Genomic DNA, 56,606 nt, shown 5'->3' on the forward strand with positions numbered 1-56,606 from the left:
CCGAATAGCTGCCTGAAATCTTATGGATCCGGTTATGTCGTCACCGTTGATCTGACGCCATTACAAAAAATGGTTCAGGATATTGATGGTTTAGGCGCGCCGGGAAAAGATTCAAAACTCGAAATGGATAACGCCAAATATCAAGCCTGGCAGTCGGGTTTTAAAGCGCAGGAAGAAAATCTGAAAACCACATTACAGACGCTGACGCAAAAATATAGCAATGCCAATTCATTATACGACAACCTGGTAAAAGTGCTGAGCAGTACGATAAGTAGCAGCCTGGAAACCGCCAAAAGCTTCCTGCAAGGATAACAGAAGAGGATATTAATAATGGTTACAAGTGTAAGGACTCAGCCCCCCGTCATAATGCCAGGTATGCAGACCGAGATCAAAACGCAGGCCACGAATCTTGCGGCGAATCTTTCCGCAGTCAGAGAAAGTGCCACAACGACGCTGTCAGGGGAAATTAGAGGCCCGCAACTGGAAGATTTTCCCGCGCTGATCAAACAGGCGAGTCTGGATGCGTTGTTTAAATGCGGGAAAGACGCTGAGGCGTTAAAAGAAGTTTTTACCAATTCAAATAATGTCGCCGGTAAGAAAGCGATAATGGAGTTTGCCGGGCTCTTTCGTTCAGCGCTCAACGCCACCAGTGATTCTCCTGCGGCGAAGACGCTACTGATGAAGGTGGGGGCAGAGTATACCGCGCAAATCATAAAAGATGGCCTGAAAGAAAAGTCAGCTTTTGGGCCATGGCTGCCAGAAACAAAGAAAGCGGAAGCGAAGCTGGAAAACCTGGAAAAGCAGCTGTTAGATATCATCAAAAATAACACTGGCGGTGAATTAAGTAAATTATCGACGAATCTTGTTATGCAGGAGGTGATGCCCTATATTGCCAGCTGCATTGAACATAACTTTGGCTGTACGTTGGATCCGTTAACCCGCAGCAGTCTTACGCAGCTTGTTGACAAAGCGGCGGCGAAGGCGGTTGAGGCGCTTGATATGTGCCACCAAAAATTAACGCAAGAGCAGGGTACCAGCGTAGGACGGGAAGCCCGGCACCTTGAAACGCAAACGTTGATACCCCTGCTGCTACGTAATGTTTTTGCACAAATTCCTGCAGATAAACTGCCTGACCCTAAAATTCCGGAACCTGCGGCTGGACCAGTACCTGATGGTGGGAAAAAAGCAGAACCTACGGGTATTAATATCAATATTAATATTGATAGCAGTAGCCATAGCGTGGATAACAGTAAGCATATTAACAATAGCCGAAGCCATGTCGATAATAGCCAGCGCCATATCGATAATAGCAACCATGATAATAGCCGGAAGACGATTGATAATAGCCGAACATTTATTGATAACAGCCAACGCCATGGCGAGTCACACCATTCGACTAACAGCAGCAACGTAAGTCATAGTCATTCGCGTGTGGATTCGACTACGCATCAAACGGAGACGGCACACAGCGCCAGCACAGGGGCAATTGACCATGGCATCGCGGGTAAAATTGACGTCACGGCTCATGCGACGGCAGAGGCTGTGACCAACTCTTCATCCGAAAGTAAAAATGGAAAGGTGGTCACGTCAGAAAAGGGCACTACGGGTGAAACCCCCTCTTTTGATGAAGTCGATGGCGTAACCAGCAAGAGCATTATCGGCAAGCCGGTACAGGCCACGGTGCACGGCGTTGATGATAATAAACAGCAAAGCCAGACGGCAGAGATTGTGAATGTGAAGCCGCTTGCCAGTCAACTGGCTGGCGTCGAGAATGTTAAAATCGATACCTTACAATCAGACTCGACGGTAATTACAGGTAATAAAGCCGGTACGACCGATAATGATAATAGCCAGACAGATAAGACTGGCCCATTTTCTGGTTTGAAGTTTAAGCAAAATAGTTTCCTCTCAACAGTACCGAGCGTTACGAATATGCATTCAATACATTTCAACGCCCGTGAGGCGTTTTTGGGTGTGATACGTAAAGCCCTGGAGCCGGATACCTCCACACCGTTCCCTGTACGCAGAGCGTTTGACGGCTTGCGTGGGGAAATATTACCCAATGACACGATAAAGAGTGCAGCGTTGAAAGCGCAATGTAGCGATATTGACAAGCACCCAGAATTGAAAGCGAAAATGGATACGCTTAAAGAGGTCATTACTCATCATCCACAAAAAGAAAAACTGGCTGAGATTGCACTGCAGTTTGCCAGAGAGGCGGGGTTGACCAGGCAAAAAGGGGAAACTGACTATGTGTTAAGTAATGTGCTGGACGGCCTTATCGGAGACGGTAGCTGGCGAGCTGGCCCAGCTTACGAGTCATACCTGAATAAACCTGGCGTGGATCGGGTTATTACTACCGTTGATGGCTTGCACATGCAGCGTTAATTAACCGGGAAAGATGCGATGAATATGGATATTGAAGCAAGAGTCAAAAAAGTGATCACCTCCTGTATTGCCGTTGATGTTGATAGTATCAATGGTCAGACCCATCTGGTTGAGGATCTTTATGCTGACTCATTGGATTTAATTGATATTGTATTTGGGCTTAGTGAGGAGTTTGACATTAGTTGCAATGAAAACGATCTTCCGGATATGACGACCTTTGCGGATATATGCCGTGTTGTTAAAAAAAGTCTTGAGTCCAGGGTGTAGTATTTTTCTCTCGCTCGACAACAATTGAACAAGATTAATTGTTATGAAAATCATCACACATGTAGTACCCGGTTCAGGTATGGCTGCAATATATGATGATATTGCTGACAGTCCGCGTTTTGTTATTAAAGGCAAGTTACGTCATGTTGAAAATGATCCGAAGGAGCTGCTGATATGTGTTCCGATGCGTAGTGAATGGCTATTCTACTGGATTAAAGGAGAGAAATATTGCGCCCGGCGATGGGCGCGAAAAAGTATCAAGTCATTGTGTAACCAGATTAAATTTGAAGAAGCAATCTTATAAAAGATATAATTCAAGAGGAAAGTAAATTGCAAGCACACCAGGATATTATCGCTAATATTGGTGAGAAATTGGGTTTACCGCTCACTTTTGACGACAACAATCAGTGCTTATTACTACTCGATAGAGATATTTTTACGTCTATTGAAGCTAAAGATGATATCTGGTTATTGAACGGTATGATTATACCGTTATCGCCTGTTTGTGGCGATTCTATCTGGCGGCAGATTATGGTGATTAATGGTGAACTGGCTGCGAATAATGAAGGTACGTTAGCGTATATTGATGCTGCAGAGACGTTGTTGTTTATACATGCAATTACCGATCTGACAAATACTTACCATATTATATCGCAGCTTGAGTCATTTGTGAATCAGCAGGAAGCGCTCAAAAACATACTGCAGGAATATGCTAAAGTATGAGGAGAGAAAATTGAATAATTTAACGTTGTCTTCGTTTTCAAAAGTTGGTGTGTCGAATGATGCCCGACTTTATATTGCTAAGGAAAATACTGATAAGGCATATGTTGCGCCTGAAAAATTTTCGTCAAAAGTATTAACCTGGCTTGGAAAAATGCCGTTATTTAAAAACACTGAAGTGGTGCAAAAACATACGGAAAATATCAGAGTACAGGACCAAAAGATTTTACAGACATTTCTCCATGCACTAACGGAAAAATATGGGGAAACAGCGGTTAATGACGCACTGTTAATGTCCCGTATAAATATGAACAAACCCCTTACCCAACGTTTAGCAGTGCAGATCACGGAGTGTGTAAAAGCTGCCGACGAAGGGTTTATAAACCTTATTAATAGCAAGGATAATGTTGGTGTCAGGAATGCCGCTTTAGTCATAAAAGGCGGCGATACAAAAGTGGCAGAAAAAAATAACGATGTTGGAGCAGAAAGTAAGCAACCTTTACTCGATATCGCGCTAAAGGGACTTAAAAGAACATTACCGCAACTGGAACAAATGGATGGAAATAGCCTGCGAGAAAACTTCCAGGAGATGGCTTCAGGTAACGGCCCGCTGCGTTCATTAATGACGAATTTACAGAATTTAAATAAAATTCCAGAGGCTAAACAACTTAATGATTATGTTACAACGTTAACAAATATTCAGATAGGAGCAGACAGGTTCTCACAATGGGGAACCTGTGGGGGAGTGGTTGAGAGGTGGATTGATAAAGCCTCTACCCATGAATTAACCCAGGCTGTAAAAAAAATTCACGTTATTGCTAAAGAACTGAAAAACGTTACAGCTGAACTTGAGAAAATAAAAGCCGGCGCGCCAATGCCACAGACGATGAGCGGACCGACACTGGGCCTGGCACGGTTTGCGGTCAGCAGCATTCCAATTAATCAGCAAACCCAGGTGAAACTGAGCGATGGAATGCCTGTGCCAGTGAATACGTTAACTTTTGACGGTAAGCCTGTGGCATTAGCCGGTTCGTACCCAAAAAATACGCCGGATGCGCTGGAAGCGCATATGAAAATGCTTCTTGAAAAAGAATGTTCGTGCCTGGTGGTGTTAACGTCGGAAGATCAGATGCAGGCAAAACAATTACCACCCTATTTCAGAGGGAGCTACACCTTTGGCGAGGTGCATACCAACAGCCAAAAAGTGAGCTCAGCCAGTCAGGGAGGTGCGGTAGACCAATACAATATGCAACTGTCCTGCGGAGAAAAGCGGTATACAATCCCGGTATTACATGTCAAAAATTGGCCAGATCACCAGCCGTTACCGTCTACTAATCAGTTAGAATACCTGGCGGATATTGTGAAAAATAGTAACCAAAATGGCGCGCCGGGGCGTAGTTCACCAGATAAGCATTTACCGATGATTCATTGTCTGGGCGGAGTGGGGAGAACCGGAACGATGGCGGCGGCCCTTGTACTTAAGGATAATCCTCATAGTAATCTGGAGCAGGTACGTGCAGATTTCCGGGATTCACGGAACAATAGAATGCTGGAAGACGCCTCACAGTTTGTACAACTAAAAGCAATGCAAGCCCAGTTGCTTATGACGACGGCAAGCTGATAAAAACATAGCTTACTTTTAGAACTATCTGAAAGTAAGCTATTCCTGTCTCATTATTTGTTTACCGCGATAGAAAGTCTTTTGTTTTTCTCTTCTGCTGACATCCCTTTTAATTTTCTGTAATTCTCCCAAATTTTTTTAGCATAACGTTTCCTTATATCCGATCGTTTCGGTGACGTCCCCGCATTATAAGCGCCAACGGCCTCCCAGCTATAACCGTAGATTTTCATCATATCTGATAAAATGGATGCGCCCACAATGACAGAAATGCAGGGGTCCTGTAACAACTGTTTTTCACTAATCCCCATTTTTTTCAGCCTTTTCATATGGAAGCTGTTAATTTGCATCAGGCCAAGATCGGTTGAACCATCTCGGTTATGACCAATGGCGCCAGGTTTCATCGCCGATTCCTGCTGGGCGATAGCGTAAAGTAGTTCGGATTCAATATTGAACATTTTTTCAGCCTGAAGCCAGCAATCAGCCCATGCTGTATTTATGCTAAGCAACCAGATTACGATGATAAAAAAATAATGCATATCTCCTCTCTCAGATTTTACCGTAATTTAATCAAGCGGGGATCCTGTTTCCATCTTTTGAACCAAATATTGTCTTCGTTTTTAAATTTATTCCACATTTTCTCGGCAATAGCTTCGCCGTGGGCAACCAGCACTAACGGTAATAATCCCGGATTATTATCAATACGCTGTTCGCTTTCCAGAAACTCTCTTATCGTCGGTAAGGCACGCTCACTATTCTGACAGTATTCAGCATAAAGAAGATTAACAGCAATAAGCCCTGTTATTTCCTGCGTGGATATTTCTTTAGTTAATTTTCGTGCCAGTTCATGTTTACCTTTAAGCGAAAGAAACATAACCTGCATACTTAATAATATTGGATTATCCTGCAGGTGTTGTGAGCGTAATTCATCGCCTAAACGTATAGCATCATCAATACCGGTATGATAATAGGTAATCCACAGCTTAGTGATCCCTGCGGCTGCGCGCGTTGGGTCCAATTTTAAACACTCATTAATCGTTTGTAAGGCCTCCTCCAACTGACCAGCCATGAAGAGATTCCAGCCATAATAATATTTAATATCTGCAGAGATGGGCGAAAGTAAGTTAGCTTGTTTGAATAGCAAACTCCCGACGATGTATTCTGAATGAATTGTATTAATTAGCCCCAGTAATCCTAAAGCTTGTGGATTATTGTGGTCCAGCTCTGTCGCCTTAATCGCATGTTCTTTAGCTTTGATCATGGCGTTTTGTTTATCAAAAATCCCCATTTGCGCCATGCTGAGGTAGCATTCTGCCAGCGCACAGTAAGGCGCAATGCTGTTTGGCGACATGTTAATGCATTGAGTCAGCAATTTAAGCGCTTGCTGTAAGCTATAGGGGGTGTATTGATTTAACTCATGCTTACCGCGTAAGTAAACCATGGTACTGTCAATCGAATTTAGCTCGCTAATCTGCTTTGTGTCCCAGCGGAGCCCGGGAATACATCTGAGCAAAAGATTCGCAATTTTGTTTTGCAAGAGAGAAGCGGGTTGGTGTTCTATCAACTTAATGCTTTCCTGGTGCAGCAGGTGATAACCTTTAACCCGAACTATCTCGATCTGTACAATATTATCATTGCCATCGGGTATCATCTGCCCGGAGATATAATAATCGGGGCGTAATTGATCCATGAGCTCAAGAATATCCTTAACACTGCGGCAGTTCTTCGTAATGGTCACCGGCAGCACGCTCAGGCCAAAGGGCGCATACTGCGATAATCCCTTCACGATAGAGTAATGCAGACTCTCGGATTGAACCTGATCCTGCATCTGAAAAGGAAGTATCGCCAATGTATGAGTTGTAGGTTGCGGCGCTGGCGGAGACACCACTACGACCGGACGATTAAACCGATAGCCCTGTCCGTACAGTGTTTCAATGTAACGATGCTCTTTATCTTCCGACAGAATACGTCGTAAGGCATAAATACAGCGGGTAAGAGATTCTTCGTTAACTTCCGCGTCGCCCCATACCTGGTCCAGTAAGGTGTTTTTACTGACAATCTCGCCGGCGGCTTCGAGCAGGATGACCAGAACGGCATATTCTTTTGGCGGAATATTGACTTTCTTTTCTGAGCGTAGCAGGGAGCCGTCCATGTTGAGTATGAAATCATCAAAGACGAATTTTTTATTCGATACAGGAACAGGATTAAAATGTGGCATGATAATAGTGTATTCTCTTACAGGGTGAAAAGTTATAATAACTAATACAAGTCGTTAGGATAGAATCTACTGTTTCAGTAATTCTGCTGTTAGTACTAACGGTCAGGTTGAGCTTTTATTATGAGCTTAATGTCATATTGTACGGGCTCGGGTTTATATGTTTTTAACATTTGATTATTTAGCTTATGCCTGTGCTTTAAATAACTGACATATTGGTAATAATATTGTTATAACTAACCGTGATTATTGAATGGACGCTGTCGTATATCCTGGAGCAGAGAGTCAGCGCCGGGCATCTAAATATTTACATATTTAACTTGGCCTCATTGCAATAGAGATTAGTTTTGTAGCTATCTTACTGCATTTTTTGGGGGTGTAAATGCTGCTTATTATATCTTCATGGTTAATGGTCTGATAATTACACCATCAGAACCATTTTTCTCGAAGATTTCCACTAAATGACCATTCGTTGAAAGTTTAAGAGTGTAATTTGTCTTAGGTTCCAAAATATAAATGAAAAACTGTTTTTAATGGTGCGCTTATTTTTATATTTTTTTGCAAAATAATGATATCGTCTTTTCTTTACTCCCTTCAGCTATCGCGTCAAAAAGGCAGGGGGTTTATGAGCAGTATCATCCTCAGGCTGGCCCCCTGGCATTATATCGATATCAGGAGGAAGAGAAGAGGTATGCCAGGCAGAAGCTAACAAGCGTGACTGTTTCGGTGTAGACCGTTCAGGCAAATAGTTCTCAGAGGGAACGGATGATGTATAAATATGAATAAAATGCCGGCCTTAATCCACAGGGTTAAAGCCGGAAGGAGATAGTGTCATCTGGACGAATTCTTACGCTGTGAATAAGGCAATATCGGTTTACCAGTCATCATAGCGATGACAAGTTCACAAAAATCGTGTTATATAATCAGCCTTACTTTAAATTACCAGAGATATCAGTATAAGCTGTCTTCCGGACAGAACAATGATGTTGAATAGCCTCCCATCCTGATATAGCGTGTTAATGCGCAGTCTGAATTTTAAATTATTACAATTTTAATAAAAATCTTTACTTGAGTGACTGATACAAAAAATGTTAATGGTTCGCCATTTTTATGAATGTCGATGGCGTAGTTTTAAAATATTTTTTGAAACATTGAATGAAGTAGGACGTGCTGTCATAACCACATTTTAATGCTACAGCATTAACATTATGGTTGCCTATGCGTAAAAGTTTTGCTGCCTGATTCATTCTTGCCGATAAGTAGATGTCGCTAAAGCTGGTACCTTCTTCTGCAAGTTTCCGTTTGAGCGTTGACGTACTCATAAATATATGATCGGCAACATCCGTAAGCTTCCACTGTCTACTGGGTGACGAAGATATAATGTTGTAAACGCGCTCCTTTAACGTTATCTGAGCCGAGCTAAGGATGATCTCATAACTCTCCGGGAGTCGGAGAAAAGCAGTAAGCAGGAACAGCAGAAAATAAGGAATTAACTCTTCATTTTCAATACAACTCTTGTTGTTACAGTTACTGCAACCTTTGCTTGTATCCTTCGTACAGGAGAACGCCGTTTTCAGATGTTCAAATACCTCTCTTCTGGCAGGAAAGTCAGGCGTATAGAAGATTTTCTGCGCTTTCTCTGTGGGTACCGCCATTTTTGTTTGCTGCTCGTTTGGGATAAGTGCATAGAGAGCGCCAAGTCGTTGCGTCGGTATCTCGAGTATATCGAAATCCATGTGGCCATTGACCTCTTCAAGCGTCACGTTAACTACCTGCTCTTTTTTGAGCACCAACATCCCAGGTTCGTCACAGTAAATCGTATCGTGATTATTGCTAATCGTCAGTTTACCGCTCCGAAAGCAAACTAAAGTGAAACTGCTTACATAAAGATTTTTGATGGTAACCTGCTGAGTCTGACTTTTAATTTGCTGCCGGGTATTTGTCAAAAGTGATTTTAATTTCTGTAAGTTATCTGCGGCAGGACGCTGATGACTATTACTTACAAAGGTTACATTTTCCATATTATCCCTTTGTTGATGTTATTTTAATGTTCCTTACTGGTATCCTACTGAAAAAATCTGAGTTGTAAATGCTCTTTATTAGCGTGTGTTGGCAATGGTCTGATTGTTACACCAAAAGAACCCAAATTTGGGTAATTTATCTACAGTAGTTTAAGCTCCAATGGGGATGATGGTTCTTTTAATATGTGTTGAGACGCATTATACAGAATAAATTGATTTTATTTCTCACTTTTCATTCTATTTTCATCAGGAATCCCTGTGTCCTGTGCGGTAATCTGCTGCTATCGAGAACGACAGACATCGCTAACAGTATATATGGAAACATCAAAAGAGAAGACGATAACAAGCCCTGGGCCATACATAGTTCGATTACTTAACAGCTCACTGAACGGCTGTGAGTTTCCATTGCTGACAGGCCGAACACTCTTTGTGGTAGGTCAGAGTGATGCGCTCACTGCTTCAGGCCAACTCCCTGATATACCTGCCGATAGCTTTTTTATCCCGCTGGACCATGGCGGAGTAAATTTTGAAATCCAGGTGGATACGGATGCGACCGAAATTATACTCCATGAGCTGAAAGAAGGAAATTCTGAATCTCGTTCGGTGCAATTAAATACACCAATACAGGTCGGTGAATTGCTTATCCTGATTCGCCCGGAAAGCGAGCCGTGGGTGCCCGAGCAGCCTGAGAAGTTAGAAACGTCTGAAAAAAAGAACGAGCCGCGTTTTAAAAACGGAATTGTAGCCGCACTGGCCGGGTTTTTTATATTGGGAATTGGGACGGTGGGGACGTTATGGATACTTAACTCGCCGCAGCGGCAGGCCGCAGAGCTCGATTCGTTATTGGGGCAGGAGAAAGAGCGCTTTCAGGTGTTGCCAGGACGGGACAAAATGCTCTATGTCGCTGCGCAAAATGAAAGAGATACGCTGTGGGCTCGTCAGGTTTTAGCGAGGGGCGATTATGATAAAAATGCGCGAGTGATTAACGAAAACGAAGAAAATAAGCGTATCTCTACCTGGCTGGATACCTATTATCCTCAGCTGGCTTATTATCGGCTTCATTTCGATGAGCCGCGTAAACCCGTTTTCTGGCTAAGCCGCCAGCGAAACACGATGAGCAAGAAAGAGCTCGAGGTGTTAAGTCAAAAGCTGAGAGCGCTAATGCCTTACGCGGATTCGGTTAACATCACGTTGATGGACGATGTTACCGCCGCAGGCCAGGCCGAAGCGGGGCTAAAACAGCAGGCGTTACCTTATTCCCGCAGGAATCATAAGGGGGGCGTAACGTTTGTTATTCAGGGGGCGCTCGATGATGTAGAAATACTCAGAGCCCGTCAATTTGTCGATAGCTATTACCGCACATGGGGAGGACGCTATGTGCAGTTTGCGATCGAATTAAAAGATGACTGGCTCAAAGGGCGCTCATTTCAGTACGGGGCGGAAGGTTATATCAAAATGAGCCCAGGCCATTGGTATTTCCCAAGCCCACTTTAATTTAACGCAAATAAGGAAGTCATTATGGCAACACCTTGGTCAGGCTATCTGGATGACGTCTCAGCAAAATTTGATACGGGCGTTGATAATCTACAAACGCAGGTAACAGAGGCGCTGGATAAATTAGCAGCAAAACCCTCCGATCCGGCGCTACTGGCGGCGTATCAGAGTAAGCTCTCGGAATATAACTTGTACCGTAACGCGCAATCGAACACGGTAAAAGTCTTTAAGGATATTGATGCTGCCATTATTCAGAACTTCCGTTAATCAGTTATAAGGTGGATTATGTCGATTGCAACTATTGTCCCTGAGAATGCCGTTATAGGGCAGGCGGTCAATATCAGGTCTATGGAAACGGACATTGTCTCGCTGGATGACCGGCTACTCCAGGCTTTTTCTGGTTCGGCGATTGCCACGGCTGTGGATAAACAGACGATTACCAACAGGATTGAGGACCCTAATCTGGTGACGGATCCCAAAGAGCTGGCTATTTCGCAAGAGATGATTTCAGATTATAACCTGTATGTTTCTATGGTAAGTACCCTTACTCGTAAAGGAGTCGGGGCTGTTGAAACGCTATTACGCTCATGATTCGTCGATATCTATATACCTTTTTGCTGGTAATGACCCTTGCCGGCTGTAAGGATAAGGATCTTTTAAAAGGACTGGACCAGGAACAGGCTAATGAGGTCATTGCCGTTCTGCAAATGCACAATATAGAAGCGAATAAAATTGATAGCGGAAAATTGGGCTATAGCATTACCGTTGCTGAGCCTGATTTTACCGCTGCGGTGTACTGGATTAAAACTTATCAGCTTCCTCCCCGGCCACGGGTGGAAATAGCGCAGATGTTCCCGGCGGATTCGCTGGTATCGTCTCCGCGAGCTGAAAAGGCCAGGTTATATTCGGCTATTGAACAGCGACTGGAACAGTCATTACAGACGATGGAGGGCGTGCTCTCCGCCAGGGTCCATATTAGTTATGATATTGATGCTGGTGAAAATGGCCGCCCGCCAAAACCTGTTCATCTGTCGGCATTAGCCGTATATGAACGAGGTTCGCCGCTTGCGCATCAGATCAGCGATATCAAGCGTTTCTTAAAGAATAGTTTTGCCGATGTGGATTATGACAACATTTCTGTTGTGTTGTCAGAACGTTCTGATGCCCAATTACAGGCTCCCGGCACACCAGTAAAACGTAATTCTTTTGCAACCAGTTGGATTGTGTTGATTATTTTGTTATCCGTGATGTCAGCAGGCTTTGGCGTCTGGTATTACAAAAACCATTATGCCCGCAATAAGAAAGGCATAACGACTGATGATAAGGCGAAATCGTCAAATGAATAGGCAGCCATTACCCATTATCTGGCAAAGAATCATTTTTGATCCGTTATCGTATATCCATCCTCAGCGGTTGCAGATAGCGCCGGAAATGATTGTCAGACCCGCCGCCAGGGCGGCGGCAAATGAGTTAATACTGGCGGCATGGCGGCTTAAGAACGGAGAAAAGGAGTGTATTCAAAACTCACTGACGCAGCTGTGGCTGCGTCAGTGGCGCCGACTGCCGCAAGTAGCGTATTTACTCGGTTGCCATAAACTGAGAGCCGATCTGGCAAGGCAGGGAGCCTTGCTTGGCCTGCCGGATTGGGCGCAAGCATTTTTGGCAATGCATCAGGGAACAAGTTTATCTGTCTGCAATAAGGCGCCGAATCACCGGTTTTTACTTAGCGTCGGGTATGCACAGTTAAATGCCCTGAATGAATTTTTACCTGAATCTTTAGCACAGCGTTTTCCTTTGCTTTTTCCTCCATTTATTGAGGAGGCATCGAAGCAGGATGCTGTAGAAATGTCAATTTTGCTACTGGCCTTACAATATGCTCAAAAATATCCCAATTCCGTCCCCGCTTTCGCCTGTTGAGGGGATACTGATAAAGCGTAAAACGCTGGAACGTTATTTCTCTATTGAAAGATTAGAACAGCAGGCGCATCAACGGGCTAAGCGTATTTTGCGAGAGGCGGAAGAAGAGGCAAAGACCTTGCGGATGTACGCCTATCAGGAAGGTTACGAGCAGGGAATGATAGACGCGTTACAGCAGGTCGCCGCTTATCTTACTGATAATCAGACAATGGCCTGGAAGTGGATGGAAAAAATACAGATTTATGCCCGCGAGTTATTTTCAGCTGCGGTCGACCATCCCGAAACGCTTTTAACCGTCCTGGATGAGTGGCTGAGGGATTTCGATAAGCCTGAGGGGCAACTTTTTTTAACACTACCAGTTAACGCGAAAAAAGATCACCAAAAACTGATGGTGTTGCTTATGGAGAACTGGCCAGGCACTTTTAATCTTAAATATCATCAGGAACAGCGCTTTATCATGAGTTGCGGCGATCAGATCGCAGAATTTTCACCTGAACAATTTGTTGAAACGGCAGTAGGCGTCATTAAGCATCATCTTGATGAACTTCCACAAGACTGCCGGACGATTTCTGATAACGCTATTAACGCACTTATTGATGAATGGAAGACAAAAACGCAAGCATTGTAAAATGGAGGTTATAAGGTGATACCGGGTACGATTCCGACTTCTTATTTGGTCCCGACAGCGGATACTGAAGCGACGGGTGTGGTTTCGTTGAGTGCCAGGGCCGCTATGCTGAATAATGTGGATAGCGCGCCTTTAAGCAATGGCGGCGACGTTGATCTTTATGATGCATTCTACCAACGACTTTTGGCGCTTCCTGAGTCAGCCTCTTCTGAAACGCTTAAAGATAGCATTTATCAAGAGATGAATGCCTTCAAAGATCCGAAAAGTGGTGATTCGGCTTTTGTTTCTTTTGAGCAGCAAACGGCTATGCTACAAAACATGTTAGCAAAAGTTGAACCGGGCACCCATTTATATGAGGCTTTAAACGGGGTATTAGTTGGTACAATGAATGCACAGTCACAAATGACCTCCTGGATGCAGGAGATTATTTTATCGGGCGGGGAAAACAAAGAGGCAATTGACTGGTGAACCACCCATTGCTGGCGATTTGTGATAAGGTATGGTGTATATATTAGCAAATAATGCAGAAAATGCACCATGCCAGTGTATCTATCTTATTGATGTATATGGATTATTAAGGTATCTGCCAGGCGTTTTATTCTGAAATGATTATATTAATATTGTAAGCTTCCATTACAAAATTGTGCATAAAGTTTGTAAGAGTATCTTTTTGTGACGAAATGAACGCGCGTTGGAATGTAATTATTGGCTATAATAATAAAAAAATCGGATTTAAATCATCTCTGTGAGTTTTAATTATTTGTTTATAAGAATATAACGATTTTGAGTTCCTTATAGCACACAGGATAAAATATGGTATTGCCTTCAATGAATAAATCAGTTGAGGCCATTAGCAATAATCACCTTCAACAGCCGAACAAATTTCCATTAATAAATGGATTAGCTGACGTAAGAGACTATTATGTCGCAAACTGCTTATTGTTTAAACTTAATAAAGGCAGTTTGCGAATTGAAAACGAATTTGGGGAGTTCATCGAACAATCTGCGCCGTGTTTATTTTTATTGGAAAAAGATCAAACAATCACGCTTAGTATGAGCGAAATAGAAGGGCATATTGATTTTTCTTCACTGGAAGTTTCCTATGACTTAATGCAAAAATTCTACAAAGTTTTTTACAGTACAAGAAACTATAATGATCGAGAGCTATCATTAAAAACGAAACCAAAGTATTTTTTTCATGCGGACTTGTTGCCAGGGATGAGTGATACTTTTGACTCTATTTTGCATGGTGTGGCATGTCCACGGGTTTGTAGTAATGTGAGTATTGATGATCATGATTATTCATATTTCTCATTGATGTATCTTATATCGGCATTTGTACGTAAGCCCGGTGGGTTTGATTTCCTTGAGCGAGCAATAAAAATTACGACAAAAGAGAAAGTTTATAACATTATTATCAGCGATCTCACCCGCAAATGGTCACAGGCTGAGGTGGCAGGAAAGCTGTTTATGAGCGTATCAAGTCTGAAGCGAAAACTGGCCGCTGAAGAGGTGAGTTTTAGCAAAATATACCTGGATGCTCGTATGAATCAGGCTATAAAATTATTACGTATGGGGGCTGGAAATATTTCACAAGTCGCGACGATGTGTGGCTATGATACGCCTTCTTATTTTATCGCTATTTTTAAACGGCATTTTAAGATTACACCGCTTAGCTTTATGCGTACAATGAACCATTGATTTGTGAAATTATTTTAAACGTTACTATCTGTTTGCGTTACAGATACCAAATATTTTTTTAATCGTAGTGTATATTTCAGTATCGCTACACCAGTGATATATAGTTAATGAAAGGGAATCGAAAGCGTTCATTGTCAGACATACATGGCCACCAGGCGTCGGGCAATCGTTGTACTCTAAGAGATTACAGTAAAGTAAAACAGCAAATTTAATCATTATCAGATTTGTAAAAGGAATTCATTTCGGTAACGACATTGCGCATGTAATAACGTATCTGGTCTTATTACCTTTGTAGTAAGAAGGCGTTATCTACTTGCGCAGTAGTCGCCCAGGAAGAAAAATCATTACCGAAGCTGTGGTCAGTTTTCAAAAAAGGATAAATAAATGAGAAATGTAATTATATACGGTATTAACTGGACTAATTGTTATGCCCTTCAGTCTATTTTTAAGCAAAAATATCCGGAAAAGTGCGTTAAAACGTGTAACTCATTAACTGCACTTTTGCATTCTCTATCCGATATGCCGGACGCCGGGCTGATTTTAGCTTTGAACCCGCATGAGCATGTTTATCTTTTTCATGCGTTGCAAACGCGGTTGCAGAACCGTAAAGTTTTGGTAGTGGCAGATCGCTTGTATTATATCGATCGCTGTGTGCTGCAATATTTTGGCGTTATGGATTATGTTTTAAAAGACGAACTATCCTGCGCTATCCGCTCGGATCGAGAGAAGCTCCGTCTTCCGGAAGCCTGGCTGCGTTTCTGCCACAGGCCACAAAAGAAAACCGTGGCTGCTACGTATGCTTTTAATGCCGGCGAGACGCCGGAAGAGGTATTGTTTAATATCAATCAATACGCCTGGTGGAATCTACCTCCCGGCGTCACTCAGGCGAAATATGCGCTGCTTATATTATTATCCTCCGGACATCCGGCAATTGAACTGGCGAAAAAATTTGGTCTGGGAACAAAAACCGTTAGTATTTATCGTAAGAAGGTTATGTATCGTTTGGGGATGGACTCTTCACCGCTATCGCTGTTCCGGGGACTGAAACTAGACGCGCATTTACAGCGCACTGCTTTTGCACATAACCCTGCTGTACCTGACGATAATTGCGCGTTACCGATTGCGGTAGGAATGAATTAAACTATTTTTTATCATTTATGACCATGTGTTGAGCTTTTATTATAAAAAAGATTTTTTGAATAGTAATTCTTATATATAATCATCTGGAGGTGATTGGTTGCCTGGCTCAATCATTGAGGCATATTTTTGCGGGCAATATATTGAATCTGAAAAGTTAAAGATGATATTTTCGGTGCAGGAGCTATCATGTGGAGGGAAAAGTATGCTAAGTCCTACGGCTCGTAATATGGGGGCGAGTTTATCGCCTCAGCCTGACGTCAGCGGGGAGCTAAACACCGAAGCATTGACCTGTATTGTTGAGCGTCTGGAAAGTGAAATTATAGATGGTAGCTGGATTCATATCAGTTACGAGGAAACCGATCTCGAAATGATGCCTTTTCTTGTTGCACAGGCCAATAAGAAGTATCCAGAGTTAAATCTTAAATTTGTTATGTCAGTCCATGAGCTTGTTTCCTCTATAAAGGAGACCAGAATGGAAGGCGTTGAATCTGCCCGATTTATCGTAAATATGGGAAGTTCAGGTATCCATATTTCAGTCGTCGATTTTAGAGTTATGGACGGAAAGACATCGGTGATTTTGTTCGAACCAGCAGCGTGTAGCGCTTTTGGACCTGCTTTACTGGCGTTGAGGACCAAAGCAGCTCTTGAACGTGAACAATTGCCTGATTGTTATTTTGCTATGGTCGAGCTGGACATTCAACGAAGCTCTTCTGAATGTGGTATTTTTAGCCTGGCGCTCGCCAAAAAACTTCAGCTTGAATTTATGAACTTAGTAAAAATTCATGAAGATAATATTTGTGAACGTCTGTGTGGTGAAGAACCTTTTCTCCCGTCTGATAAAGCAGACCGTTATCTGCCGGTGAGTTTTTACAAACATACTCAAGGCGTACAACGATTAAATGAATATGTGCAGGCCAATCCGGCGGCGGGAAGCAGTATAGTAAACAAAAAGAATGAAACGCTTTATGAGCGATTCGATAACAATGCCGTTATGCTAAACGATAAAAAACTCTCTATATCCGCTCATAAAAAAAGGATAGCTGAATATAAGTCTTTACTTAAACCGTAATGAAATTATAAGGTTGCCTGCCAGAGAAAATACTTCCAGCGCCATAAGACTACTCTATATTATGACCGTATGTTTCCTGAATAGCAGGCAAAAAAGTGTTAACCTTGCGCCTCTGGTACGATTTCATTACGCCTGTCACGCCATGTTGCGTAAATAAATACCGCAATAAACACGATGGCAAATAATACCACGATGGTCGGCGCTGGCGCGCTATCAAGATAAAAAGACAGATAAACGCCCGCAAAAGCGGTAATAACTGACAGACTCACCGCTAATCCTAGCGCGCGCGCAAAGCGTCGCGTCAGCAAAATGGCAATTGCGCCGGGGGCGATAAGCAATGAAATCGACAGAATAATGCCCACCGATTTCAGCGTGGCGACGATAGTCAGCGCAATCATACATAGCAGGCCATAATGCAGTAGTGTCGTATTCAGCCCGCTGGCTTTCGCCTGGTGCGGGTCAAAAGCGTGTAGCAGGAGATCTTTCCATTTCAGCCCAATGATTAACGCAATACCCAGTGCAATAACTGACGTTTGTACGATATCCCCCAGCGATACGCCCAGCATATCCCCAAACAGGATGTGATCCAGATGCACTTCCGATTGAATAGAAACATAGAGCACCAGACCTGCGCCAAACATCCCGGAAAAGACGATGCCCATCACCGTATCACGTTTGATGCGGCTGTTATCGTCCAGATAACCGGTCGCGATAGCGCAAAATAATCCGGCAATGAAAGCGCCAATCGCCAGGGGGATCCCCACAATATATGCCAGCACGACCCCGGGGAATACCGCATGACTCATTGCATCGCCCATTAACGCCCAGCCTTTTAACACTAAAAACACGGACAGTAAGGCGCAGGGAATCGCCACAATGACCGAAACCATAAGGGCGTTCACCATAAAATCAAACTGAAAGGGTTCCAGTAACGTTGTTAAGAACATGTCGGCTCCTTCTGCAGGCGGGCGCGTCGACGGTTGGCTAACAGACCGTGTTTCGGGGCGAAAATAAAGGCTGTGATGAACAGTAAGGTTTGCATGACGACAATAATTCCGCCAGTGGCGCCATCCAGCCAGTAGCTAAGCCATGCGCCCAGAAAACTGGTCAGGCTACCAATCACGACGGCAATCATGAGCAGACGTGGAAAACGGTCGGTGAGTAACCAGGCCGTCGCGCCCGGCGTGACGACGAGACAGATCACCAGGAACGCCCCAACGGTTTGCAGGGCCGCCACGGTAGAGACGGACAATAGAGTGAAAAACAACAGCTTTAGTCGACCCGGATTAAGCCCGATAGAACGCGCATGGGTTTCATCGAAAAAGACGACCATCAGATCTTTCCACTTTAACAGCAGAATCGTCAGCGAGACTGCGCCGATAATCGCCAGTTGCGCAATATCCGCTGGCGCGATCGCCAGCACGTTGCCGAGAATAATCGTCTGGATATTCACCGACATCGGATTGAGCGACACCATAAAAAGGCCGACGCCAAAAAAAGAGGAGAAGATAAGCCCGATAATCGCGTCTTCTTTCAGGCGTGAGCGTTGGTTAAGAAAGAGCATACTGCCTGCCGCCAGTCCGCCGGAAAGAAACGCGCCGAGCGAGAAGGGCAGTCCTAACATCCAGGCGCCAGCGACGCCAGGCACAATAGAGTGAGATAGCGCATCGCCAATGAGCGACCAGCCTTTGAGCATCAAATAGCAGGAGAGAAACGCGCACAGACCGCCCACCATCGCGGAGACCCACATCGCGTTGAGCATATACTGGTAGCCAAACGGCTCAATAAGCCAGTTCATGACGATTTTCCTCCGCTGGCCACGCGCCGGGAAATAAAGGGGCGCTCGTCATCGGTGATGATGTGCTCTTCACCTCCGCTTAGCGCGATATGACGTAGAACGCCGCTAAACGCCTGTTCCAGATTCGCGGCGGTAAACGTGGTTTCGGTAGGGCCGCTGGCCAGTACGGTTCCTTTAATCATTACCGTATAGTCGCAAAACTCGGTGACGGAGCCGAGATTATGCGTTGAGACCAGCATCGTGCGGCCTTCATCGCGCAGTTCCCGCAGTAGATCGATGATTCGCGCTTCGGTTTTTACATCCACGCCGGTAAAAGGTTCATCCAGCAGGATTACCTGTCCATCCTGAGCGATGGCCCTGGCAAGAAACACACGTTTTTTCTGCCCGCCGGACAGCTCGCCAATCTGCCTGTGACGATACTCCTGCATATCTACCCGCGCCAGCGCGGCGTCAACACAGGCGTGATCATGCGCAGTGGGACGGCGTAGCCAGCCCATATGGCCGTAGCGTCCCATCATCACCACATCTTCTACCAGCACCGGAAATGACCAGTCCACTTCTTCTGATTGCGGAACATAAGCAATGAGGTTTTTTTTCAGCGCCTTGTTGACTGACTGTTGCAGGATAGTGATATCGCCCTGCGCAAGATGCACAAAGCCCATTAACGCTTTAAATAACGTAGACTTACCGGAACCATTTACGCCTACCAGCGCGGCGATTGAACCGCCAGGCACCTGAAAAGTGGCGTCCCGTAGGGCGGTATGACCGTTGCGATACGTCACCGTGACTTGATCAACGGTAATCGCAGATTGACTCATTGTTGACTCCTCAGTCCGTCGTTAATGCCGTTGACGATGGTTTCGGTCGTGACGCGCAGCAGATCCAGATAGGTTGGCACAGGGCCGTCAGCGGCGCTCAGAGAATCGACATACAGCACGCCGCCATAATGCGCGCCGGATTCACGCGCGACCTGACGGGCCGGTTTATCGGAAACCGTACTCTCGCTAAAGATGGCGGGAATATGGTGCTTTTTAATGGTATCAATCACTTTACGCACCTGTTTTGGCGTCCCCTGTTGATCGGCGTTAATTGGCCAGAGATAAAGCTCTTTCATGTCATTATCGCGCGCCAGGTAAGAGAACGCGCCTTCACTGGTGACCAGCCAGCGCTGATCGGCGGGAATTTTTTCCAGTTCGGCACGCAACGGATCGGCCATCTGGCGAATTTTCGCTTTATAGCGTTCGGCATTTTGCTTATAGATCTGCGCATTATCCGGATCGTACTTCACCAGGGCGTCGCGAATGTTATCGACATAAATCAGCGCGTTTTCTGCCGACATCCAGGCGTGCGGGTTCGGTTTACCGTTATACGGGCCTTCGGTAATGCCCATCGGTTTGACACCGGTGGAGACGACGACTTCCGGTACGCCGGAAAGGTGCTGATAAAAGCGGGCGAACCATCGCTCCAGGTTCAGACCATTCGCGAGGATAAGCTGTGCCCCCTGCGCTCGTTTAATATCGCCGGGCGTTGGCTGATACTCATGGATTTCAGCGCCGGGTTTGGTAATCGAGCTGACTTCCGCTGCGTCGCCCGCCACGTTTTTCGCCATGTCGGCAATAACGGTAAACGTGGTGATGACTTTAAATTTCTCTTTTGCATAGGCTGGCGATAGCGCGAGTATCGCGACAATACCGGCAATCAGGAGTGTTTTCAGACGATGTAGATTCGTCATAGTATCCCTCGCAACAATGTGGTTAATTAATCATCGAATATAGCCTTTGCTATGTTATATAGCACAAGGTATGAATAAATGAAAATAATTCTTATTTGCGAAATAGCGACGATATGCAGTGATAGTGCTAAAGAGGGATAAGGTGTAAAATAAATACACCTTAATGTTCGGAGAGAGCACGATGCCTGGTAAACGTATCGCTCGTGAAAAACTGACGATCAAAAAAATGATCGCGCTGTATGAAAGCCAGTGCCCACAGGCGTCAGCGGTGCAGGGGCATTACGAGGCGCTATTCGCCTACGCGCAAAAACGTCTTGATAAATGCGTATTTGGCGAGGAAAAACCCGCCTGTAAGCAGTGCCCGGTGCACTGCTATCAGCCGGCTAAACGCGAGGAGATGAAGCAGATTATGCGTTGGGCAGGTCCGCGAATGCTTTGGCGACACCCTGTCCTGACCGTGCGGCACCTTATCGACGATAAGCGCCCCGTTCCGGAATTGCCGGAAAAATATCAGCGCAAGAAGTGAAGGGGAAGCGCCAGGCCTACGGCGCGCATCATCTCCAGGCCGGATCAGATCCGGCAACCCGTTACGCTAACGCGTCTTTATCAATACCCAATCGCTTCATACGCGACAGCAGGGTGGTTCGTTTAAGCCCCAGACGCTGCGCCGCGCCTTTTGGTCCAGCCACTACGCCATTGGTCTCTTTCAGCACGCGTATAATAAGCTGATATTCATCTTCGCCTTCTTTGGCGCTTTCAGTCGCAACAGGCGAGGTATCGGGCGTTACGGCGGTAATATCCGGCAGCGACAGTTGTAGCACATTGCCGCGCGTCAGCAACACGGCGCGCTCGACGACATTCTCCAGCTCGCGAACGTTCCCCGGCCATTCCATGCTGCTGAGCGTGCGCAGCGTTTCGGCGGGAATGCTGTCGATATTACGCCCCATTCGGCGGGCGATTTTGAAAGTGAACGCTTTGACCAGTAGTGGAATATCTTCCGGACGTTCGCGTAACGGAGGAAGTTGGATCGGAAAAACATTCAGCCGATAGTAGAGATCGTTACGGAATTCGCGATCGGCGACCATTTTTTTCAGATCGCGGTTAGTCGCGGCGATCAGCCGCACGTCGGTCTGGATCAGTTTATTGCTGCCGAGACGTTCAAACTCTTGCTCCTGAAGGACGCGCAGCAGCTTAGGCTGTAGCTCCAGCGGCATGTCGCCCACTTCATCCAGAAACAGCGAGCTTTTATCCGCCAGCTCGAAACGGCCAATCCGCTGCGCGCTGGCGCCGGTAAACGCGCCGCGCTCATGACCAAACAAATCGCTTTCCAGCAGCCCCGCCGGCATCGCGGCGCAGTTCATCTTTACCATCCTGCGCCCGCTACGTCCGCTCAGGTTGTGAATGGCGCGGGCAATCAACTCTTTACCGGTTCCCGTTTCGCCCAGAATCAGTACGGTACTGTCGCTCTGCGCCACCATCTCAACCTGCTTTAGCACGTTGTACATCGCTTCGCTGCGTCCGATGATCTCGCCAAACTCGCTGTCGACGTTATTAAGCTGCTCCGTGAGCGCCAGATTTTCGTCGACCAGGCGTTCCTTCAGACGGTGGATTTCCTGATAGGCCAGCGCATTATCCACGGCAATGGCTACCCGTTCGGCAATCTGACGCAGCAGCTTGAGGTTGGCGGTGGTAAACACTTTTTCTTCGCACTGGGCCAGTTTGAGCACGCCAAGCATCGTCTTGCCGGACATCAACGGCAGCAGGCAAAGCGTCTGGATCTGATTGCCCCAGGTATCGAACAGCATGCGTTCGTAGGGGGCAAGCGGATCGCGTTCGTTGAGGTTGATAAGCAGCATCTCTTTACTTTTAAAGACGCGCTCCGTGAGCGTGCCGGCTTCGTCGACTTCGCTCTGTTCGTGCGCCGGATGATGCTCATCAAGGTAGTGGGTGGAGTAGATATTCAGCTTATTTTTGCGATGGCTGCGCAACACGATGCTGATTGCGTCGATATTGAAATAGTGGTGGATCTCTTTTGCGACTTCGCTTACCAGCTCATCAATATCCAGACGCGACAGGACGGCGTTGGTAATCGCAACCAGAATACGGAAGTTATCGCGTTCGCGGCACAACAGATCATAATCGACATTATTGTTTACCCGGTTTTGAATTTGCTCGGCGACCACGCCGACAATTTGGGTAAACGTATGCAGACGGTCATATTCCTTTTCACTCCAGGGGCGATCTTCCTGACGGATGAATTCGCAGCCGCCGAAAATACGGCCCTCCGCGGCTAAAGGAAGCAGACAGTAATGACCAAATTCAGGGTAGAGGCCGCTCGCGGCAAGCTGCGGCCAGGTTTCGGTAAACTCATGGAAATTACAGTGCAATGCATCGGGGCGAGAAAGGATGCGACGTACCGGGCCGTGCGCCAGTACGGTTTCATCTTCATATTCAACAGGACGGCCATTTTCTCGCGTCGCATAATATTGTGCGCGTTGCGACTGCGCCTGCCATAGCACAATGCCGGCGCTGTCGGCGAGCGCTGAACGCTTTACCAGTTGCGAAAGCGCTTCACTGAGCGACGCCAAATCGGGCTGCTGCAATAAGGTACGAGTGATATCGAACAAGCCTTGCTGTCCAAGATCGCTCATGGGTGTATACGACATGTTGCTTTTCCAGGAAAATACCGCAAAACGGTGCGAAAACGGTAAATGAATTATAGGTATAAGTCGTAAGTTATTGCCGGATGGCTGACCGCAAACTTGCTGGTCACACACTCCGTAGGCCTGATAAGCAAAGCGCCATCAGGCGTTAATGCAGCGTTAATGCCGGATGTCGACGCAAATGCGTCTTATCCGGCCTACAGTATGCTGCCAACAGGCTGCTAGCATATACGAGGTAATGGTTCGGCGTGTGGCAAATCAAGGGTTCGCTTCACGCCATAGAGTCCGGCTAAGCGAACGCCTTTGCGTTCCACGACTTCGCCAATCAGCGCTGCATCACGTCCCAGCGGATGCGCGCGTAATGCCGCCAACGCCCGATCTGCGGCCTGCCGTTCAACGGCAATCACCAGTTTTCCTTCGTTGGCAAAGTTCAGGGCATCCAGCCCCAACAGCTCGCAGACGCCGCGCACGGCAGGTTTGAGCGGCAGTGCGGATTCGGACAATTCAATACCGTAACCGCAGGACGTCGCAAACTCATGGGCGACCGCATTCACGCCGCCGCGCGTGGCGTCACGCAATGCCTTCACTCCGTCAATATGACGCAGCGTCTGAATAAGCGGCGTTAATACTGCGCAGTCGCTCGCCAGCTCGCCATCCAGTCCCAGTTGCTCACGCAGGTTGAGAATAGTGGCACCGTGATCGCCAAGCGTACCGCTGACTAACAGCACATCGCCAACGCTCAGCGTTTGCGCGCCCCAGCGAATATCGGCGGGAATCGCCCCCATGCCGGCAGTGTTGATAAATAATTTGTCCGCCGCGCCGCGCTGCACAACTTTGGTGTCGCCGGTTACAATGGCGATACCCGCTTCCCGCGCGGTCGCCGCCATGCTATTGACCACGCTTTTTAACGTCTCCATCGGCAGCCCTTCTTCAAGGATAAAGCCGCAGGAGAGATAGCGGGGGATCGCGCCGCTCACCGCAACGTCGTTCGCCGTACCGCAAATCGCCAGTTTGCCGATATTGCCGCCGGGGAAAAAGAGCGGATCAATCACATAGCTATCGGTAGAAAACGCCAGACGGTCGCCCTCCGCCGTCAGCTGCGCCAGCTCCAGACGCGCCTGATCTTCTTGTTCCGCCAGCCACGGGTTGGCAAAGGCCTCCATAAACAGGCTATTAATCAACTGTTGCATAGCCTGGCCGCCGCTGCCGTGGGCGAGTTGTATATTGTTCAAACTTCACACTCCTGCTGACGATACTGATACCAGGCGGCGCATGCGCCTTCGGAAGAGACCATCAGCGCGCCGAACGCGGTCTCTGGATTACATGTTTTACCAAATAGCGGGCACTGATGCGGCTTGCATCTGCCGGTCAGCACTTCGCCGCAGCGGGCGCGCGGATCGTCATAGACCTGCTGCGGCGCTGGGCGGAAATGCGCTTCGGCGTCAAAGCGCTGATACTCCGGCGTCAGGTGGACGCCGGAGGATTCAATCACGCCCAGACCGCGCCACTCGCTATCGCCATTAACGCAGAACACATCGGCAATGGCCTGCTGCGCCAGCATGTTTCCGGCATCCGGCACCACGCGACGGTATTGGTTTTCAACCTGGCTTAGGGCCGCTATTTTCTGCTCAACCAGCATGACCACGCCTTGCAGTAGATCAAGCGGTTCGAATCCAGCCACCACCAGCGGGCGATTAAAATCGGCGGCGATAAACTGGTACGCCTCGGTGCCGATGACCATGCTGACGTGGCCTGGCGCAAGAAAGGCGTCAATGCCGTTGTCCGGCTGCTCCAGTAGGCTACGCAGCGTCGGGATCAGCGTAATGTGCTGGCAAAAAAAGTAGAAGTTTCGCACGTCACGCTGTTTTGCCTGCTGCAGCGTGATGGCGGTGGTCGGCATGGTGGTTTCAAAGCCCAGCCCGAAAAATACCACTTTGCGGGTCGGGTTATCCTGCGCCAGCTTCAGCGCGTCCATCGGAGAATAAACAATACGGACATCCGCGCCGCGCGCTTTAGCCTGCAACAGAGAACCCTGTTTCCCCGGCACGCGCATGGCATCGCCAAAGGTGCAGAAAATCACCTCCGGATGGCTGGCGATTTCCACGCAACTGTCGATACGTCCCATCGGCAGCACGCAGACCGGACAACCGGGGCCGTGAATAAACTCCACGTTTTCGGGCAGTAACTGATCGAGACCAAATTTAAAAATCGCGTGGGTATGACCCCCGCAGACTTCCATAATGCGCAACGGACGTTCGGCAGTGTAAGGAAGAAGGGCGGCGCGTTCACGCAGGTGTTCAATGAGCTGCATTACCTGTTCCGGCGCACGGTACTCGTCAACAAAACGCATTATCTCTCCTCACCATACAGCAGTGCGCCGACGTCCGGCTCAACATCAAACATATTTTGTAGCGCGTCGAGCGTGTCGCGCGCTTCCGCTTCGTTAATGACGCTCATGGCGAATCCGACATGAACCAGCACCCACTGACCCAGACGCGGCTGACCGTTTTCATCACAACTGCCGACTAATGTGAGATCGACGTCGCGCTGAATGCCGCAGACGTCAACTTTTGCCTGATTGCCGTCAATGGCGCGGATTTGACCCGGCACGCCTATGCACATCGCTGCGCCTCCAGCCAGGCCAGCCACTGATCCATGCCTTCGCCGCTGGTGGCGGAAATCAGGATAATTTCAATCTCCGGGTTCACTTCACGCGCGCTGGCGATGCACTTCTCAACGTCAAAATTGAGGTAAGGCAGCAGATCGACTTTATTGAGCAGCATGAGCGACGCCGCGGCAAACATATGAGGATACTTCAGCGGCTTATCTTCACCTTCGGTCACGGAAAGCACTGCGACTTTATGCTTTTCGCCCAGATCGAAGCTGGCCGGGCAAACAAGATTACCGACGTTTTCGATAAACAGAATACCGTGGTCATCCAGCGGCAGGCGCGGCGCGGCGTCGGCGATCATTTGCGCGTCAAGATGGCAGCCTTTACCGGTGTTGACCTGAATGGCGGGCGTGCCGGTAGCGCGGATGCGGGCGGCGTCGTTCACTGTCTGCTGGTCGCCTTCAATCACCGCGCACGGTACACGGTCTTTCAATTTCATTAGCGTTTCGGTCAGCAGGGTGGTTTTACCTGACCCGGGGCTGGACACCAGGTTGAGCACCAGTTGCTGGCGGGCGGCGAAACGGGCGCGGTTGCGCTCAGCCAGACGATTATTTTTGTCCAGCACGTCGATTTCAACCTCCAGCATCCGCCGCTGACTCATACCAGGCGCGTGAGTTCCGGCTTCGCCGTGGCCGTAATGCAGATCGCCTTCTGCGGTCTGACTTGGGGTAAAGTCAGGCGTTTTAATGCCGGTAATATTCAGCGCCGGGCGAGCCGCTGGGGCAAAGGGCGCGCTACGAAACGCTGAGTGCGGATTATGTTCATCGCCTTCTATATAAAGGTTGCCTTCAGCGCAACCGCAAGTCGTACACATCGCTTACTCCTGATCTTTTTCTTGTTACAGGCTTTCTGCCGGATGGCGACGCGAGCGTCTATTCGGCATTAATCTTCAGTTTCATCAATCTCTATGCGCCGAATTTGTAAGCCGTCATCGGCCACAATTCGCAGCGTATCGCTATGACATTGCGGACAACGACGTACACGGTGGGTTAACAACGTGACATATTGTTGACAATGCTCACACCAGCATTCGGCTTCCTGTTCTTCGAGGTGCAGTTTACAACCTTCTGCTATCGTGCCGCGGCATACCAGATCAAAACAAAAGGAAAGAGCGTTGGTTTCCACGCAAGAAAATGCGCCAATTTTGATCCAGACGGCTGTCACACGTTTTGCACCGTATGCTGAAGCCTGTTGTTCAATCAATTCCAGTGCCCGTTGGCAGAGGGTGATTTCGTGCATATCGCCTCCCGTAGTGGTTGCCCCTGTAAAGCAATATTTATGCCAATATTTTTATCCCCTGGCAGGTTAATGTCGACGATGACGAAATGACATGTCGTCACCGCGTCGAAACGGCAGTAACTGCGCTCGTCTGCTATTAAAAACAATAAGTTAAAAATTGGCATGGAAAATGCTTAACGCAGGCATCTCTGTTAAACGGGTAACCTGACATGACTATTTGGGAAATAAGCGAAAAGGCCGATTACATCGCGCAACGGCATCGTCGCCTACAGGACCAGTGGCATATTTACTGCAACTCGCTGGTTCAGGGGATCACCCTCTCGAAAGCGCGCCTGCATCACGCAATGAGCTGCGCGCCGGAAAGGGATCTTTGCTTTGTCCTGTTTGAGCACTTTCGTATTTACGTCGCGTTGGCGGATGGTTTTAACAGCCACACCATTGAGTACTACGTTGAAACCAAAGATGGCGAAGATAAGCAATTGATTGCACAGGCGCAGCTCGATATCGACGGCAAGGTTGACGAACGGGTTAACAACCGCGATCGCGAGCAGGTGCTGGAGCACTATCTGGAAAAAATCGCCAGCGTTTACGACAGCCTCTATACCGCTGTAGAAACCAACTCGCCGGTTAATTTGCGTCAATTGGTAAAGGGAAACAGCCCGGCGGTATAAGCCTGAGGCGTTGCCCGCTTTGATTCGCGATGTGGCGTTGCGCCACGTCATGAATGTTTTGGGGATGGGCGTGTCGATAAGTGTCGAAAATGACATTTCAACGGCATGTTTTCGTCAAAAATGACAATCACCTGAGGAATGCCTGGTGAATCGTTTTGTAATTGCTGACTCCACTCTCTGTATCGGCTGCCACACCTGTGAGGCCGCCTGTTCAGAGACGCATCGCCAGCATGGCCTGCAGTCAATGCCGCGCCTGAAAGTGATGCTGAATGAAAAAGAATCTGCGCCGCAGCTTTGTCACCACTGTGAAGATGCGCCATGCGCCACGGTATGCCCGGTTAACGCGATTAATCGCGTTGACGGCGCTGTCCAGCTTAATGAAAGCCTGTGCGTGAGCTGCAAACTGTGTGGTATTGCCTGTCCGTTTGGCGCTATTGAGTTTTCCGGCAGCCGTCCGCTGCATATTCCAGCGAACGCCAATACGCCGAAAGCGCCGCCCGCGCCGCCAGCGCCTGCGCGCGTCAGTACGTTGCTCGACTGGGTGCCGGGCGTACGCGCTATCGCGGTGAAATGCGACCTGTGCAGCTTTGACGAGCAAGGCCCGGCCTGTGTGCGGATGTGCCCGACTAAAGCGCTACACCTGGTGGATAACACGGATATCGCCCGCGCCAGCAAACGTAAACGTGAGCTGACGTTTAATACCGATTTTGGCGATCTCACCTTGTTTCAGCAGGCTCAGAGTGGGGATGCATAATGAGTTCACTTTCACTGATTACTAGCGGCGTCGCGTGGTTTGCCGCCGCCGCCGTTCTGGCGTTTCTGTTTTCGTTTCATAAAGCGCTGAGCGGCTGGATTGCCGGTATCGGCGGCGCGGTCGGCAGCCTGTGTACGGCTGGCGCGGGGTTCACCGCGCTGACCAGCGCCGTTACGGTGAGCGGCGTGATGCCGTTTACCGGTCACATGCTGCAAATAACGCCGCTGAATGCTATCTGGCTGATTACGCTGGGGCTGTGCGGCCTGTTCGTCAGCCTGTTCAATATCGACTGGCATCGCCATCCACAGGTAAAAGCCAACGGACTGTTGATCAACCTGCTGATGGCGGCAGCCGTCTGCGCCGTGGTCGCCAGTAACCTGGGGACGATGGTGGTGATGGCGGAAATCATGGCGCTCTGCGCCGTGTTCCTCACCGGCGGTAGCAAAGAGGGCAAACTGTGGTTTGCGCTGGGCCGTCTCGGTACGCTGCTGCTGGCAATCGCCTGCTGGTTGGTGTGGCAGCGCTACGGCACGCTGGATCTGGGGCTGCTGGATCAACGTGCTCAGCAACTGCCGCTGGGCTCCGATATCTGGCTGCTCGGCGTTATCGGTTTTGGTCTGCTGGCCGGGATTATCCCGCTACACGGTTGGGTGCCGCAGGCGCACGCCAACGCCAGCGCTCCCGCCGCCGCGCTGTTCTCGACCGTGGTGATGAAAATCGGGCTGCTGGGCATTCTCACGCTATCTCTGCTTGGCGGCAATGCGCCGCTGTGGTGGGGCGTGGCGCTGTTGGTGCTTGGGATGATCACCGCCTTTGTCGGTGGTTTGTACGCGCTGATGGAGCATAACATTCAGCGCCTGCTGGCCTATCACACGCTGGAAAATATCGGCATCATTTTGCTCGGTCTGGGCGCAGGCGTTACCGGGATTGCTCTCAATCAGCCGGTACTGATCGCGCTGGGTCTGACCGGCGGGCTCTATCACCTGCTGAACCATAGCCTGTTCAAAAGCGTGCTGTTTCTGGGCGCGGGCAGCATCTGGTTCCGTACCGGTCATCGCGATATCGAAAAACTGGGCGGTATTGGTAAACGGATGCCGGTTATTTCTATCGCCATGCTGGTCGGTCTGATGGCGATGGCTGCGTTGCCGCCGCTGAACGGCTTTGCCGGCGAGTGGGTGATTTACCAGTCCTTCTTCAAACTGGGCAACAGCGGCGCGTTTGTTGGTCGTCTGTTAGGACCGCTGCTGGCGGTTGGCCTGGCGATTACCGGCGCGCTGGCGGTGATGTGTATGGCGAAAGTTTACGGCGTGACGTTCCTTGGCGCGCCGCGCACGAAGGAAGCTGAAAATGCCAGCTGCGCGCCGATCCTGATGGGCGTCAGCGTGGTGGCATTGGCGATTTGCTGCGTACTGGGCGGGGTTGCCGCGCCGTGGCTGCTGCCGATGATTTCCACTGCGGTACCGTTGCCGCTGGAAACCGCGCACACCACCGTATCGCAGCCGATGATCACGCTGCTGTTGGTCGCCTGTCCGCTACTGCCGTTCATCATTATGGCGATGTTCAAAGGCAACCGTCTGCCGTCGCGTTCTCGCGGCGCGGCCTGGGTGTGCGGCTACGACCATGAGCAGTCGATGGTGATTACCGCGCACGGTTTCGCCATGCCGGTGAAAGAGGCCTTTGCCCCGGTACTCAAACTGCGTAAATGGCTGAACCCGGTATCGCTGGTGCCGGGCTGGCAGAACGCGGCGGCCGCGGTGCTGTTCCGTCGTCTGGCGCTGATTGAGCTGGCGGTGCTGGTGGTGATTGTGGTTTCACGAGGAGCCTGAAAATGAGTGTGTTTTATCCGTTAATTCAGGCGCTGGTGCTATTTGCCGTTGCGCCATTGCTGTCCGGTATTACTCGCGTGGCGCGCGCCCGTCTACACAATCGCCGTGGGCCGGGCGTGTTGCAGGAGTACCGCGACATTATCAAACTGCTCGGTCGCCAGAGTATTGCGCCCGCTGATTCCGGCTGGGTTTTTCGCCTGACGCCGTTTGTGATGGTCGGCGTGATGCTGACTATCGCCACCGCGCTGCCGGTCGTCACCGTTGGATCTCCGTTGCCGCAACTGGGTGATTTAATCACCCTGATTTACCTGTTCGCCATCGCGCGCTTCTTCTTCTCTATTGCAGGCCTGGATACCGGCAGTCCGTTCACCGCGATCGGCGCCAGCCGTGAAGCGATGCTCGGCGTGCTGGTGGAGCCGATTCTGCTGCTGGGTCTGTGGGTCGCCGCGCAGGTGGCGGGTTCAACTCATATCAGCAATATCGCCGATACCATTTATCACTGGCCTGTCGCGCGCAGTATTCCGCTGATTCTGGCGCTGTGCGCCTGCGCCTTCGCCACCTTTATCGAAATGGGCAAGCTGCCGTTCGACCTGGCGGAAGCGGAGCAGGAGTTGCAGGAAGGGCCGTTGACCGAATACAGCGGTAGCGGCTTTGCGGTGCTGAAATGGGGCATCAGCCTTAAGCAACTGGTGGTGCTGCAAATGTTCGTCGGCGTGTTTCTGCCGTGGGGACAGATGGAAACCTTCAGCGCAGGCGGACTGTTGCTGGCGCTGGTGATTGCCGTCGTCAAGCTGATTGTCGGCGTACTGGTGATCGCCCTGTTTGAAAACAGCATGGCGCGACTGCGTTTTTGCGCCACTTCACGCGTGACCTGGGCCGGTTTTGGGTTTGCGTTTTTAGCCTTCGTCTCCTTGCTGGCGGCGTGATTTAAGAGAGTTTGAGCATGTCTGAAGAAAAATTAGGTCAACAATACCTTGCGGCGCTGCACCAGGCGTTTCCGGGCGTCGTGCTGGACGAAGCCTGGCAGACCAAAGATCAGCTGACTATTACGGTAAAAGTGAACTATCTGCCGGAAGTGGTGGAGTTTCTTTACTACCAGCAGGGTGGGTGGCTGTCGGTGCTGTTCGGTAATGACGAACGCCAGTTGTGCGGCCACTATGCCGTTTATTACGTGCTGTCGATGGAGCAGGGCACGAAGTGCTGGATTACCGTCCGCGTTGAAGTGGATGCCAATAAGCTGGAATTCCCATCCGTTACGCCGCGCGTACCGGCTGCCGTGTGGGGTGAGCGCGAAGTACGCGACATGTACGGTTTAATCCCGGTCGGTCTGCCGGACGAGCGCCGTCTGGTGCTGCCGGACGACTGGCCGGATGAACTCTATCCGCTGCGTAAAGACAGCATGGATTATCGTCAGCGCCCGGCGCCGACCACCGATGCGGAAACCTACGAGTTCATTAACGAGCTGGGTGATAAGAAAAATAACGTGGTGCCGATTGGCCCGCTGCATGTTACTTCCGATGAACCGGGCCACTTCCGTCTGTTCGTCGATGGCGAAAACATTATCGACGCCGACTACCGCCTGTTCTACGTCCACCGTGGTATGGAAAAACTGGCGGAAACCCGCATGGGTTATAACGAAGTCACCTTCCTGTCGGATCGCGTGTGTGGTATCTGCGGCTTCGCCCACAGCACCGCCTACACCACTTCCGTGGAAAACGCGATGGGCATTCAGGTGCCGGAGCGTGCGCAAATGATCCGCGCTATTCTGCTGGAAGTGGAACGCCTGCACTCGCATCTGCTCAACCTTGGCCTGGCCTGTCACTTCACCGGCTTTGACTCCGGCTTTATGCAGTTCTTCCGCGTGCGTGAAACCTCCATGAAAATGGCAGAGATACTGACCGGGGCGCGCAAAACTTACGGACTGAACCTGATCGGCGGGATTCGCCGCGATCTGCTCAAAGAGGACATGATCCAGACCCGTCAACTGGCGCAGCAGATGCGTCGTGACGTGCAGGAGCTGGTGGACATGCTGCTGAGCACGCCGAATATGGAACAGCGTACCGTGGGTATCGGCCGTCTGGACCCGGAAATTGCCCGCGACTTCAGTAATGTCGGCCCGATGGTGCGCGCCAGCGGCCACGCCCGCGACACCCGCGCCGACCACCCGTTTGTCGGCTACGGTCTACTGCCGATGGAAGTACATAGCGAGCAGGGCTGCGATGTGATTTCTCGTCTGAAAGTCCGTATCAACGAAGTTTACACCTCGCTGAATATGATTGATTTCGGTCTGGATAATCTGCCGGGCGGCCCGCTGATGGTGGAAGGCTTTACCTATATTCCGCACCGTTTTGCGCTCGGCTTTGCTGAAGCGCCGCGTGGCGATGATATCCACTGGAGCATGACCGGCGACAACCAGAAGCTGTACCGCTGGCGCTGTCGTGCGGCGACCTACGCCAACTGGCCGACGCTGCGCTATATGCTGCGCGGCAACACCGTCTCCGATGCGCCGCTGATTATCGGCAGCCTCGACCCTTGCTACTCCTGTACCGACCGGATGACCGTGGTCGATGTGCGTAAGAAGAAGAGCAAAGTCGTGCCGTACAAAGAACTTGAGCGCTACAGCATTGAGCGTAAAAACTCGCCGCTGAAATAAGGAATCGCCATGTTTACCTTTATCAAAAAAGTTATCAAAACCGGCACGGCGACCTCGTCTTATCCGCTGGAGCCGATTGCGGTTGATAAAAACTTCCGCGGCAAGCCGGAACATAATCCGCAGCAGTGCATCGGCTGCGCCGCCTGCGTTAATGCCTGCCCGTCGAACGCGCTGACGGTGGAAACCGATCTTGCGACCAATGAGCTGGCGTGGCAATTCAATCTTGGCCGCTGCATCTTCTGCGGCCGCTGCGAAGAGGTGTGCCCGACGGCGGCGATCAAACTGTCGCAGGAGTACGAACTGGCAGTGTGGAAGAAAGAAGATTTCCTGCAACAGTCCCGCTTTGCGCTGTGCAACTGCCGCGTGTGTAATCGTCCTTTCGCCGTACAGAAAGAGATTGACTACGCCATTGCGCTGCTTGCGCACAACGGCGACAGCCGCGCGGAAAACCACCGCGAAAGCTTTGAGACCTGCCCGGACTGTAAGCGTCAGAAATGCCTGGTGCCGTCCGACCGTATTGAACTGACTCGCCATATGAAAGAGGTCAGCTAATGAGCAATTTATTAGGCCCGCGTGACGCCAACGGTATTCCGGTACCGATGACGGTGGATGAATCCATCGCCAGCATGAAAGCGTCTCTACTGAAAAATATTAAGCGTTCGGCATACGTTTACCGCGTGGACTGCGGCGGCTGTAACGGCTGTGAAATCGAAATCTTTGCGACGCTTTCGCCGCTGTTTGATGCCGAGCGTTTCGGTATCAAAGTGGTACCGTCGCCGCGTCATGCCGATATTCTGCTGTTTACCGGCGCGGTGACCCGCGCCATGCGCTCTCCGGCGCTGCGCGCCTGGCAGTCGGCGCCGGACCCGAAAATCTGTATTTCTTACGGCGCCTGCGGCAACAGCGGCGGCATCTTCCATGATCTGTACTGCGTCTGGGGCGGTACCGACAAAATCGTCCCGGTGGATGTGTACATTCCGGGGTGCCCGCCAACGCCTGCCGCCACGCTGTACGGATTTGCAATGGCGCTTGGCCTGCTGGAGCAGAAAATCCACGCCCGCGCGCCGGGTGAGCTGGACGAGCAGCCCGCAGAGATCCTGCATCCGGATATGGTGCAGCCGCTGCGCGTGAAGGTGGATCGCGCGGCGCGCCGGCTGGCGGGTTATCGCTATGGTCGTCAGATCGCCGATGATTACCTGACACAGTTGGGGCAGGGCGAGCAGCAAGTGGCGCGTTGGCTGGAAGCGGAAAACGATCCGCGTTTAACCGAAATTGTCACCCATCTCAATCATGTTGTTGAAGAGGCGCGTATCCGATGAGCGAACAGGTGGTGTTCAGTCAACTGAGCCGTAAGTTTATTGATGAGAACGATGCGACGCCCGCCGAGGCGCAGCAGGTTGTCTATTACAGCCTGGCGATTGGTCACCACCTGGGGGTTATCGATTGCCTGGAGGCCGCGCTCACCTGCCCATGGGATGAGTATCTGGCGTGGATCGCCACCCTGGAAGCCGGTAGCGATGCCCGGCGTAAAATGGAAGGCGTGCCGAAGTATGGCGAGATCGTCATCGATTTCAACCATGTGCAAATGCTGGCGCGCGCGTTTGATGAGGCGCGCGCCGCGCAGACCCCGCAGCAGCAAGAATGGAGCAAACTGATGCTCAGTATGCTGCATGACATTCATCAGGAAAGCGCCATCTACCTGATGGTGAGGAGGCTTCGTGACTGACGTTTTACTCTGTGTCGGCAACAGCATGATGGGCGACGACGGCGCAGGCCCGTTACTGGCGGAAATGTGCGCGGCGCAGCCGAAGGGTAATTGGGTGGTGATTGATGGCGGCAGCGCGCCGGAAAACGACATTGTGGCGATTCGCGAACTGCGCCCGCAGCGTCTGTTGATTGTCGACGCCACCGACATGGGACTTAATCCGGGCGAGATCCGCATTATCGATCCGGATGATATCGCCGAAATGTTTATGATGACCACCCACAATATGCCGCTCAACTACCTGGTCGATCAGCTGAAAGAGGATGTCGGCGAGGTGATTTTTGTTGGTATCCAGCCGGATATCGTCGGGTTTTATTATCCGATGACTCAACCGATTAAGGACGCGGTAAATATCGTCTATCAGCGTCTGGAAGGCTGGCAGGGAAACGGCGGATTTGCCGCGCTGGAAGCGCCGGAGGCGTAAAATGCGCACATATTTAGGGAGAATTTGTGTTCCCCGGCATAGGCGGTAAGAAGGACGTGAAGATTATCGTATGGAGCGGACTGCTATTTTTCTGCATCGCCGCGCGCGCACTGGCCACCGGTTTTGTCGGTTACCTGCCGATGAGCGACGGTGAATATGCGCAAAAGCGTGCGCTGAAGCCGCTGTTGACCCTGCCTTATTCTGTATCGCCCGACCAGACCTGGCATTTTCGCCAGGTCGGAGTCAGTGGGGTGACGCTACTGCCGGAGCCGAAAAAAGATAACGAATGGCGGATTAGCGGAAAAGACAGAGCCGGTAATTCGTGGGTTGTCCCGGTGGGAATGCTGATTAATTTGGCGGGTAATGCGCAATTTTATCGCGCTGACCTCGATCGTAACGGCATTCAGGATCTGGTTATCTGGTTGGGTAATCCTGGGTTGGGCCTGGCGCCGAGCGCGCAATACATCATTTTCACCTTTCTCAAGAATGGCCGCCCCTGCGTCTTTGAACCGTGGGGGTTTTATACCGCGACCGATACTGGCGTCGATGATTTGCTTGATTTACAGGGCAATGGGCGCACGCAACTGTTGGATATGCAGTTTGACTCAGGCTACTGGATAACCAATTTATATCAGGTGAAGGACGCCCGCTGGCAGCGCGTACACGGCTGGTTTGGCCGGTTGAGTTATCCGGCGCTGACCCGTTTTAATCACTATCCTGGCCGTAAATTAATTATCAAACCTATTGCCGGAAGGAATCCGCAAACGGACGATCTTTCCCTTACGCAGCGCTGTTTAATACGCGGTAACGTATTGCCAGGCGTTAATCAGGATTGATGTCAGTTGCGGTGCAGAGTTGACTGGCTATCACTGCAAATCTTGACCACCACTGGCGACATTACGTGTCATCGACACTTGTGACGATGACACGTAAATGCTCACGAAAATAGAAATAATATTCTTAAATAACAATGAAATAAAAATTGGCACGATTCGTGTATATATCGGCACATCATCTGTTATTGCTGGAGAATTTGATGAACCGTTTCATCATTGCAGACGCGAGTAAGTGCATTGGTTGCCGTACCTGTGAAGTGGCTTGCGTCGTATCCCATCAGGAAAATCAGGATTGCGCATCGCTGACCCCTGAAACCTTTTTACCTCGTATCCATGTCATCAAAGGCGTGAATGTTTCCACGGCAACGCTGTGTCGCCAGTGTGAAGACGCGCCGTGCGCCAACGTTTGCCCGAATGGCGCCATCAGCCGTGACAAAGGCTTTGTTCATGTGATGCAGGAACGCTGCATTGGCTGTAAAACTTGCGTAGTGGCATGTCCTTACGGCGCCATGGAAGTGGTGGTACGTCCGGTGGTTCGCAATAGCGGCGCGGGGCTGAACGTGCGTGCCGAAAAAGCCGAAGCCAACAAGTGCGATCTGTGTCACCACCGTGAAGCCGGTCCGGCCTGTATGGCCGCTTGCCCAACGCACGCCCTCATCTGCGTGGACCGCAATAAGCTTGAACAGCTGAGCGCGGAAAAACGCCGTCGTGCAGCGCTGGATTCAACGGCATCGCTGCTTTTCTGATTTCTGCGATTGCGCGTAGAATACGCCACAAAGCATTGCCGGATGGCGGCATCAATGCCTTATCCGGTCTACGGTCCGTGCGGTTGTAGGCCTGATAAGCGTCGCGCCATCAGGCATCCGGGTTCGATGATGGCGGGAAAATAAGATGGCGATAGACACACCTTCCGGCGTACAGCTACGCATTCGGGGCAAAGTACAGGGCGTCGGTTTTCGTCCTTTTGTCTGGCAGCTGGCGCAGCAGTTGCGATTACACGGCGACGTGTGTAATGACGGCGACGGCGTCGTCGTTCGGCTGCTGGAAGATCCGTCGCAATTTATTGCCGCGCTCTATCAGGATTGCCCGCCGCTGGCGCGCATTGACAGCGTTGAACACGCGTCGTTGGTATGGGAGCGCGCACCGACGGATTTCACCATTCGTCAGAGCGCAGGCGGTTCGATGAACACGCAAATCGTGCCGGATGCGGCGACCTGCCCGGCATGTCTTGCCGAGATGAATACCCCAGGCGAGCGGCGCTACCGTTATCCTTTCATCAATTGCACCCACTGCGGACCACGCTTCACCATTATTCGCGCTATGCCTTATGACCGGCCATTTACGGTGATGGCGGCATTTCCCTTGTGTCCGGAATGCGACAGCGAATACCGCGATCCGTACGATCGCCGTTTTCATGCCCAGCCCGTTGCCTGTCCGTCATGCGGGCCGCATCTTGAGTGGCGGAGCCAACATGAACGAGCGGAAAAAGAGGCGGCTTTGCAGGCGGCGGTCGCCCAACTGAACGCCGGAGGCATTATTGCCGTTAAAGGGCTGGGTGGTTTTCATCTGGCCTGCGATGCGCGCAACGATAACGCAGTGGCGATGCTGCGGGCGCGTAAACATCGCCCGGCGAAACCATTGGCGGTGATGTTGCCCACGGCGCAAACGCTGCCGAGCGCGGCGCGTTCGCTGCTGACCACGCCAGCGGCCCCGATTGTGCTGGTGGATAAGCAGTATGTACCTTCGCTGAGTGAGGGCATCGCGCCAGGACTTACGGAGGTGGGTGTGATGCTGCCAGCCAACCCATTGCAACACCTCTTGTTGCAGGAGCTCAATTACCCGCTGGTGATGACATCCGGCAACCTGAGCGGCAGACCGCCCGCCATCACCAACGAACAGGCGCTGGACGATTTACACGATATTGCCGATGGTTTTCTGTTGCACAATCGCGACATTGTACAGCGCATGGACGACTCTGTCGTGCGCGATAGCGGCGAAATGCTGCGTCGTTCGCGGGGATACGTGCCGGACGCGATTGCGTTGCCGCCCGGATTTCGCGATGTGCCGCCGATACTTTGTCTGGGCGCGGATCTGAAAAACACGTTCTGTCTGGTACGCGGCGAACAGGCGGTTGTCAGCCAGCATTTAGGCGATCTCAGCGATGACGGTATCCAGGCGCAGTGGCGCGAGGCATTGCGTTTGATCCAGTCAATCTACGATTTTACCCCAGAGCGTATCGTCTGTGATGCGCATCCGGGCTATGTTTCCAGTCAGTGGGCCAGTGAGATGCGTCTACCGACAGAGACGGTGTTACACCATCATGCCCATGCGGCGGCTTGCCTGGCCGAGCATGGGTGGCCGCTGGACGGCGGAGAGGTGATTGCCCTGACGGTAGACGGTATCGGCATGGGTGAGAATGGCGCGCTATGGGGCGGAGAATGTTTGCGGGTCAATTATCGCGAATGCGAACATTTAGGCGGTTTACCTGCCGTGGCGCTGCCGGGAGGCGATCTGGCTGCCAAACAGCCGTGGCGTAATCTGTTGGCGCAGTGCCTGCGCTTTGTGCCGGACTGGCTGGATTACCCGGAGACAGCGGGGCTGCAACAGCAAAACTGGAGTGTCCTGGCGCGCGCCATTGAGCGCGGCGTCAATGCCCCGTTGGCCTCTTCCTGCGGGCGGTTGTTCGACGCGGTGGCCGCCGCGCTTCCCTGCGCGCCAGCATCGCTTAGCTATGAGGGCGAGGCCGCCTGCGCGCTGGAGGCGCTGGCCTCTCAATGCGCTAACGTTGAGCATCCGGTAACGATGCCGCTTAACGGCGCTCAACTGGACGTCGCTGTTTTCTGGCGGCAATGGTTGAACTGGCAGGCTACGCCCGCGCAACGCGCCTGGGCTTTTCATGATGCGCTGGCGTGCGGGTTTGCCACGCTAATGCGCCAACAGGCTACGGCGCGGGGGATAACCACTCTGGTCTTCAGCGGCGGGGTGATACACAACCGCTTACTGCGCGCGCGTCTTGCCTTTTATCTTTCTGATTTTAAATTGTTATTTCCGCAGCGGTTACCAGCGGGCGACGGCGGGCTGTCGTTTGGACAGGGCGTGATTGCCGCAGCGCGAGCATTAAGGGAAGTGTAGGGCACCGGATGGCGGCTGCGCCTTATCCGGCGTGTAAACAGATGCTCATTCTTAGGCCGGATAAGACGCGAAGCGGCGCTATCCGGCATCACAGGCTTATACGGACAACGTTTTCAGCAGTGCAAAGGCCTCTTTCATGCGGTCTTCACTCACCACAAAGGCGCGTAGCTGGCCTTCTCCACTCATGCCTTTGGCAATCATACCGTCAGATTCTGCGGTAATCTGCCAGCTCAAATCGCGGCGCTGAGTTTCTCCCGCCAGATGCAGCGGCAGTTCCGGCGTTTTGACTTTGACCAGCATCGCCGGTAGCTTCAGAGGCGCGTTGCCGCCAAACAGATTTTTCGCCAGGTACATCGCGCTTAACTGGATCGGTTGCAGGAAGGGCAGCACCTGACCGTTGATCTCTGCGCAATCGCCGATCGCATAAATATCCGGGTGACTGGTCTGTAGATAGCTATCCACGCAGACGCCGCGGTTGACGGCTACCCCGGCGCGGCGCGCCAGAGCGGTTTCCGGGCGTAAGCCGGTGGCGGCAATCACCGCATCGACCTCAATACTATGCTGGCTTACCAGCGTAGCGCGGATACCGGCTTCGGTTTTCTCCAGTTTTTGCAACTGCGATTTCAGCAGCAGATGCACCCCCATATCGGTCAGGTGATGCTGTAAGCGACTGCTCACTTCCGGTGGCATCAGTGAGGCGAGAAGGCTGGCGGCGTTATCCATCAGCGTTACCGTTTTCCCGGCGCGGCAGAAATCCATTGCTAATTCACTGCCAATGAGACCGCCGCCGACAATCAGCACTCGCTGCGCGTCGCGCAGTTGTGTCTCACAGGCGCGGTACTCCTGCTGGCTATTCAAAGTAAGCATTAACTCACGTCCTGCAATCGGCGGCACAAAGGCTGTCGCTCCGGTCGCCAGTACCAGCTTGTCGTACTGCCACTGCTTATCCTGACTTTTCACCACATGGGCATCGGCATCAATGTCAGCAACCCTGGTATGCGGGAACAGTCGCAGATTAAACTGTTCAGCAAATTCCCCCGCTAACTGACGGGTGAGATCATCGGCGCGCTGCGACTGGCTGATAACGTGGCTGAGATCGGGCTTGTTGTACTCATCCATGCTGTCCGCCGCAATCAGAGTTAACGGCACATGCGCATCTTGTTTACGGATATTTTTGACGAGCTGGCGGGCGGCGAAGCCCGACCCAATAATGATGATCCCCCGACTCATTTTGCCTCCGTCGCCAGTACGTCGAACACGTCTTTACCTAATGAACATTCCGGGCACAGGAAGTTATCCGGCACGTCGCTCCACGGCGTACCCGGCGCGACATCCTGCAACGGCTCGCCCTGCGCAGGGTCGTAAATCCACTGGCATACGCTGCATTGCATTTTAGGGCCGAGGTCTGCGGCGGCGCAGGTTGTGGTTTCTTCGACTGGCGCGGTTTTCTGTGTGGTTTCCGGCAGCGGAGCAAGCGCCCACTGACGCGCGATGTCGCGACCGTGCTGACGGCACAACTCCAGCGCATCCAGATCCGGACGCCATTTCGTTTTCAGACTCAGGGACATTTCAAAACCGGCATCCTGTAAGCGCGTGGACAGTCGATCCACCGCGCCGCCGCTCCAGCCATGAGAGCCGAAGGCGCTGGCGCGTTTGTTGCGAAAGCGCAGGCCGGTCATCTCTTCCACCAGACCAGCGATTTTCGGCATCATCACGTTGTTCATGGTAGAAGTGCCGACCAGAACGCCTTTCGAACGGAAGACGTTGGTCAATATTTCATTTTTATCGCTGCGGGCGACGTTAAAGATTTTGACCGCCACGTTCGGGTCCACTTCATTGATACCCTGCGCGATGGCATCCGCCATCATGCGAGTATTGTTCGACATGGTATCGTAGAAAATAGTGATACGATCTTCCTGATAATCTGCCGCCCATTTCAGATACAGTTCCACGATTTGCGTTGGGTTGTCGCGCCATACCACGCCGTGTGAGGTGGCAATCATATCCACCGGCAGGTTGAAGCCGAGGATTTCGGTAATTTTTGGCGTTACCAGACGGCTGAACGGCGTCAGGATATTGGCGTAGTAGCGCTGGCATTGTTCAAACAGTTCGGTTTGGTCCACTTCATCATTGAACAGGCGCTCGTCGCAGTAGTGCTGACCAAAGGCGTCGTTGCTGAATAACACCGCGTCGCCGGTCATATAGGTCATCATGCTGTCCGGCCAGTGCAGCATCGGCGTTTCCACGAAGATCAACTGCTTGCCGTTGCCGATATCCAGCGTATCGCCGGTTTTCACCACCTTAAAATTCCATTCCGGATGATGATGATGGCCGTTGATAGAATCAATGGCGTTGGCGGTACAGTAGATAGGCGTGTCCGGGATCTGCGCCATCAGTTCGGTCAGCGCGCCTGCATGGTCTTCTTCGGCATGGTTAATGATGATGTAGTCGATATCCGCGAGGTCGATTTCACTGCGCAGGTTTTGCACAAACTCACGGCTAAACTTATGATCGACGGTATCGATCAGCACATTCTTTTCTTCACGAATGAGATAGCTGTTATAGCTGCTGCCGCGCAGCGTTTTGTATTCAGTGCCGTGAAAATCACGTACTTCCCAGTCGCGTTGGCCAACCCAATGAATATTATTTTTAACCAGAATAGACATAACCACCTCAATTCATTCAACGTTTACAAAAAGTTGTTTTGCTTATTGCAGGTAGTGTGCCAAATTTACATCTTATTGATTTATATAAATTTATGAAGATTTTGGATTTTTGATGTAGTCAAAAAGACTATAAATGATGCTGTCAATATGACACTATAGATTGTCAAAATGACAATGAGGTAACCATGAGTTTTTCCGTGGAGGTATTGGCGGGCATCGCCATTGAGTTACAACGCGGTATTGGGCATCAGGATCGTTTTCAGCGGCTGATTACTACGCTGCGTCAGGTGCTGGCGTGCGACGCCTCGGCGCTGTTGCGCTATGAATCACGACAATTTATTCCACTGGCGATTGATGGCCTGGCGCAGGACGTTCTCGGCAGACGTTTTACTCTGGAAGGGCATCCGCGCCTGGAAGCCATCGCCCGCGCGGGGGACGTGGTGCGTTTTCCGGCTGATAGCGATTTACCCGATCCGTATGACGGGTTAATTCCCGGACAGGAAAGCCTGAAAGTCCACGCCTGTGTTGGTCTGCCGCTGTTTGCCGGGCAGAACCTCATCGGTGCGCTGACCCTTGATGCTATGACGCCGGAGCAGTTCGAGGTATTTAGCGATGAAGAGCTACGGCTTGTTGCCGCGCTGGCCGCCGGGGCATTGAGTAATGCGCTGTTAATTGAACAACTGGAAAGCCAGAACATGCTGCCGGGGTCGTCAGGCGTGTTTGAACCGATAAAAGAGACGCACATGATCGGCCTGTCGCCGGCGATGACGCAGTTGAAAAAAGAGATCGAGATTGTGGCGGGCTCCGATCTTAACGTGCTGATCGGCGGTGAAACGGGGACCGGTAAAGAGCTGGTGGCGAAAGCTATTCACCAGGGCTCCCCCAGAGCGGTCAATCCGCTGGTCTATCTCAACTGCGCCGCGCTGCCGGAAAGCGTGGCGGAGAGCGAGTTGTTTGGTCATGTAAAAGGGGCTTTTACCGGGGCTATCAGTAATCGTAGCGGTAAGTTCGAAATGGCGGATAACGGTACGCTGTTTCTGGATGAGATTGGCGAACTGTCGCTGGCGCTACAGGCCAAGCTACTTCGCGTGTTGCAGTATGGCGATATTCAGCGCGTCGGCGACGATCGTAGCCTGCGCGTGGATGTGCGGGTGTTGGCGGCGACCAACCGTGACCTGCGTGAAGAGGTGCTGGCGGGGCGTTTTCGCGCCGATCTGTTCCATCGCCTGAGCGTTTTCCCGCTCTTTGTGCCGCCGCTGCGCGAGCGCGGCGATGATGTGGTGCTGCTGGCGGGCTATTTTTGCGAGCAGTGCCGACTGCGGCTGGGGCTGTCCCGCGTGGTGCTGAGTCCCGGCGCGCGCCGCCATTTGCTCAACTATGGCTGGCCGGGCAACGTCCGGGAGCTGGAACATGCCATTCACCGTGCGGTTGTACTGGCGAGAGCGACCCGGGCAGGGGATGAGGTGATACTGGAGGCGCAGCATTTTGCCTTGTCAGAGGATGTTTTACCCGCGCCGCCTGCGGAAAGCTTTCTGGCGCTGCCGACTTGCCGCAATTTGCGCGAATCGACGGAGAACTTCCAGCGAGAGATGATTCGCCAGGCGCTGGCGCAAAATAATCATAACTGGGCGGCCAGCGCGCGGGCGCTGGAAACCGACGTCGCCAACCTGCATCGGCTGGCGAAGCGTCTGGGACTGAAGGATTAGATAATCCCCGCCTGGTAGAAATCCTGTAGGTTAATGGCGCCGGTGAGTTTGCCGTTTTCATCGACCACTGGCGCGGCGGTAATTTTGCGCTTCATCAGGAGCTCTTTGGCGTCAATGGCGCGGCTTTGCGCCTGGAGCGTAATACCGTTGGGCGTCATGGCTTCGCTTACCGGCGTGGTGAGCGCGCCGCCGCCCACCAGCCAGCGGCGCAGGTCGCCGTCGGTAAAGACGCCTTTCACAACATGTTGCTCATCGCAAACCGCCACCAGCCCCAGCCCGGTACGGCTAAGTTCCAGCATGGCATCCATCACGCTGGTGGCGAGCATCACCTGCGGTATTGCATCGCCCTGGCGCATCAGGTGATGCACATTATTGAGCAAACGCGCGCCCAGTGCGCCAGCCGGATGCGAACGGGCGAAATCTTCTTCGTTAAAACCGCGCGCCTGCATGACCGCCATCGCCAGCGCATCGCCCATCATCAGCGTATTGACGGTACTGGACGTCGGCGCCAGATGCATCGGGCAGGCTTCACGCTCGACGGAAATATCCAGAACGGCTTTTGCCGCTCGCCCCAGCGGAGAGTGAAGTTTACCGGTCATCGCCAGCAGCGCGACGGATTTATCTTCCAGACGCGGGATGATGAGGTCGAGTTCTTTTGCGCCGCCGGAATAGGAGATAAATAACATCACGTCGCGGCTTTCAATCATCCCCAGATCGCCATGCAGTGCTTCCGCCGGATGAACAAAAAAAGCGGGAGTACCGGTACTGGCAAGCGTCGCGGCGATTTTTTTACCAATATGACCTGATTTACCAATACCGGAAACGATCACTTTGCCTTCACAGTGAATAATGATATTGGCGGCGCGGACAAAATCATCGCCCAGACGCTCCGGCAGACGGCTGGCTTCCTGTAGCTCCAGCATTAAGGTCTGACGGCCCGCGTTTAGTAGTGCATCACTCATTGCTTTCTCCGGTTATGATTACTTCAATCCCTTTTGCTTCCAGCGCCTGACGAAATGCCGGATCGATACCCGCGTCCGTGATCAGTTTGTCGACGGTTTCCAGACTGCACACCACATTGGGGCTTTTACGACCAAATTTTGAGGAGTCCGCCATCAGAATCACCTCGCGTGCTGCATTGCACATTGCGTTACTGACGGTGTAAACCTCATTGAACGTGGTCACACCGACGTTCAGGTCAATACCGTCAGTTCCCATGAAAAGTTTATCAAAGCTGAATTGCTCAAAGGCGTTTTCCGCCAGTTGACCGTGAAACGACGCCGATTTTTTACGGAAGGTGCCGCCGGGCATCAGGATAGTTTGTTCGTTGTCCAGTTCCGATAGCGCGTTGACAATATGGAGGCTGTTGGTCATCACCGTGATGTTGCTAAAACGCGAAAGCAACGGCACCATCTGTAACACGGTACTTCCGGCGTCCAGAATAATGGAATCGCCATCATGGATATATTTCACAGCGGCTGCGGCTATCAGCGCTTTTTTGTGGGTGTTGATAAGCGTTTTGTGATCAATAGGCGGATCGGACTCTTCTTTATTCAACACCACGCCGCCATAGGTGCGGATGACGGTTCCGGCATTTTCCAGAATGACCAGATCTTTACGGATAGTGGTGCCTGTCGTGTCAAAGTACTGGGCCAGTTCTTCAACCGAGCATTTTCCCTGTTTTTGCAGGTGCTCCAGAATCGCGGCCTGACGCTGACGAGGTTTCATAGGCGTGATTACCCTGACTTATGTATTTACCCGTCATACTTCACGCTGCATGTGCGTTGGCTTTCCTCGCTCACCCCGGTCACATACTGATGTACGCTCCTGGGATTCGCTGCGTCGCCGCCTTCCTGCAACTCGAATTATTTAGGGTATTGGTTGCAAAATGATAATTTCGCAAGCTATACGCATTCACAACGAAATTACCCATGTTTCAGTTTAAGCGCCAATGATAGTGCATTCTGCGCGAGCGAATCATGGGGAAAGATCACATCAGGCTGTAATTCATGCAAATGTTTTCCTTGCATTGCGGCAATTTTAACCGGTCTGGCGAATACCGTAAGGCCTTTCATCAATAAAGTGTCCGTCACCCGCTGCTGTTCATCCAGCGCCACGGCAACCACCACCCGGGGCTTAAAACGCCCGCCGGAGCGCCCGACGCCGACCCGCCCCTGTTGGCTAAGTTTATCGAAAGCCCGATTAAAGCGGGAAATCTGCCAGCCGCCCAGCGCCAGTTGCGCACACCAGGCGATAACGGCGACGGTAATCAGAGTGGAAACCATAATGTGCTCCTGTTGTTTTGCCTGATGGCGGCGTAACCGTCTTATCCGGCCTACGGCGCCATCCGGCAATTCACGGTCAGAACATCACTTGACCGCCGGTTACGTTGATCGACTGCCCGGTGCAATAAGACGCTTTCGGGCTGGCATAAAATAGCAGCATGTTCAGCACATCCTGATAATCACACCCGCGTTTGAGCGGTACCTTATCAATGTAATACTGCTCCACCTCGTCGGGCTTAATGCCCAGTTTAGTGGCGTATTGCGGCAGCAGTGACTGGAACATTGGCGATTTCAACAGGTTGCCGAGCATCAACGAGTGTACGGTAATGCCGTATTCCGCCAGATCCAGCGCCAGAGACTGGGTTAACCCCACGCCGCCGAATTTCGCCGCGCTGTAGCCGGAGTTGTGTTTACTGCCCACTTTGCCGGATTTAGAGTTAATCTGAATAATGCGCCCCTGAATGCCGTCGCGGATCATCAGGCGGGAAAACTCACGGGCGCAGAGGAAATAGCCCACCAGATTCACCTGTAGCGAGCGGTCAAAATCGCCCAACTGGAAATCGCTGATAAACGCCGCTTTGGCGATACCCGCGCTGTAAACCAGCAGATCGACGCGCCCGAAAATCTCGTCTACGCCGCGGGAAAGCGCCAGCACGCTCTGCTCGCTGGTGGCGTCGGCGCCAAAACCGTACGCCATACCTTCGCCAAAATCGGCGTTAATTTCCTGGGCGACATTCGCGGCTTTATCGCTTTGAATATCAACGACCGCCACGCGGTATCCTTCTTCTGCAAGCCCACGGCAAAGGAATGCCCCCAGGGTCTGGCCTCCGCCAATGATAACGGCAACTTGATTCATGTTTTTTCTCCTTAAGCGACAAACGTCAAAATACAGCCCGGCGCGATATCGTCCGGTACAGGCCCCGCAACGTGTACGGTGCCGGGAAATTCCGCTTCACGCAGACCATCGAAGCGCAAAGTGATATGCCCCAGTTCACGCAGGTTTTGCTCGGCTACGCTGCCGACCGCCGTGACCGGATAGCAATGTTGGCCCAATTCACACCGCGCGCCAGGCTGCAGCGCGCCGGTCAGTTCGCCATGACAATGGATGAAGCAAAATTCTTCGATATCCGCCGGCGCGCCTTCCCGAAACGTAATCAGCATCTGTTCGCCGAGCGCCTCCTTCGCGCTCTGGCCGATACGGGTGATGGTGGTTTGATAAATCACGCTCATGTCTGAACCTCTTATTGATAGATAAAGCCGGAAACAAACCAGGCGATAAGTACCGTGGGCGCGCCAGTCAGGAAGCGTCCGACCAGCACAGAAGGTACGCCGACGCGAACGGTGTCTTGTTTCGCTTCCGCCAGCGACAGGCCGACCGGGATAAAGTCGCAGGCCGCCTGCGCGTTAATCGCGAACAGGGCGGGAAGCGCCAGATGCGGGGGGATATTGCCCAGGCCTATCTGAACGCCGATCAGGACGCCAATGACCTGAGCGATAACCGCGCCAGGGCCGAGAAAGGGCGACAGCAGCGGGAAAGAGCAGATCAATGCCAACGTCACCAGCCCCAGTGGATGGCTGGCTAATGGCGCCAGGCCGTGGGCGATCCAGTCGCCAAGACCTGAGGCCATAATGATGCCGATCAGCGCCGAAACGAACGCCATAAACGGCAGGATTGTTTTCAGGACCGTATCAATGGTGTCGCGACCGGACTGGAACAGTACCGCCACGGCGGAGCCCATTCCCATACCGACTTTTGCCAGCAGCCCGTCGCTCTGCTCGGTGATTTTTTTGCTGGTGTCGTAGTCACGTCCTAATGTCGTTTTGGCAGGCTGAGGACTGGCAGGCGTTTCGCCGACAAGAGTAATGTTTTCTTCTTTTACGCCGGAGACATAAATATCCTCAACAATATACTGCGCCAGTGGGCCGGACTTACCCGTCGAGTGAATATTAATGGTTGGAATCCGGCGTTTCGGATAGATACCGCAGCGCAGCGTACCGCCGCAGTCGATAATGGCCGCGCCGATCTCCGCTTCCGGCGGTTCGCCTTCTTTAAAGCCGTCCACCGCTTGCCAGCCTGTTAGTTGCGCCAGTTTGTCGACGATCGCCGGGCGCGTACCGGCTGTGATATAGACGATCTTTTTGCCTGGCGTAACGTCCAGTTCAAGCGGGCCGCCCCAGCCGCCGGCGCCTTTCTCAATACGAACCCGTGTCATGATACCGCTCCTGTCAGATGAACTTTCTGCTCAAGTTGAATCCCCATTTTTTTCTCAAAAATAGCGGTGGTGAGATCGGTGACCCAACCGCGGAAGAAGTTCGTCACCAGACCTACCAGCAGATAGCTCACCGCGAGCGGGCCGAGAGGAAGCCCTAACGTGGTGAGTCCGCTGGCGATACCCAGATAAACAAACAGTTCGCCGGGATTGATATGCGGAAACAGACCGTTCATGGAGTGACAGCTATAGGAGGCCGCCGCGTAATAGCTCGGCTTGTACTTCTCCGGCATAAAGCGTCCCAGGCTCAGGGTCATCGGATTACAAAAAACAAATGTCCCGATACACGGTAAAAGCAGGTAACGAGATAGCGGATTTCCGGCACAACGTTGGGCAAAACGCTCAATACGCTGCTGGCCGATAAAATTGATGAGCGCATTCATGATAACCAGCAGGCTTATCAGTAGCGGAAGAATACCTGTCACCATACCGGTAAACACCTCTCCGCCTTTCTGGAATAACCCGATGAACCACTCCGCACCATGTGTAATGGTTTCGATCATTGTTCTCTCCTGTAGGGTTTTTAGTTTTCTTGCTAATTTCCTGTTCATTGTAATCATGTTGAAAGATTCAAAAGTGTTATTGTGATCGCAAAATAAAAGAAAAATATTTTAAGTTGAAAGATTGCGGGAGTGGGGGAGCGGATACAAACTGAAAAGAGGAGAAAGGTGATTTATTCTCTTGTGCCGCTTCCTTGTGCGGCGGGGGATGCTTTACCATACTTCTCCCTGGCTGAATTTGTTTAATGGATGTCTCATGTTCAAGCGTCGTTATGTAGCGTTACTTCCACTTTGCGTATTGCTTGCTGCCTGTAGCAGCACGCCAAAATCTTCCGAGACTCAAGCGACGACTGGCACGTCTTCCGGCGGCTTCCTGCTTGAGCCGCAGCATAACGTCATGCAAATGGGCGGCGACTTCGCCAACAACCCTAATGCGCAGCAGTTCATTGATAAAATGGTCAGTAAACACGGTTTCGACCGTCAGCAGCTGCAGGAGATCCTCTCGCAGTCTAAAAGACTGGATTACGTCCTGCGTCTGATGGACAGACAAGCGCCGACCACTCAGCCGCCCGCCGGACCAAATGGCGCCTGGCTGCGCTACCGCAAACAATTTATTACGCCGGATAACGTGCAAAACGGCGTCGCGTTCTGGAATCAGTATGAAGACGCGCTGAACCGCGCCTGGCAGGTATACGGCGTACCGCCGGAAATCATTGTGGGCATCATCGGCGTGGAAACCCGCTGGGGACGTATCATGGGGAAAACGCGGATTCTGGACGCGCTGGCGACGCTGTCATTTAACTATCCGCGCCGGGCGGAATATTTCTCCGGCGAGCTGGAAACCTTCCTGCTCATGGCGCGCGATGAGCAAGATGATCCGCTCAATCTGAAAGGTTCCTTTGCGGGCGCGATGGGCTACGGCCAGTTTATGCCGTCTTCCTATAAAGAATATGCGGTCGATTTCAATGGCGATGGGCACATTAACTTGTGGGATCCGGTAGATGCCATCGGCAGTGTGGCGAACTACTTCAAGGCGCATGGTTGGGTGAAAGGCGATACGGTTGCGGTGCCAGCGAATGGTCAGGCGCCGGGACTGGCGAATGGTTTCAAAACAAAATACAGCCTCTCTCAGCTTGCCGCCGCAGGCTTAACGCCGCAGCAATCGTTGGGCAATCATCAGGAAGCCAGCCTGCTGCGTCTGGATATCGGTACGGGCTACCAGTACTGGTACGGCCTGCCGAACTTCTACACCATTACCCGATATAACCACAGCACGCATTATGCGATGGCGGTTTGGCAACTGGGTCAGGCGGTAGCGCTGGCGCGGGTGCGCTAATTTACGCTTAGGGAGGGGAGCCCCCCCTCCGCTATTATTATGGCTTTTTGGGCTGATTCTCTGCCTGCAAGTGGGATATCTTCTTTGATAGTGCCAGACTATATCCCAGACATCCCAGGCCTAAGATAATTTGACCGCCATCATACGGTTCAAAATAGCCTGACGACAATATATTCAGTACTCCCATGACAAGTGAACAGACGCCGCCAATTGTGGCCCACAGCCGTAGTTGGGTGGTTTGTTTTAGTGTTTGCTGTGTGCTTTCCGTTTTTTTGAGTGACATCCTTGCTTTCTCTCCGTGCGTGTAAATTTAGCGACATGGTACTGCTATTTAGTCATGTGCTACCTCATTTCATTCTGCATAAATAACCTGCTGGCATTTTTTCGGAATCCGACTCGTAAAATCGACTGCTCGTCCCCATCTCTGGTGAGAAAGTGCTATCTTGTGCGGCAGGATTTCTAACTGACAGAGGTCATGATGACTGACAGTGAACTGATGCGGCTTAGCGAGCAGGTCGGGCTGGCGTTAAAAGCGCGCGGGGCGACCGTAACGACAGCAGAGTCCTGTACCGGCGGCTGGCTGGCGAAAGCCATTACCGACACCGCCGGAAGCTCCGCCTGGTTTGAACGCGGCTTTGTCACCTATAGTAATGAAGCCAAAGCGCAGATGATTGGCGTGCGTGAAGAGACTCTGGCGCAGCATGGCGCGGTCAGCGAACCCGTAGTGGTCGAAATGGCGATCGGGGCGCTGAAGGCCGCTCGCGCCGATTTTGCTGTCGCTATTAGCGGGATTGCCGGGCCGGATGGCGGCAGTGAAGAAAAGCCGGTTGGTACGGTGTGGTTTGCTTTCGCCAGCGTCAGCGGAGAAGGGATTACGCGTCGGGAATGCTTCAGCGGCGACCGTGAATCGGTGCGTCGACAGGCGACGACGTACGCGCTACAAACCCTGTGGCAACAATTTCTACAAAACACTTGATACTGTATGAGCATACAGTATAATTGCTTCAACAGTACGAATTCACTATCCGGTTCAATACCAAGTTGCATGACAGGAGTAATAATGGCTATCGACGAAAACAAACAGAAAGCGTTGGCGGCAGCACTGGGCCAAATTGAAAAGCAATTTGGTAAAGGCTCCATCATGCGTCTGGGTGAAGACCGTTCTATGGATGTGGAAACTATCTCCACCGGTTCGCTTTCACTGGATATCGCACTCGGTGCGGGCGGTCTGCCGATGGGGCGTATCGTCGAAATTTACGGGCCGGAATCTTCCGGTAAAACGACCCTGACGCTACAGGTGATTGCCGCTGCGCAGCGTGAAGGTAAAACCTGTGCGTTTATCGATGCGGAACACGCGCTTGACCCTGTTTACGCACGCAAGCTGGGCGTCGATATCGATAACCTGCTCTGTTCTCAGCCGGATACCGGCGAGCAGGCGCTGGAAATCTGTGACGCGCTGGCGCGTTCAGGCGCGGTGGACGTCATTGTGGTCGACTCCGTAGCGGCGCTAACGCCGAAAGCGGAAATCGAAGGCGAAATTGGCGACTCTCACATGGGCCTCGCGGCGCGTATGATGAGCCAGGCGATGCGTAAGCTGGCGGGGAACCTGAAACAGTCCAACACGCTGTTGATTTTCATCAACCAGATCCGTATGAAGATTGGCGTGATGTTCGGTAACCCGGAAACCACCACCGGCGGTAACGCGCTGAAATTCTACGCCTCTGTTCGTCTTGATATCCGTCGTATTGGCGCGGTGAAAGAGGGCGATAATGTCGTGGGTAGCGAAACGCGTGTGAAAGTGGTGAAAAACAAAATCGCCGCGCCGTTTAAGCAGGCCGAGTTCCAGATCCTCTACGGCGAAGGCATCAACTTCTATGGCGAACTGGTTGACCTGGGCGTGAAAGAGAAGCTGATCGAGAAAGCGGGCGCATGGTACAGCTACAACGGCGAGAAGATTGGCCAGGGTAAAGCGAACGCGACTACCTGGCTGAAAGAGAACCCGGCGACAGCGAAAGAGATCGAGAAAAGGGTTCGTGAATTACTGTTGAGTAATCAGAATGCCACGCCCGATTTCGCCGTTGACGATAGCGAAGGCGTTGCAGAAACCAACGAAGATTTTTAATCATCAGGTGATGGTGGGTCGGACAAAACGAAGCCGCCATTCAGCAAAACGTTAAATTACCATCAAGGGCTGCATTTATGCGGCCCTTTTGGCATTTCTCCCTGTTAAGGTTTTTTATGAGTGAACCCACATCGCGCCGTCCCGCTTATGCTCGTCTCCTTGATCGTGCGGTACGTATTCTTGCTGTCCGCGATCACAGCGAGCAGGAATTACGGCGTAAACTCTCCGCGCCGGTGATGGGCAAAAATGGGCCGGAAGAGATTGATGCGACGGCAGACGATTATGAACGCGTGATCGCCTGGTGCCACGAACATCACTATCTTGATGACGAGCGCTTCGTGATGCGCTTTATCGCCAGTCGTAGCCGCAAAGGCTATGGCCCGGCGCGTATTCGCCAGGAGTTGAATCAGAAAGGCATTTCCCGTGAATCGACTGAAAAAGCGATGCGAGAATGTGAAATTGACTGGAGTGAAATGGCACGTGAACAGGCCGTTCGCAAATATGGCGAGCCGCTCCCTTCAAACTTTTCAGAAAAGGTTAAGGTACAGCGCTTTTTGCTCTATCGCGGGTATCTGATGGACGATATCCAGCAAATATGGCGAAATTTTGCAGATTGAGCGCATACGGGATTTTACTTCCCGGTAAAGAAAACTTATCTTATTCCCACTTTTTCCGTCTGGACGCGGGTTGCTTAACGGCGAACAGCGTCTGCGACGAATATTCCTTAAATACACAAAATCATTCAAGCCGCATCAAAGCGGCAAGTGAGCCTCGGGAACGCGTGACCGGGAAACTCGCAGCCAACGCAGAGGCGGCCTGAAGGATGAAGTGTAGCTTGATTTCAGGATAATTATGAGCAAGAGCACCGCTGAGATCCGTCAGGCGTTTCTCGACTTTTTCCATAGTAAAGGGCATCAGGTAGTTGCCAGCAGTTCCCTGGTGCCTAACAATGACCCCACTCTGTTGTTTACCAATGCCGGGATGAACCAGTTCAAGGATGTTTTCCTTGGGCTCGATAAACGTAATTATTCCCGTGCAACCACTTCCCAGCGTTGCGTACGCGCGGGGGGTAAACACAACGATCTGGAAAACGTCGGATACACTGCACGTCACCATACTTTCTTCGAAATGCTGGGCAACTTCAGCTTCGGCGATTACTTCAAACACGACGCCATTCAGTTCGCATGGGAATTACTGACCGGTGAAAACTGGTTTGCTCTGCCAAAAGAGCGTTTATGGGTCACCGTCTATGAAACCGACGACGAAGCCTATGAGATCTGGGAAAAAGAAGTCGGCATCCCGCGCGAGCGTATCATCCGTATCGGCGACAATAAAGGCGCGCCATACGCATCGGATAACTTCTGGCAGATGGGCGACACCGGTCCCTGCGGTCCGTGCACCGAAATCTTCTACGATCATGGCGACCACATCTGGGGCGGCCCTCCGGGAAGCCCGGAAGAAGACGGCGATCGCTATATTGAGATCTGGAACATCGTCTTTATGCAGTTCAACCGTCAGGCTGACGGGACTATGGAACCATTGCCGAAACCGTCTGTAGATACCGGTATGGGGCTGGAGCGTATTGCCGCGGTACTGCAACACGTTAACTCTAACTATGACATCGACCTGTTCCGCACGTTGATTGAAGCGGTAGCGAAAGTCACCGGCGCCACCGATCTGGGTAATAAATCGCTGCGCGTTATCGCCGACCACATCCGTTCCTGCGCATTCCTGGTTGCCGATGGTGTGCTGCCGTCGAATGAAAACCGTGGCTATGTGCTGCGTCGCATTATTCGTCGCGCGGTTCGTCACGGCAACATGCTGGGCGCGAAAGAGACCTTCTTCTACAAGCTGGTTGGGCCGCTGATTGAGGTAATGGGCTCCGCAGGCGAAGAGTTGAAACGTCAGCAGGCGCAGGTCGAGCAGGTTCTGAAAACGGAAGAAGAGCAGTTCGCCCGTACGCTGGAGCGCGGTCTGGCGCTGCTGGATGAAGAACTGGCGAAATTGCAGGGCGACATCCTGGACGGCGAAACCGCTTTCCGTCTGTATGATACTTATGGTTTCCCGGTCGATCTAACGGCGGACGTCTGCCGTGAGCGCAACATAAAAGTCGATGAAGCCGGTTTTGAAGCCGCTATGGAAGAACAACGCCGTCGCGCGCGCGAAGCTAGCGGTTTTGGCGCGGACTACAACGCGATGATCCGCGTTGATAGCGCTTCTGAATTTAAAGGTTATGACCATCTGGAACTGAACGGCAAAGTGACCGCGCTGTTTGTCGATGGTAAAGCGGTTGAAGTGATTAACGCGGGACAGGAAGCAGTTGTCGTGCTGGATCAGACCCCATTCTATGCGGAATCAGGCGGTCAGGTTGGCGATAAAGGCGAGCTGAAAGGCGCTGGATTTACTTTCGCTGTGGACGACACGCAAAAATATGGTCAGGCGATTGGTCATATCGGCAAATTGTCTGCGGGCGCTCTGAAAGTGGGCGATGCGGTACAGGCTGACGTAGATGAAGCGCGCCGCGCACGTATCCGTCTGAACCACTCCGCCACGCACCTGATGCACGCGGCGTTGCGCCAGGTGCTTGGGACACACGTTGCGCAGAAAGGTTCGCTGGTTAGCGATAAAGTGCTGCGCTTCGACTTCTCGCACAATGAAGCGATGAAGCCGTCGGAGATTCGTCAGGTTGAAGATTTGGTGAATGCGCAAATCCGTCGCAACCTGCCGATTGAAACGAACATCATGGATCTCGAAGCGGCGAAGGCGAAAGGCGCCATGGCGCTGTTTGGCGAGAAATACGACGAACGTGTACGCGTTCTGAGCATGGGCGATTTCTCTACCGAACTGTGCGGCGGTACTCACGCCAGTCGTACCGGTGATATCGGTCTATTCCGTATTATCTCTGAGTCCGGCACCGCAGCGGGCATTCGTCGTATTGAGGCGGTAACCGGTGAAGGCGCTATGGCCACCGTTCATGCGCAAAGCGATCGCTTAAACGATATTGCGCATCTGCTGAAGGGCGACAGCCAGAATCTGGGCGACAAAGTGCGTGCCGTACTGGAACGTACACGTCAACTCGAAAAAGAGTTGCAGCAGTTGAAGGACCAGGCCGCAGCGCAGGAGAGTGCAAATCTTTCCAGTAAAGCGGTCGATCTCAACGGCGTGAAGCTCCTGGTCAGCGAGCTTGCTGGTATTGAGCCGAAAATGCTGCGAACCATGGTTGATGATCTGAAAAATCAACTGGGGTCTACCGTTATCGTACTGGCAACGGTTGTTGAAGGTAAGGTTTCTCTGATTGCGGGCGTGTCGAAGGATGTGACCGACCGGGTTAAAGCAGGGGAATTGATTGGTATGGTCGCTCAGCAGGTGGGCGGTAAGGGTGGCGGTCGTCCGGACATGGCGCAAGCCGGTGGTACGGATGCGGCAGCTCTGCCTGCAGCGTTAGCCAGTGTACAAGGCTGGGTCAGCGCAAAATTGCAATAATTATAAGCGTTCGTTGGCGCCGCAGCTCGTGCTGCGGCGTTTACGTCAACGCTATCGACAACGATAAAGTCAGGTTGAAGTTTTGTATATCGGCTAAACTTAGGTTTAACAGAATGTAATGCCATGACTGCTTACACCTAAGGTGTTTGTCATCGCTTACTTTTTGGCGTTATATGATGGATAATGCCGGGATACAGAGAGACCCGACTCTTTTAATCTTTCAAGGAGCAAAGAATGCTGATTCTGACTCGTCGAGTTGGTGAGACCCTCATGATTGGCGATGAGGTCACCGTGACAGTTTTAGGGGTGAAGGGCAACCAGGTGCGTATTGGCGTGAACGCCCCGAAAGAAGTTTCTGTCCATCGTGAAGAGATCTACCAGCGTATCCAGGCTGAAAAATCCCAGCAGTCCAGTTACTAAGGTTTTCGCGTCTCACTTTTCGGGTGAGACGCAGCCTCTCTTCTCGCTCGCCCGCGTTGTCCCTTCATGACTTTTTTCAACCTCACTGTTGATATGGTGCGCTTTTGGCGGCCAGCGTGTCATCAAATTATCTGTTGATAAAACACTCTTTTTGGCTTTTTTACAGACTAATTGAGCGTGAAGTGTGCAAACGATAAAAGCTCTGGAAAAATTGTTTGACTTATAAGTCCCAGAAAGTAATATGTGCGCCACGCAGCGACGATGAGCAGAACAAGTTCTTCGAAGCACTCGTAAGAGGCGTGTGGTGAGGTGGCCGAGAGGCTGAAGGCGCTCCCCTGCTAAGGGAGTATGCGGTCAAAAGCTGCATCCGGGGTTCGAATCCCCGCCTCACCGCCATTTGCATCCGTAGCTCAGCTGGATAGAGTACTCGGCTACGAACCGAGCGGTCGGAGGTTCGAATCCTCCCGGATGCACCA

The 56,606-nt window shown here is 51.5% G+C and carries 59 protein-coding genes and 2 tRNA genes (1 of these 61 running past the window's edge); 38 read left to right on the plus strand and 23 right to left on the minus strand.

The features are described from left to right. The 6 genes in view from sipD to sptP are tightly spaced (at most 43 nt apart) and all read left to right on the plus strand, a layout consistent with a single transcriptional unit that may run on beyond the window. Positions 1 to 312, plus strand: the final stretch of a protein-coding gene (gene sipD, locus NA986_RS09085) for an SPI-1 type III secretion system needle tip complex protein SipD (protein ID WP_000932241.1). It extends 720 nt beyond the left edge of the window; 312 of the gene's 1,032 nt are visible here — the last part of the coding sequence; its start codon lies beyond the left edge, outside the window; its stop codon occupies positions 310 to 312. 18 nt (positions 313 to 330) lie between these two features. Continuing rightward, complete coding sequence (gene sipA, locus NA986_RS09090; RefSeq protein ID WP_023216110.1) at positions 331 to 2,388, plus strand: SPI-1 type III secretion system effector SipA; 2,058 nt, start codon at positions 331 to 333, stop codon at positions 2,386 to 2,388. A gap of 18 nt (positions 2,389 to 2,406) precedes the next feature. Then, entirely contained in the window at positions 2,407 to 2,655 is a 249-nt protein-coding gene (locus tag NA986_RS09095) for an acyl carrier protein (protein ID WP_001055579.1), read from the plus strand. 43 nt (positions 2,656 to 2,698) lie between these two features. Beyond that, positions 2,699 to 2,959: a hypothetical protein gene (locus NA986_RS09100; RefSeq protein ID WP_072206347.1), complete on the plus strand. Its 261-nt coding sequence runs from the start codon at positions 2,699 to 2,701 to the stop codon at positions 2,957 to 2,959. A gap of 26 nt (positions 2,960 to 2,985) precedes the next feature. After that, on the plus strand, positions 2,986 to 3,378 hold the full coding sequence (gene sicP / locus NA986_RS09105) for a chaperone SicP (protein WP_023216111.1): 393 nt from the start codon (positions 2,986 to 2,988) through the stop codon (positions 3,376 to 3,378). Continuing rightward, positions 3,365 to 4,996, plus strand: coding sequence for an SPI-1 type III secretion system effector GTPase-activating protein SptP (gene sptP, locus NA986_RS09110; RefSeq protein ID WP_000922307.1), 1,632 nt, complete (start codon positions 3,365 to 3,367; stop codon positions 4,994 to 4,996). The genes sicP and sptP overlap by 14 nt, the downstream gene beginning before the upstream one ends. Before the next feature lie 53 nt (positions 4,997 to 5,049). Here sptP and iagB read toward each other — a convergent pair whose 3' ends face one another. From iagB to hilD, 3 genes are all read right to left on the minus strand, one after another. After that, positions 5,050 to 5,532 carry an SPI-1 type III secretion system invasion protein IagB gene (gene iagB / locus NA986_RS09115; protein WP_000558930.1) on the minus strand — a complete coding sequence of 161 codons (483 nt, stop codon included), beginning with the start codon at positions 5,530 to 5,532 and terminating at the stop codon, positions 5,050 to 5,052. 17 nt (positions 5,533 to 5,549) lie between these two features. After that, on the minus strand, positions 5,550 to 7,211 hold the full coding sequence (hilA, locus tag NA986_RS09120; protein WP_023216112.1) for a transcriptional regulator HilA: 1,662 nt from the start codon (positions 7,209 to 7,211) through the stop codon (positions 5,550 to 5,552). 1,088 nt (positions 7,212 to 8,299) lie between these two features. Continuing rightward, positions 8,300 to 9,229 (minus strand): transcriptional regulator HilD, encoded by a 930-nt coding sequence (hilD, locus tag NA986_RS09125; protein ID WP_000432699.1) that lies wholly within the window; start codon positions 9,227 to 9,229, stop codon positions 8,300 to 8,302. 315 nt (positions 9,230 to 9,544) lie between these two features. Between hilD and prgH the strand changes: the two genes are divergently transcribed. The 10 genes from prgH (at position 9,545) to avrA (ending at position 17,178) form a co-directional block, all read left to right on the plus strand. Beyond that, entirely contained in the window at positions 9,545 to 10,723 is a 1,179-nt protein-coding gene (gene prgH, locus NA986_RS09130) for a type III secretion system inner membrane ring protein PrgH (RefSeq protein ID WP_023216114.1), read from the plus strand. Positions 10,724 to 10,747: 24 nt separating this feature from the next. Beyond that, on the plus strand, positions 10,748 to 10,990 hold the full coding sequence (gene prgI, locus NA986_RS09135; RefSeq protein ID WP_000235228.1) for a type III secretion system needle filament protein PrgI: 243 nt from the start codon (positions 10,748 to 10,750) through the stop codon (positions 10,988 to 10,990). 18 nt (positions 10,991 to 11,008) lie between these two features. Beyond that, on the plus strand, positions 11,009 to 11,314 hold the full coding sequence (gene prgJ / locus NA986_RS09140; RefSeq protein ID WP_000020431.1) for a type III secretion system inner rod protein PrgJ: 306 nt from the start codon (positions 11,009 to 11,011) through the stop codon (positions 11,312 to 11,314). Then, positions 11,311 to 12,069 (plus strand): type III secretion system inner membrane ring lipoprotein PrgK, encoded by a 759-nt coding sequence (prgK, locus tag NA986_RS09145; RefSeq protein ID WP_000621239.1) that lies wholly within the window; start codon positions 11,311 to 11,313, stop codon positions 12,067 to 12,069. Before prgJ ends, prgK begins: the two co-directional genes overlap by 4 nt. Next, positions 12,041 to 12,640, plus strand: coding sequence for an oxygen-regulated invasion protein OrgA (gene orgA, locus NA986_RS09150; protein ID WP_001591231.1), 600 nt, complete (start codon positions 12,041 to 12,043; stop codon positions 12,638 to 12,640). The genes prgK and orgA overlap by 29 nt, the downstream gene beginning before the upstream one ends. Further along, the gene (gene orgB, locus NA986_RS09155) at positions 12,597 to 13,268 is read left to right on the plus strand and encodes a type III secretion system linker protein OrgB (RefSeq protein WP_000916655.1); all 672 of its coding nucleotides are present in this window, start codon (positions 12,597 to 12,599) and stop codon (positions 13,266 to 13,268) included. Before orgA ends, orgB begins: the two co-directional genes overlap by 44 nt. A 15-nt stretch (positions 13,269 to 13,283) precedes the next feature. Beyond that, positions 13,284 to 13,736 carry a type III secretion system effector protein OrgC gene (locus NA986_RS09160; RefSeq protein ID WP_000612177.1) on the plus strand — a complete coding sequence of 151 codons (453 nt, stop codon included), beginning with the start codon at positions 13,284 to 13,286 and terminating at the stop codon, positions 13,734 to 13,736. A gap of 345 nt (positions 13,737 to 14,081) precedes the next feature. Then, positions 14,082 to 14,969, plus strand: coding sequence for an invasion transcriptional regulator HilC (gene hilC, locus NA986_RS09165; RefSeq protein ID WP_000243998.1), 888 nt, complete (start codon positions 14,082 to 14,084; stop codon positions 14,967 to 14,969). Positions 14,970 to 15,353: 384 nt separating this feature from the next. After that, positions 15,354 to 16,109, plus strand: a complete 756-nt coding sequence (gene sprB / locus NA986_RS09170) for a transcriptional regulator SprB (protein ID WP_001246665.1) — start codon at positions 15,354 to 15,356, stop codon at positions 16,107 to 16,109. 160 nt (positions 16,110 to 16,269) lie between these two features. Continuing rightward, positions 16,270 to 17,178 (plus strand): type III secretion system YopJ family effector AvrA, encoded by a 909-nt coding sequence (avrA, locus tag NA986_RS09175; protein WP_077944723.1) that lies wholly within the window; start codon positions 16,270 to 16,272, stop codon positions 17,176 to 17,178. Between the two features lie 98 nt (positions 17,179 to 17,276). Here the strand turns inward: avrA and sitD are convergent, their stop codons facing one another. The 4 genes from sitD to sitA are packed head-to-tail and all read right to left on the minus strand — an operon-like array spanning position 17,277 to position 20,708. Then, entirely contained in the window at positions 17,277 to 18,125 is an 849-nt protein-coding gene (gene sitD, locus NA986_RS09180; RefSeq protein WP_000480209.1) for an iron/manganese ABC transporter permease subunit SitD, read from the minus strand. Then, the gene (gene sitC, locus NA986_RS09185; protein ID WP_023216116.1) at positions 18,116 to 18,976 is read right to left on the minus strand and encodes an iron/manganese ABC transporter permease subunit SitC; all 861 of its coding nucleotides are present in this window, start codon (positions 18,974 to 18,976) and stop codon (positions 18,116 to 18,118) included. The genes sitD and sitC overlap by 10 nt, the downstream gene beginning before the upstream one ends. Continuing rightward, entirely contained in the window at positions 18,973 to 19,794 is an 822-nt protein-coding gene (gene sitB, locus NA986_RS09190; RefSeq protein WP_000083153.1) for an iron/manganese ABC transporter ATP-binding protein SitB, read from the minus strand. The genes sitC and sitB overlap by 4 nt, the downstream gene beginning before the upstream one ends. Beyond that, positions 19,791 to 20,708 carry an iron/manganese ABC transporter substrate-binding protein SitA gene (sitA, locus tag NA986_RS09195; RefSeq protein ID WP_000182930.1) on the minus strand — a complete coding sequence of 306 codons (918 nt, stop codon included), beginning with the start codon at positions 20,706 to 20,708 and terminating at the stop codon, positions 19,791 to 19,793. Before sitA ends, sitB begins: the two co-directional genes overlap by 4 nt. A gap of 181 nt (positions 20,709 to 20,889) precedes the next feature. On the opposite strand from sitA, the gene NA986_RS09200 reads away from it, so the two are divergent. After that, positions 20,890 to 21,234, plus strand: a complete 345-nt coding sequence (locus NA986_RS09200) for a nitrous oxide-stimulated promoter family protein (protein ID WP_001117944.1) — start codon at positions 20,890 to 20,892, stop codon at positions 21,232 to 21,234. Positions 21,235 to 21,295: 61 nt separating this feature from the next. Here NA986_RS09200 and flhA read toward each other — a convergent pair whose 3' ends face one another. The 6 genes from flhA to hypA form a co-directional block, all read right to left on the minus strand. Beyond that, positions 21,296 to 23,374, minus strand: coding sequence for a formate hydrogenlyase transcriptional activator FlhA (gene flhA, locus NA986_RS09205; RefSeq protein ID WP_000122692.1), 2,079 nt, complete (start codon positions 23,372 to 23,374; stop codon positions 21,296 to 21,298). A 218-nt stretch (positions 23,375 to 23,592) separates the two neighbouring features. After that, positions 23,593 to 24,603: a hydrogenase expression/formation protein HypE gene (gene hypE, locus NA986_RS09210; protein ID WP_080198231.1), complete on the minus strand. Its 1,011-nt coding sequence runs from the start codon at positions 24,601 to 24,603 to the stop codon at positions 23,593 to 23,595. Next, positions 24,600 to 25,721 carry a hydrogenase formation protein HypD gene (gene hypD / locus NA986_RS09215; protein WP_001212962.1) on the minus strand — a complete coding sequence of 374 codons (1,122 nt, stop codon included), beginning with the start codon at positions 25,719 to 25,721 and terminating at the stop codon, positions 24,600 to 24,602. The genes hypE and hypD overlap by 4 nt, the downstream gene beginning before the upstream one ends. Beyond that, a complete protein-coding gene (hypC, locus tag NA986_RS09220; RefSeq protein ID WP_000334871.1) occupies positions 25,721 to 25,993 on the minus strand; it encodes a hydrogenase 3 maturation protein HypC in 273 nt (90 codons plus the stop codon). The genes hypD and hypC overlap by 1 nt, the downstream gene beginning before the upstream one ends. Next, positions 25,984 to 26,856: a hydrogenase nickel incorporation protein HypB gene (gene hypB / locus NA986_RS09225; RefSeq protein WP_000337646.1), complete on the minus strand. Its 873-nt coding sequence runs from the start codon at positions 26,854 to 26,856 to the stop codon at positions 25,984 to 25,986. The genes hypC and hypB overlap by 10 nt, the downstream gene beginning before the upstream one ends. A gap of 68 nt (positions 26,857 to 26,924) precedes the next feature. Then, the gene (hypA, locus tag NA986_RS09230) at positions 26,925 to 27,281 is read right to left on the minus strand and encodes a hydrogenase maturation nickel metallochaperone HypA (RefSeq protein ID WP_023216117.1); all 357 of its coding nucleotides are present in this window, start codon (positions 27,279 to 27,281) and stop codon (positions 26,925 to 26,927) included. Positions 27,282 to 27,490: 209 nt separating this feature from the next. On the opposite strand from hypA, the gene hycA reads away from it, so the two are divergent. From hycA to hypF, 12 genes are all read left to right on the plus strand, one after another. Beyond that, entirely contained in the window at positions 27,491 to 27,952 is a 462-nt protein-coding gene (gene hycA, locus NA986_RS09235; RefSeq protein WP_000158075.1) for a formate hydrogenlyase regulator HycA, read from the plus strand. A gap of 145 nt (positions 27,953 to 28,097) precedes the next feature. Beyond that, positions 28,098 to 28,706 (plus strand): formate hydrogenlyase subunit HycB, encoded by a 609-nt coding sequence (gene hycB / locus NA986_RS09240; RefSeq protein WP_001079163.1) that lies wholly within the window; start codon positions 28,098 to 28,100, stop codon positions 28,704 to 28,706. After that, the gene (hycC, locus tag NA986_RS09245) at positions 28,706 to 30,532 is read left to right on the plus strand and encodes a formate hydrogenlyase subunit 3 (RefSeq protein WP_000097041.1); all 1,827 of its coding nucleotides are present in this window, start codon (positions 28,706 to 28,708) and stop codon (positions 30,530 to 30,532) included. The genes hycB and hycC overlap by 1 nt, the downstream gene beginning before the upstream one ends. A gap of 2 nt (positions 30,533 to 30,534) precedes the next feature. Continuing rightward, positions 30,535 to 31,458 carry a respiratory chain complex I subunit 1 family protein gene (locus NA986_RS09250; RefSeq protein ID WP_000110563.1) on the plus strand — a complete coding sequence of 308 codons (924 nt, stop codon included), beginning with the start codon at positions 30,535 to 30,537 and terminating at the stop codon, positions 31,456 to 31,458. Between the two features lie 17 nt (positions 31,459 to 31,475). Then, positions 31,476 to 33,185 (plus strand): formate hydrogenlyase subunit HycE, encoded by a 1,710-nt coding sequence (hycE, locus tag NA986_RS09255; RefSeq protein WP_001288155.1) that lies wholly within the window; start codon positions 31,476 to 31,478, stop codon positions 33,183 to 33,185. Between the two features lie 9 nt (positions 33,186 to 33,194). Next, positions 33,195 to 33,737: a formate hydrogenlyase subunit HycF gene (gene hycF / locus NA986_RS09260; RefSeq protein ID WP_000493767.1), complete on the plus strand. Its 543-nt coding sequence runs from the start codon at positions 33,195 to 33,197 to the stop codon at positions 33,735 to 33,737. After that, complete coding sequence (gene hycG, locus NA986_RS09265; RefSeq protein ID WP_000067422.1) at positions 33,737 to 34,504, plus strand: formate hydrogenlyase subunit HycG; 768 nt, start codon at positions 33,737 to 33,739, stop codon at positions 34,502 to 34,504. The genes hycF and hycG overlap by 1 nt, the downstream gene beginning before the upstream one ends. Continuing rightward, entirely contained in the window at positions 34,501 to 34,911 is a 411-nt protein-coding gene (locus NA986_RS09270) for a formate hydrogenlyase maturation HycH family protein (protein ID WP_000003725.1), read from the plus strand. The genes hycG and NA986_RS09270 overlap by 4 nt, the downstream gene beginning before the upstream one ends. Next, the gene (gene hycI / locus NA986_RS09275) at positions 34,904 to 35,374 is read left to right on the plus strand and encodes a hydrogenase maturation peptidase HycI (RefSeq protein WP_023181870.1); all 471 of its coding nucleotides are present in this window, start codon (positions 34,904 to 34,906) and stop codon (positions 35,372 to 35,374) included. The genes NA986_RS09270 and hycI overlap by 8 nt, the downstream gene beginning before the upstream one ends. A 26-nt stretch (positions 35,375 to 35,400) precedes the next feature. Further along, entirely contained in the window at positions 35,401 to 36,210 is an 810-nt protein-coding gene (locus tag NA986_RS09280) for a hypothetical protein (RefSeq protein WP_023216118.1), read from the plus strand. A gap of 200 nt (positions 36,211 to 36,410) precedes the next feature. Next, positions 36,411 to 36,956: an electron transport protein HydN gene (gene hydN, locus NA986_RS09285; RefSeq protein WP_001078791.1), complete on the plus strand. Its 546-nt coding sequence runs from the start codon at positions 36,411 to 36,413 to the stop codon at positions 36,954 to 36,956. Positions 36,957 to 37,101: 145 nt separating this feature from the next. Beyond that, positions 37,102 to 39,342, plus strand: a complete 2,241-nt coding sequence (gene hypF, locus NA986_RS09290; protein ID WP_023216119.1) for a carbamoyltransferase HypF — start codon at positions 37,102 to 37,104, stop codon at positions 39,340 to 39,342. 96 nt (positions 39,343 to 39,438) lie between these two features. Here hypF and norW read toward each other — a convergent pair whose 3' ends face one another. Continuing rightward, entirely contained in the window at positions 39,439 to 40,572 is a 1,134-nt protein-coding gene (gene norW, locus NA986_RS09295; RefSeq protein ID WP_023216120.1) for an NADH:flavorubredoxin reductase NorW, read from the minus strand. Further along, positions 40,569 to 42,008, minus strand: a complete 1,440-nt coding sequence (gene norV, locus NA986_RS09300; protein ID WP_023216121.1) for an anaerobic nitric oxide reductase flavorubredoxin — start codon at positions 42,006 to 42,008, stop codon at positions 40,569 to 40,571. The genes norW and norV overlap by 4 nt, the downstream gene beginning before the upstream one ends. Before the next feature lie 185 nt (positions 42,009 to 42,193). Here norV and norR point away from each other — a divergent pair, with 185 nt between their 5' ends. Continuing rightward, positions 42,194 to 43,714, plus strand: coding sequence for a nitric oxide reductase transcriptional regulator NorR (gene norR, locus NA986_RS09305; protein ID WP_000010814.1), 1,521 nt, complete (start codon positions 42,194 to 42,196; stop codon positions 43,712 to 43,714). Here the strand turns inward: norR and gutQ are convergent. From gutQ to srlA, 7 genes are all read right to left on the minus strand, one after another. Next, a complete protein-coding gene (gene gutQ / locus NA986_RS09310) occupies positions 43,711 to 44,676 on the minus strand; it encodes an arabinose-5-phosphate isomerase GutQ (RefSeq protein ID WP_001278201.1) in 966 nt (321 codons plus the stop codon). The two genes, norR and gutQ, sit on opposite strands and share 4 nt — an antisense overlap. After that, positions 44,669 to 45,442 carry a glucitol operon DNA-binding transcriptional repressor SrlR gene (gene srlR / locus NA986_RS09315; RefSeq protein WP_000804536.1) on the minus strand — a complete coding sequence of 258 codons (774 nt, stop codon included), beginning with the start codon at positions 45,440 to 45,442 and terminating at the stop codon, positions 44,669 to 44,671. The genes gutQ and srlR overlap by 8 nt, the downstream gene beginning before the upstream one ends. A 197-nt stretch (positions 45,443 to 45,639) precedes the next feature. After that, positions 45,640 to 45,999, minus strand: coding sequence for a transcriptional regulator GutM (gene gutM, locus NA986_RS09320; protein ID WP_000255198.1), 360 nt, complete (start codon positions 45,997 to 45,999; stop codon positions 45,640 to 45,642). 76 nt (positions 46,000 to 46,075) lie between these two features. Further along, positions 46,076 to 46,855 (minus strand): sorbitol-6-phosphate dehydrogenase, encoded by a 780-nt coding sequence (srlD, locus tag NA986_RS09325; RefSeq protein ID WP_023216122.1) that lies wholly within the window; start codon positions 46,853 to 46,855, stop codon positions 46,076 to 46,078. Positions 46,856 to 46,866: 11 nt separating this feature from the next. Next, on the minus strand, positions 46,867 to 47,229 hold the full coding sequence (gene srlB / locus NA986_RS09330) for a PTS glucitol/sorbitol transporter subunit IIA (protein ID WP_000111553.1): 363 nt from the start codon (positions 47,227 to 47,229) through the stop codon (positions 46,867 to 46,869). An 11-nt stretch (positions 47,230 to 47,240) separates the two neighbouring features. Beyond that, a complete protein-coding gene (gene srlE / locus NA986_RS09335; RefSeq protein ID WP_000199039.1) occupies positions 47,241 to 48,212 on the minus strand; it encodes a PTS glucitol/sorbitol transporter subunit IIB in 972 nt (323 codons plus the stop codon). Further along, complete coding sequence (gene srlA, locus NA986_RS09340; RefSeq protein WP_000573333.1) at positions 48,209 to 48,772, minus strand: PTS glucitol/sorbitol transporter subunit IIC; 564 nt, start codon at positions 48,770 to 48,772, stop codon at positions 48,209 to 48,211. Before srlA ends, srlE begins: the two co-directional genes overlap by 4 nt. Before the next feature lie 253 nt (positions 48,773 to 49,025). On the opposite strand from srlA, the gene mltB reads away from it, so the two are divergent. Continuing rightward, the gene (gene mltB / locus NA986_RS09345; RefSeq protein ID WP_000476826.1) at positions 49,026 to 50,105 is read left to right on the plus strand and encodes a lytic murein transglycosylase B; all 1,080 of its coding nucleotides are present in this window, start codon (positions 49,026 to 49,028) and stop codon (positions 50,103 to 50,105) included. A 37-nt stretch (positions 50,106 to 50,142) separates the two neighbouring features. On the opposite strand, the gene NA986_RS09350 is transcribed toward mltB, so the two are convergent. Then, the gene (locus NA986_RS09350) at positions 50,143 to 50,388 is read right to left on the minus strand and encodes a hypothetical protein (protein WP_000053777.1); all 246 of its coding nucleotides are present in this window, start codon (positions 50,386 to 50,388) and stop codon (positions 50,143 to 50,145) included. Between the two features lie 195 nt (positions 50,389 to 50,583). On the opposite strand from NA986_RS09350, the gene pncC reads away from it, so the two are divergent. The 7 genes from pncC to NA986_RS09385 all read left to right on the plus strand — a co-directional run bounded on the left by pncC (position 50,584) and on the right by NA986_RS09385 (position 56,606). Then, positions 50,584 to 51,081 (plus strand): nicotinamide-nucleotide amidase, encoded by a 498-nt coding sequence (gene pncC / locus NA986_RS09355; RefSeq protein WP_010835022.1) that lies wholly within the window; start codon positions 50,584 to 50,586, stop codon positions 51,079 to 51,081. Positions 51,082 to 51,165: 84 nt separating this feature from the next. Beyond that, the gene (recA, locus tag NA986_RS09360; protein ID WP_000963150.1) at positions 51,166 to 52,227 is read left to right on the plus strand and encodes a recombinase RecA; all 1,062 of its coding nucleotides are present in this window, start codon (positions 51,166 to 51,168) and stop codon (positions 52,225 to 52,227) included. A 116-nt stretch (positions 52,228 to 52,343) separates the two neighbouring features. After that, a complete protein-coding gene (gene recX / locus NA986_RS09365; protein ID WP_001294863.1) occupies positions 52,344 to 52,844 on the plus strand; it encodes a recombination regulator RecX in 501 nt (166 codons plus the stop codon). A gap of 235 nt (positions 52,845 to 53,079) precedes the next feature. Continuing rightward, positions 53,080 to 55,710, plus strand: a complete 2,631-nt coding sequence (gene alaS / locus NA986_RS09370) for an alanine--tRNA ligase (RefSeq protein WP_023216123.1) — start codon at positions 53,080 to 53,082, stop codon at positions 55,708 to 55,710. Between the two features lie 234 nt (positions 55,711 to 55,944). After that, complete coding sequence (csrA, locus tag NA986_RS09375) at positions 55,945 to 56,130, plus strand: carbon storage regulator CsrA (protein ID WP_000906486.1); 186 nt, start codon at positions 55,945 to 55,947, stop codon at positions 56,128 to 56,130. Between the two features lie 303 nt (positions 56,131 to 56,433). Further along, positions 56,434 to 56,526, plus strand: a tRNA-Ser gene (locus NA986_RS09380). Between the two features lie 3 nt (positions 56,527 to 56,529). Continuing rightward, positions 56,530 to 56,606 (plus strand) — tRNA-Arg (locus NA986_RS09385).

Source organism: Salmonella sp. NW177 (assembly GCF_051811585.1).
Classification (GTDB): Bacteria; Pseudomonadota; Gammaproteobacteria; order Enterobacterales; family Enterobacteriaceae; genus Salmonella; species Salmonella enterica.

Excerpts from the sequence above, each read along its gene's own strand:
- sipA (WP_023216110.1), top strand. The coding sequence starts at position 331 with ATGGTTACAAGTGTAAGGACTCAGCCCCCCGTCATAATGCCAGGTATG.
- NA986_RS09095 (WP_001055579.1), top strand. The coding sequence starts at position 2,407 with ATGAATATGGATATTGAAGCAAGAGTCAAAAAAGTGATCACCTCCTGT.
- NA986_RS09100 (WP_072206347.1), top strand. The coding sequence starts at position 2,699 with ATGAAAATCATCACACATGTAGTACCCGGTTCAGGTATGGCTGCAATA.
- sptP (WP_000922307.1), top strand. The coding sequence starts at position 3,365 with ATGCTAAAGTATGAGGAGAGAAAATTGAATAATTTAACGTTGTCTTCG.
- iagB (WP_000558930.1), bottom strand. The coding sequence starts at position 5,532 with ATGCATTATTTTTTTATCATCGTAATCTGGTTGCTTAGCATAAATACA.
- hilA (WP_023216112.1), bottom strand. The coding sequence starts at position 7,211 with ATGCCACATTTTAATCCTGTTCCTGTATCGAATAAAAAATTCGTCTTT.
- hilD (WP_000432699.1), bottom strand. The coding sequence starts at position 9,229 with ATGGAAAATGTAACCTTTGTAAGTAATAGTCATCAGCGTCCTGCCGCA.
- prgH (WP_023216114.1), top strand. The coding sequence starts at position 9,545 with ATGGAAACATCAAAAGAGAAGACGATAACAAGCCCTGGGCCATACATA.
- prgI (WP_000235228.1), top strand. The coding sequence starts at position 10,748 with ATGGCAACACCTTGGTCAGGCTATCTGGATGACGTCTCAGCAAAATTT.
- prgJ (WP_000020431.1), top strand. The coding sequence starts at position 11,009 with ATGTCGATTGCAACTATTGTCCCTGAGAATGCCGTTATAGGGCAGGCG.
- prgK (WP_000621239.1), top strand. The coding sequence starts at position 11,311 with ATGATTCGTCGATATCTATATACCTTTTTGCTGGTAATGACCCTTGCC.
- orgA (WP_001591231.1), top strand. The coding sequence starts at position 12,041 with ATGATAAGGCGAAATCGTCAAATGAATAGGCAGCCATTACCCATTATC.
- orgB (WP_000916655.1), top strand. The coding sequence starts at position 12,597 with ATGCTCAAAAATATCCCAATTCCGTCCCCGCTTTCGCCTGTTGAGGGG.
- hilC (WP_000243998.1), top strand. The coding sequence starts at position 14,082 with ATGGTATTGCCTTCAATGAATAAATCAGTTGAGGCCATTAGCAATAAT.
- sprB (WP_001246665.1), top strand. The coding sequence starts at position 15,354 with ATGAGAAATGTAATTATATACGGTATTAACTGGACTAATTGTTATGCC.
- avrA (WP_077944723.1), top strand. The coding sequence starts at position 16,270 with ATGATATTTTCGGTGCAGGAGCTATCATGTGGAGGGAAAAGTATGCTA.
- sitD (WP_000480209.1), bottom strand. The coding sequence starts at position 18,125 with ATGTTCTTAACAACGTTACTGGAACCCTTTCAGTTTGATTTTATGGTG.
- sitC (WP_023216116.1), bottom strand. The coding sequence starts at position 18,976 with ATGAACTGGCTTATTGAGCCGTTTGGCTACCAGTATATGCTCAACGCG.
- sitB (WP_000083153.1), bottom strand. The coding sequence starts at position 19,794 with ATGAGTCAATCTGCGATTACCGTTGATCAAGTCACGGTGACGTATCGC.
- sitA (WP_000182930.1), bottom strand. The coding sequence starts at position 20,708 with ATGACGAATCTACATCGTCTGAAAACACTCCTGATTGCCGGTATTGTC.
- NA986_RS09200 (WP_001117944.1), top strand. The coding sequence starts at position 20,890 with ATGCCTGGTAAACGTATCGCTCGTGAAAAACTGACGATCAAAAAAATG.
- flhA (WP_000122692.1), bottom strand. The coding sequence starts at position 23,374 with ATGTCGTATACACCCATGAGCGATCTTGGACAGCAAGGCTTGTTCGAT.
- hypD (WP_001212962.1), bottom strand. The coding sequence starts at position 25,721 with ATGCGTTTTGTTGACGAGTACCGTGCGCCGGAACAGGTAATGCAGCTC.
- hypC (WP_000334871.1), bottom strand. The coding sequence starts at position 25,993 with ATGTGCATAGGCGTGCCGGGTCAAATCCGCGCCATTGACGGCAATCAG.
- hypB (WP_000337646.1), bottom strand. The coding sequence starts at position 26,856 with ATGTGTACGACTTGCGGTTGCGCTGAAGGCAACCTTTATATAGAAGGC.
- hypA (WP_023216117.1), bottom strand. The coding sequence starts at position 27,281 with ATGCACGAAATCACCCTCTGCCAACGGGCACTGGAATTGATTGAACAA.
- hycA (WP_000158075.1), top strand. The coding sequence starts at position 27,491 with ATGACTATTTGGGAAATAAGCGAAAAGGCCGATTACATCGCGCAACGG.
- hycC (WP_000097041.1), top strand. The coding sequence starts at position 28,706 with ATGAGTTCACTTTCACTGATTACTAGCGGCGTCGCGTGGTTTGCCGCC.
- NA986_RS09250 (WP_000110563.1), top strand. The coding sequence starts at position 30,535 with ATGAGTGTGTTTTATCCGTTAATTCAGGCGCTGGTGCTATTTGCCGTT.
- hycE (WP_001288155.1), top strand. The coding sequence starts at position 31,476 with ATGTCTGAAGAAAAATTAGGTCAACAATACCTTGCGGCGCTGCACCAG.
- hycF (WP_000493767.1), top strand. The coding sequence starts at position 33,195 with ATGTTTACCTTTATCAAAAAAGTTATCAAAACCGGCACGGCGACCTCG.
- hycG (WP_000067422.1), top strand. The coding sequence starts at position 33,737 with ATGAGCAATTTATTAGGCCCGCGTGACGCCAACGGTATTCCGGTACCG.
- NA986_RS09270 (WP_000003725.1), top strand. The coding sequence starts at position 34,501 with ATGAGCGAACAGGTGGTGTTCAGTCAACTGAGCCGTAAGTTTATTGAT.
- hydN (WP_001078791.1), top strand. The coding sequence starts at position 36,411 with ATGAACCGTTTCATCATTGCAGACGCGAGTAAGTGCATTGGTTGCCGT.
- hypF (WP_023216119.1), top strand. The coding sequence starts at position 37,102 with ATGGCGATAGACACACCTTCCGGCGTACAGCTACGCATTCGGGGCAAA.
- norW (WP_023216120.1), bottom strand. The coding sequence starts at position 40,572 with ATGAGTCGGGGGATCATCATTATTGGGTCGGGCTTCGCCGCCCGCCAG.
- norV (WP_023216121.1), bottom strand. The coding sequence starts at position 42,008 with ATGTCTATTCTGGTTAAAAATAATATTCATTGGGTTGGCCAACGCGAC.
- norR (WP_000010814.1), top strand. The coding sequence starts at position 42,194 with ATGAGTTTTTCCGTGGAGGTATTGGCGGGCATCGCCATTGAGTTACAA.
- gutQ (WP_001278201.1), bottom strand. The coding sequence starts at position 44,676 with ATGAGTGATGCACTACTAAACGCGGGCCGTCAGACCTTAATGCTGGAG.
- srlR (WP_000804536.1), bottom strand. The coding sequence starts at position 45,442 with ATGAAACCTCGTCAGCGTCAGGCCGCGATTCTGGAGCACCTGCAAAAA.
- gutM (WP_000255198.1), bottom strand. The coding sequence starts at position 45,999 with ATGGTTTCCACTCTGATTACCGTCGCCGTTATCGCCTGGTGTGCGCAA.
- srlD (WP_023216122.1), bottom strand. The coding sequence starts at position 46,855 with ATGAATCAAGTTGCCGTTATCATTGGCGGAGGCCAGACCCTGGGGGCA.
- srlB (WP_000111553.1), bottom strand. The coding sequence starts at position 47,229 with ATGAGCGTGATTTATCAAACCACCATCACCCGTATCGGCCAGAGCGCG.
- srlE (WP_000199039.1), bottom strand. The coding sequence starts at position 48,212 with ATGACACGGGTTCGTATTGAGAAAGGCGCCGGCGGCTGGGGCGGCCCG.
- srlA (WP_000573333.1), bottom strand. The coding sequence starts at position 48,772 with ATGATCGAAACCATTACACATGGTGCGGAGTGGTTCATCGGGTTATTC.
- mltB (WP_000476826.1), top strand. The coding sequence starts at position 49,026 with ATGTTCAAGCGTCGTTATGTAGCGTTACTTCCACTTTGCGTATTGCTT.
- NA986_RS09350 (WP_000053777.1), bottom strand. The coding sequence starts at position 50,388 with ATGTCACTCAAAAAAACGGAAAGCACACAGCAAACACTAAAACAAACC.
- pncC (WP_010835022.1), top strand. The coding sequence starts at position 50,584 with ATGACTGACAGTGAACTGATGCGGCTTAGCGAGCAGGTCGGGCTGGCG.
- recA (WP_000963150.1), top strand. The coding sequence starts at position 51,166 with ATGGCTATCGACGAAAACAAACAGAAAGCGTTGGCGGCAGCACTGGGC.
- recX (WP_001294863.1), top strand. The coding sequence starts at position 52,344 with ATGAGTGAACCCACATCGCGCCGTCCCGCTTATGCTCGTCTCCTTGAT.
- alaS (WP_023216123.1), top strand. The coding sequence starts at position 53,080 with ATGAGCAAGAGCACCGCTGAGATCCGTCAGGCGTTTCTCGACTTTTTC.
- csrA (WP_000906486.1), top strand. The coding sequence starts at position 55,945 with ATGCTGATTCTGACTCGTCGAGTTGGTGAGACCCTCATGATTGGCGAT.